Raw genomic sequence first — 57671 nt, forward strand, 5'->3', positions numbered from 1 at the left:
GCATCATTATCATAAGATTGGTTTGTTGCCGCCAAGTTATATTGCTGATAATGGATACCGGTTCTATGATCGTCAGACGCTTGCAACGTTACAAACGATTTTGCTATTTAAAGAAATGGGATTCTCCCTTACAGAGATTGCTACAATGCTACCTTTATCTAAAGCGAAACAGACCGATATTCTGATCCATCAACGGCAGTTGCTTGAATCGAAAAAACAAAAGTTGACCACAGTTATTGAACAGTTGGATCATTATATAGAAGGAACAGATATTTCCAAGCTCACTCTATTCGATGACTCTGATACTCTTTCTATAGAAGAACAATATGAGTTAGAAGCCAAATTAGTCTATGGTGATACAAAATCTATCAAGAATTTCAAGGGAATATAGAGAAGTTATCTGACTCTGATAAAAAGCAGGCATATGATCAGTTTGCTTCAAATATGGAGAGTGTTTTTCGTAACATTGCTTTATATCAAGATCGTTTTCCCTCGGATGATAAAATCCAGTACTATATTGATCAATGGAGTCAGTATCTTGCGCAATTTATAGGGGATGATATATGTATTTTGTTATGTATAGCAGAGACTTATAGAACTGACGAACGGTTTGTGCGTTACTTTGATACATTTGGTGAAGAAGGTTATCTGATGTTTTTGTATGAAGCTATTGTTTATTTTGTGGAAAAGAAATCAAACACCCCTATAGCAGATTCATGATCTGTTACAGGGGTGTTTGATATTTATTGATTTAATCTTTTATTAAATAAGGCACTAGAAATGATCACGGGCGTACTATTTGATTATTCTGAACCTAAAAATGCATAGCGACAGATCACCAAAATAGCTAATAACCACATCAACCAGTGTACTTTTACTTTGCGCGGAGAAGCGATATTGCTAAAGAATCCTAAAACAACGAACGCAATAATACCTGCTGAAATCCCGTTCGCAATACCATTTGTAAATGGCATAAAGATAATTGTTAAAAACGCAGGGAATGCTTGCATAAAGTCGTCCCATTCGATCTTGCTTACCTGACTCATCATCAGTACACCAACAATAACTAGTGCTGGAGCTGTTGCCGCAGAAGGAACAACCAATGCTAAAGGAGCAATAAACAATGCACATAAGAACAATACGCCTGTTGTGATTGCTGTCAAACCTGTACGTCCACCTTCAGCTACACCTGCTGTACTTTCTACATAAGAAGTAATCGTACTTGTACCTAGAACAGCACCAGCACTTACCCCTACTGCATCTACCAACATTGCTTTGCTAATTTTCTTTTCGCCTTCTTCTTTGTTTTTGAACAATCCTGCACGTTCGGCTGTACCAACAAGTGTACCGAATGTATCGAATAGTTCTACAAACGTAAAGATAAAGATAATTTCGAATAATCCGATACCGATTGCGCCTTTGATATCTAATTGCCCTACAGCTAGATTATCAAAAGAAGGAATCCAATGTGCAGTCGACAAGCTACTTAGATCGGTAACACCCATTGGAATACCAATTAAAGTGACAACGATAATACCGATCAATAATCCACCTTTAACCCGTAATACCATTAATATTCCGATTACGAATAACCCGATAATAGCCAGTAGTGTATCCGGGCTATGCATGAAATCTCCTAATGCTAATTGGAAATCAGAACCTTTGACTGTCACAGGCGCTGCTAATTGCGCAACATCTGTAACGCCTTTAACTGTAGCTGATACTGAAACCACATTTCCTAACTTCAGACCAATAATAGTGACAAACAATCCGATACCTACAGTGATCGCAAATTTGATCGATTGTGGTACAGCGACCAGTAGTAACTGACGAACTTTGGTAATGGTTAAAATAATAAAGATAATCCCCGAAAGAAACACTGCACCTAAAGCAGCCTGCCATGTAATCATTCCGTTGGAGCTAAGTACAACTGTCATAAAGTAAGCATTCAAACCCATACCTGGTGCAAGCGCTACAGGAATATTTGCAAATAAGCCCATTAAAATAGTTACTAATCCAGCACCTACAGCTGTAGCAAAAAATACGCCTTCTGCTGGTATGCCTGCTCCACCCGGTCCCAAGAACAAGTTATTGACGAACAGAATGTATGCCATTGTGATGAAGGTTGTTAACCCTGCCACCATCTCTGTTTTTACACTCGTGCCGTGTTCCTTCAACTTAAAGAAACGTTCCATTATTGCTATCTTCCTCCTCTTGGAAATGAATAGAGAAAACGACAAGAGACCCCGATGGACGAGCTGTTCATCGGGGTCTCTAAAAATCAGAATAAAAGCGCATGATGTTACCTTTAAAACTATCTATTCTATACCTATATCGATATTAGACTAGATGCCAAAGAAAACCCATACTGCCATTTCTTCATTCCGTAGAGAGATCATTCCGGTGATCCGTAGAGACTCCTGAGCCTATTCTCAGGATTATACGAAGTGCTTTTCAATTGTCGCAAAACTCTGTTCGCTGTCTTTGATACGTGTTGTTATTTTCATATCAAACAGCTTTACTTGTTACATTCTAGGACAGGATTATATTGTTGTCAATCAAAAAGCGAATGTTAATAATACACCTATACATAATCGTTCGTTAATATATCAATTTTATGCACAATATTGATACCGCTTTCCTTTTTTATTGTCAAAAAATGATAGATTTCTTCTGATTTTAGCGTTTACAGCGATGATCTGGACAAAGTGACTTAATTTTGTGATAGCAATCTTACTTTTTGTCTAGTGCTACAAATTCATATTATGTTTAATATGTTAGTTAATCGAACATAAAGTTATATTATCTAACATATTATATTGATTTCATTCGAGATATTGATTATGATGTGACTTATTTAGTTAGATTAAGCATCATCATATGTTTTATGAATCTGTAAAGGGGGAAACCAGATGTCTTTGACTGCTTCGACTGTTACGCATCAAACACACATACCTGAGATTCAGCTAAACAATATTGAAATGCGTTACTCTACAGATACCGCAGATGTACTGGCTCTTCATCAAGTTAGTCTGTATATTGCCAAAGGAGAATTTGTTTCTCTATTAGGGCCTTCTGGTTGTGGCAAAACTACACTACTACGGCTTATGGCTGATCTGATCCAGCCTACTAATGGCACTATTCATGTAGCAGGTAAAACCGCTAAAGAAGCACGATTATCGCAAAAGTATGGCATCGTTTTTCAAAGTCCTGTGTTATACGACTGGCGCAAAGTAAAACAGAATGTCGCTTTGCCACTGGAATTAACAGGCGTTAGTAAAAGTGAACGTGAACGCAAAGCGCTCGAATTATTGGAATTGGTAGGATTAGAAAAATTTGCAGATCAATATCCCTGGCAACTCAGTGGTGGGATGCAGCAACGAGTAGCGATTGCTAGAGCTCTTGCTATGGAGCCTGAGATTCTACTGATGGATGAACCGTTCTCCGCATTGGATGAATTTTCAAGAGAACGATTAAATGAAGAATTATTATCGGTATGGAATAAAATTCAGAATACGATTGTATTTGTCACTCACAGTATTCCAGAATCGATTTTTTTGTCAGACCGGGTATTTGTATTATCTCCGCATCCTGGACGGTTATCTGCTGTGGTGGAGATTCCTTTACCAAGACCACGTACACAGGAAATGCGTAATAGCCCGGAATTTTTTGAATTGATTGCGCAGATTCGCGATAGCTTTGAAGGGGTGTGACGTATGAAAGGAAATAGCCTTTTTTTACGCAATCGCCTTTTGCCTGCTGTTGTGTGGATCGCTGTTATTCTGGTGATCTGGGAGCTTGCATCATGGGCCATTTTAAATATAGGTCATCTTCCTTTGGCTCAATCGAAGCTTCCTTATCTTCATAAAGTACTGGCAACCAGTATTCAATACAGTGGCACATTAATACAAGAAGGAAGTGCTACCTTCGGAAATGCTGGAATTGGATTTCTACTCGGTACATTAGCAGGGGTGATACTCGCTATATTAATGAGTGTCTCCACCTGGATCGAAAAATTAACTTTTCCTTATGCGATAGCTTCACAAATGATTCCGGTTCTTGGTCTGGCTCCTATTATTTATGGAATTGTACGGGATGAATATATCTCGCGCATTATTATTTCGGGGTATATTACTTTTTTTCCAGTAGCGCTAAATATGTTACGCGGATTGCGTAGTGTAGAACCTTCAGCGCTGGAATTAATGTATTCCTATGCGGCAAAGCCTTGGAGTATTTATTGGAAGCTACGCTTACCGGCTGCTATCCCTGGACTATTTAGCGGATTAAAAATCGCGGCTCCTCTAGCTGTAACCGGTGCTATTCTCGTTGAACTGATGGGAGCGCAACATGGGATAGGCGTGATTATGCTTCGTAATCTCTATTATGGTCCTTCTCATGTGTATATGTTCTGGTCGACTGTCTTTGTCGGGGCATTGCTTGGCATACTCAGCTATTGGTTGATTAGCTTGATCGAACGTATCGTATCACCCTGGCAGCCGGAATTTCGCTCGAAAGGAGGCCGCTCTTAATGGAAAAACCATCATTACAAAACAAAAAATTAACAGCTACATATCTATCTGATACTTCTTCTACAACACTGGATTCTTTTCAATCACAACCCGCAGATCAACCTTTGCATACACGAAATAGTTCCAAAAAATCATTTTTAGGTGGTGGAAAAGTATGGCTTCCTCTTTGTTTAGGTATTTTATTCGTGCTGTTATGGCAAATCGAGGTTTTTCACAAGATATTTGATCTTAAAAAATATCAACTTCCTCTTCCGTCTGCGATTGCATCCTCTATACAAGAAAATTGGAGTCTATTGCTATCCTACACAGGATATACATTGGCTGAGGCTGTTTTGGGGATGATCATAGGTTCTTTATTTGGATTTGTGATTGCTCTTATCGCTACGGCTTCTCCACGTTGGGGTGCAGGAAGTCTAACACTCGTAGCCGCTCTCAATGCTGTGCCTATTGTAGCGCTCGCCCCTATTATGAATTTGTGGTTTGGTGACGGTATCGGTTCTCGAATCGCTATCGTCACTGCAACAACGATGGCTGCCATGGCTCTTAATGCTTACAAAGGAATGTCATCTGTGAATCCGTTAGCGCTTGATCTGATGTATTCTTATGCAGCCAATAAAGCAAAAGTATTTCGTTATTTGCGTATTCAAAACAGCTTACCTTATGTATTCACTGCTCTCAAAATCAATGCTACTGCCAGTATGATTGGAGCGATTGTCGGTGAATTTTTCTTCTCTTCGCAAGGACTCGGTTATCTCCTCTCTAACTCGATCAAAATTGCTAAAATGCCTTTGGGCTGGTCATGTATCGTACTTGCTGCTATTGCAGGCATTATATTTTATATGATCGTAGAACGATTAGAAAAAGTATGTATTCGCTGGCATCCTTCTCAGCGTACCTGATAGTGAACTGGAATATTCAAATTGACCTAACAAGCATATATGCGTATAGCATCCATTGGTTTGACTTTGATAACCATCTATTCAGGATAGATTAACGATTCAGGGGGAATGAAAGATGAAAATAAAACCACAAAAAATTCAAGCAAGTCTTGTGATTATGTTGGTGATTGTGATCACTGTACTGGCTGGATGCGGTGGAATGAAAAGTACTTCAACAGATGCTGGTGCAACGGCAAGTACAGGGGAAACGACTTCCACTGAACCTGTAACAGTGAAATTACAGTTAAAATGGGTGCCTCAAGCACAATTTGCCGGCTATTTTGTTGCAAAAGACAAAGGCTACTATGAGCAAGAAGGGCTGAATGTTGAAATTCTTCCAGGTGGACCGGATATTGTTCCTGAACAACAAGTTGCCGGAGGCTCCGCAGATATCGGAGTAGATTGGGTAGGCAGTCTGCTGACCAGTCAGGAACAAGAAATGCCACTTATCCAAATTGCTCAGATTTTCCAAAAGAGCGGTCTGGTGCTTGTATCTAAAAAATCTGCTGGCATTAACACTCCTGCTGATCTAAAAGGTAAAAAAGTAGGCAACTGGATGGGTGGAAATGAATTTGAATTATTAGCTTTATTCGATAAATATGGACTTGATCCGAATAAAGATGTGAGCTTTACGAAACAAGGATTTACAATGGATCAATTTCTAGGCGGTGAACTGGATGCCGCTTCTGCTATGACTTATAACGAGTACCAAATCTTGTTAGAATCCGGTCTCAAAGATAGTGATCTCAATGTGATTGATATGAACAATGAAGGTGTGGCGATGTTGGAAGATAACCTGTTTGCTAATAAAGAGTGGTTAGATTCTAACAAAGAAACAGCCGCCAAATTTGTTCGTGCTTCGCTAAAAGGCTGGAAAGATGCTATCGCCGATCCTGAAGCCGCTGTCGATAGTGTGATGAAGCAAGCCGAATCAGGCAGTACTACCAAAGAGCATCAACTTAAAATGATGCAAGAAGTCGCCAAATTAATCCAACCGCAGGGAATGGATGAAGCCAAAATGGGTTACACTGACGAAAAAATGTTCCAGCAGACAGCTGATATTGCTTTGAAATTTGGAGTGATTAAAGAAGCCGCCAATGTGCAAGAAGCATATACAAATGAAATTGTAGATATGGCTAGCAAAACACAGTAGTATTCTGCTCCTCTATCACCTATAACACTATTGCTCTTATTTATTGCTACTATCTTATGTTCTCGATTTGAAAGGAGTTCTTAGAGATGTCTGTAATCAACAAGGCGATACAGAAAGTACCTAACTATATTGGTGGACAGTGGGTAGAATCTACCACTACCGAGTGGGATGAAGTATACAATCCTGCGACAGGCGAACTTATCGCTTATGTTCCGTTATCCAGTAGTGAAGAAGTAGATCATGCTGTTCATGTGGCTCAAACAGCGTATCAAAGTTGGAAAAAAATCGCTGTGCCCAAGCGAGCCCGTTACTTTTTCGATTATCAGCAGTTGCTTGTGAAGCATTGGGATGAACTGGCGGCATTGATCACACTTGAAAATGGAAAAAGTCTGGAAGAAGCATATGGCGAAGTACAACGCGGAATTGAATGTGTAGAATTTGCCGCTGGTGTCCCTACTCTGATGATGGGTAGTCAGTTGCCTGATATTGCGACAGGGATTGAGTCTGGTATGTATCGTTATCCTATTGGTGTTATTGGCGGGATTGCTCCTTTTAACTTTCCAATGATGGTTCCTTGCTGGATGTTCCCTTTGGCTATTGCTTGTGGTAACACATTTGTACTCAAACCTTCTGAACGAACGCCATTATTGGTTAATCGTTTAGCAGAATTATTTGCTGAAGCTGGATTCCCATCAGGTGTCCTTAATATTGTGCACGGTGCTCATGATGTGGTGAATACATTGCTAGCTCATGAAGAGGTCAAAGCGATTTCTTTTGTCGGCTCACAGCCTGTTGCTGAATATGTATACAAAACAGGAACATCGCATGGCAAACGAGTGCAGGCTTTAGCAGGAGCTAAAAATCATTCGATCGTATTACCGGATGCTGATCTGGATCATGCAGTCAAAAATATTATTGCAGCGGCTTTCGGCTCGGCAGGTGAACGTTGTATGGCTTGTGCTGTAGTCGTTGTACATGAACAAATTGCTGATGAATTGGTGGAGCGATTACGTATTGCTGCTAACGAAATCACGATAGGCAACGGTGCAGATGAAGGTGTATTTCTAGGGCCTGTGATTCGTCCTGCTCATAAAGAACGTACGATTGCTTATATCGAATCTGGAGAACAGCAACAAGCTACATTAGTACGTGATGGACGACAAGATCAGGCTGTGAATGAGCAAGGTTATTTTATCGGCCCTACTATTTTCGACCATGTGACGACAGATATGAAAATCTGGCAAGATGAGATTTTTGCACCTGTATTATCTATTGTACGAGCTAAAGATGTAAGTGAAGCGATAAAGATCACCAATACTTCTCCATTCGCTAACGGTGCTTGTATTTATACAGACAGCGCCAAAGCAATTCGTGAATTTCGTGAAGAAATTGATGCTGGTATGTTAGGTGTGAATCTGGGAGTTCCTGCTCCGATGGCTTTTTTTCCTTTTTCCGGCTATAAAAAGTCATTCTATGGTGATCTGCATGCTAATGGACGGGACGGGGTTGAATTTTATACTCGCAAAAAAATGGTAACTGCTCGCTATTAAATGGATCTTTCCAAACTTACTATACACAGCTAGATATTCAATTATGAAATAACCGGGAGGAGAAATCATCATGCTCGAATTAGGAACAGACTACGAATCAGCTATTAAAAAGGATCAACAATATCTGTGGCATAATATTACTCCTTATAATGAAGCCGCTCCACCGATGATTGCGGCTACAGGTAGTGGATCATGGGTGACCGATACCAATGGTCAACGTTATATGGATGGCATGTCTGGGCTATGGTGTGTAAATGTTGGATACGGACGCAAAGAATTAGCAGAAGCCGCTTATGAACAATTGTTACAACTTCCTTATTTCCCATTAACACAAAGTCATATGCCTGCGATTGCTTTAGCGGAAAAGTTAAATAGCTGGCTTGGTGATGATTATGTGATCTTCTTTTCAAATAGTGGTTCTGAAGCGAATGAAGCCGCCTTCAAAATTGCCCGTCAATATCAACAACAGATTGGTCAACATTATCGGCACAAATTTATATCACGTTATCGCGGGTATCATGGCAGTTCTATGGGGGCACTTGCGGCTACAGGACAAGCTCAGCGCAAGTATAAATATGAACCGTTGAGCGGTGGATTTCTTCATGTAGCTCCACCGGATAGTTATCGCCGTCCAGCAGGGCAAACGATCGAAGAATTCAATCTACAGTGTGCCCAAGCGATCGAAGATATGATCATCTGGGAAGGTGTCGAGACGATTGCAGCTGTTATTATGGAACCTGTGATTACAGGTGGCGGTATTATTATCCCTCATCAAGTATATATGGATCGTGTACAAGAAATCTGTCGCACTCATGGTGTATTGCTGATTATTGATGAAGTAATCTGTGGATTTGGACGTTCTGGTCAAAAGTTCGGTCATCATAATTTTGGAGTAAAACCTGATATTGTGACGATGGCTAAAGGATTAACGAGTGGTTATCTTCCTCTCTCTGCTACTGCTGTGCGCAAAGATATTTATGAAGCATTCAAAGATAAAACCGATGATTATGGACATTTCCGCCATGTAAATACATTTGGTGGTAATCCAGCGGCATGCGCTTTAGCACTACGTAATCTAGAAGTGATCGAACAAGAAAATCTAATTGAACGTGCTCGTCTGTTAGGGCAACGTCTCAATACAGCTATGATGGAGATTGTCGATCATCCTCTGATTGGTGATATTCGTAGCTTCGGTCTGGTAACAGGTGTAGAACTGGTCGAAGATAAAACCAGCAAAAAACCAGCTTCCCTGGATATCGTGAAATCCATTATTGCCGGTTGTAAAGGTAAAGGATTGATTATCGGCAAAAATGGCGATACGGTCGCTGGCTACAATAATGTACTTACATTTGCACCTCCACTATCTTCAACCGACGAAGACTTGGAGTTCTTGATTACTACGTTCAAACATGTGATGAGTGAGCATTAGGTAAAGACATTTTTTCAGGATACAGAAATTGATACGCACGCAAAGCTACTTGAATCGATATGCGATTTTCGGGTGACATATAATCTTCGCCTAACAATTCTGTAATTTTGTCCAATCGATAGTATAACGATTGACGAACAATAAATAATTTCTGGGCAGCAATCTGTTTGGAACCGTCATGATCAAGATACACTCGTAGTGTAAGCAGTAACTCACTACCTTTGGTCTGATCGTGATCGATTAAAGGCCCTAGATAATTGCGAATAAATGTCTGTAGTGTTTTGCCATCGTTAAGACTAAGCAGTAATTGAAAAACACCTAATTCTTCATAAAATAGCAACGTGCTCTCAGAGCAATTATAAAGGGACAATGCCTGTACTGCTTCCTGATAACTGGCTGAAGCATTTTTCAAATGATGCCCTGCTTTACTAACACCGATAATTAATTTCAAATGCTTGAGCTTATCATCAGAATGAATCTGTTGGAGCGATTGTAGTGCCTGTTGAAGTCTTGGCTTCGCAGGCATTTTGGCTTGTCTATCCAACGCTATAACTGTCAGTCGATTATTTTTGAGCGTGATTAACGGATGGAACAGATACTTTTCAAAAATAGAACGCAATACCAGTGAAAGATGGAATGTGATCGATTCCCACTCATTTTCTGAACTGTTCCATTTTACATCTTGAGGATTTTCGATCTCAATCAGACAGACACGATAAGGCAATTCGTTCATCATATTAAAATCAGGCCCGATCAGACTTTTGAGTCGATTCTCGTCTTCGATACGTCCGTAGATCAATTCCTCGACCCATAAATTTTCCGAAAATAATTTGCGTTCTTCCATATAACGGGTACGCAACAATTCTTGAGCGATTGAAAGAGAAGCTGAATCTAGCAATAAACACTCATATTCTTGCGGTTTGTGCGGACAGATCAACATAATATATGCCCATGTCTGATCCAGAGCACCTACAGGTTTTAATAAAATACTTTGCTGTTCATATTCGCGAAAATAGGGCGCAGTATCATGCTGTACACCATCCATACTTTCATTAAACTCTGCGAAAAATTGCAATAACGGGCGTTGTTTATCAGGAGACAATGCTGGAAAAAAAGAAGGTTTGCCTTGCAACTGTAAATAAACTACTTGATGATGGGTGCTTTGATGAAGTAATTGCAACACTTTATGAGTACCTTGCGAAGTTAATGTTAGGCGATTGAATTCACGCGAAATACGTTCTAACTTTTGGAGCATCCGGTGATGGTGATTAATAATTAAGGAATGGAGATCCAATGTAATATCTACAAAACGTACCGTTTCTTTAAAAATGATCAATGGAAAATCGTACCGATCGGCAAGCTCAATCATTTCAACGGGAATCGTTTGAAAAAAGTCGCCTAATTCAATACAAAGACAGGCTGCTTTTTTCTGAATTAAATTGTCCATAAATTCAAGCGCTGTTGTCAGTTGACTATGGAATTGTATCCCTGTTGTCAAAATCATTTCTTCGCCATGAATTAAACTTTCAAAATTGGAACTTTCCAGAATATGCACCCAGCGAACAGAATTGGAGATTCCTCGACTTCCACCGATCACTTCTGCTTGAGCAAATAAAGGTCTTGTCATCGCATCTTCGATTGTAAACATACGGTTACTATCCATATTTCCCCCACCTTTCTGTAAGCAACGAATAGGCCAAACTATGCTAAAGTAACGTTCAACCGGACCTGTCTCTGCGCTACTTCTAGCTTTGTTGCTCTATTCCAATCATTTCAAAACAGTCGTCAAAAATTAACTTTCGAAATTAGACACTCTGTCTAGTGTAAAAAAAAGACACATTGACTATAGTTTTAATATATAAATGTCAGAATACATAACTTATATAGATATAAATTATACTATATTTATGATTTTGATGGTATTTATAAATATTTTCAACAAAAAAATCTAAAATATATCGAAAATATATTAAAATGTGTTACATTATTTAACATTATAAACACAAACAATTCTAAGGAGGTTTAACCGATGGAACATTCTTCTACATTTACTTCATTTTCACCAGATATGTTTATGCGCAACTTTGCTGAAGCAGAGCCTGGTCTAACCCATAAGGGAGCTATAGAAGAATCGAATCGCTGTCTATACTGTTATGATGCCCCCTGTATAACAGCTTGTCCTACCGGAATCAATATCCCTTCTTTTATTAAACGAATCGCTACCGACAATCTAAAAGGTGCTGCTTATACAATTATGGATGCTAATCCTGTGGGAGCCAGTTGTGCACGTGTCTGTCCAACAGAAGAACTATGTGAAGGCGCCTGTGTACTCAATGAAAGTTCAAAACCAATAGATATCGGTAGATTACAACGGTATGCCACTGATTGGGCTATCGAAAAAGATGCTCAATTATTCGAAGCAGGTATATCAAATGAAAAGAAAGTAGCTGTCATTGGTGGAGGCCCTGCTGGATTAGCTGCTGCTCGTGAATTAGCACGCGAAGGATTCCAGGTGGTCATCTACGAATCCAAACCACTTGCAGGCGGACTGGATACACATGGTATTGTGTCATTCCGTTTACCTCAGTCCATCTCTCTGTGGGAAGTGCAACAAGTTCAACAATTAGGCGTCGATATTCGTACCAATATGAAAGTAGGGGTCGATATCACTTCTGAACAACTGCTAGCTGAATATGATGCTGTCGTATTAGCTGCTGGAATGGGATATGTCCCTCCTATTCGTATAGAAGGTGAACAGCTAGAAGGCGTCTATGATGCGATTCAACTGGTTGAACAGACCAAAACAGGTCAACCTAATATCAATCTGCTCGGCAAAAAAGTAGCTGTAATCGGTGCAGGAAATACTGCAATTGATGGAGCTACCTGTTCTGTACGCTTGGGTGCTGCCAATGTCAAAATGGTCTACCGTCGTACACGTGAAGAAATGACTGCTTATGATTTTGAATATGAATTTGCCAAACAAGAAGGCGTAGAATTCAACTGGTTAACTTTACCGAAACGAATTATCGGTGATGCTACAGGTAAAGTCACCCATCTAGAATGTGTACAAATGAAATTAACAGGTGAAATCGGTAAAGATGGACGATTGGTACCAATGCCTGTCGAAGGTTCTGAATTCTTAATGCCTGTAGATGCTGTTGTAACAGCGATTGGACAAGAACGTCGTACAGATCTTATCGAACATTTCGGACTGGAACATTCATGGGGAGTTGTCAAAATAGATACTTCTACTCATCGTACTTCTAATCCTAAAGTATATGCGGCTGGCGATATTATATTCGGAGCAGGTCAAGGTGAAGCAATGGTGGTATCAGCAGCACAACAAGGCAAATTAGCCGCTTATGCCATTAGCAAACATCTGCTTCCGCAACAAGATCATTCCCTGAGTTCGATCGTATAAGGTGTTCTCTTTTATGGTATAAATGAAATGATATTTATGGGAGGTTGTTAATTATGGCAGATTTGAGTATTGATCTTGCAGGTATACGTTCCCCTAACCCGTTCTGGCTCGCTTCTGCGCCACCTACCAATACAGGGTATCAAGTACAACGTGCTTTTGAAGCAGGTTGGGGCGGAGCTGTCTGGAAAACACTGGGTGATCCGATTATTAATACATCTGCCCGATTTGCAGCCGTTAATTTCAATGGACAACGAGTGGCTGGATTTAACAATATTGAATTGATCTCTGATCGTCCGTTGGATGTGAATCTCAAAGAAATCTATGAAACGAAAAAGCGATTCCCCAATCATGCAGTCATTGCTTCACTTATGGTGGAACCAACACAATACAAATGGCATGAAATTGTAAAGCGAGTCGAAGATGTAGGTGTGGACGGACTAGAACTTAACTTTGGTTGTCCTCATGGTATGGCTGAACGTGGAATGGGAGCCGCTTCCGGGCAGCAACCTGATCTTGTGCAAGCACAGACTACATGGGCTAAAGAAGTAGCCACAACCCCTGTGATTGTGAAATTAACACCAAATATCACAGACATTACTGTAGTTGCCCGTCATGCTGTTAAAGGTGGAGCAGATGCGATTAGTCTTATCAATACGATTAATAGTCTAGCCGGTGTTGATATCCATAGCTGGAATACGATTCCTCATGTAGGAGGCAAAGGTGCACATGGTGGATATTGCGGGCCAGCAGTAAAGCCGATTGCGCTTAATATGTTAGCTGAATGTGCGCGTGATATCAATGTAGGCGTACCGATATCCGGTATAGGTGGTATCTCCACATGGCAAGATGTGGTTGAATTTATGTTAATGGGTGCTACAGGGATTCAAGTCTGTACCGCAGCGATGCATCATGGATTCCGTATTGTTGAAGAAATGATTGATGGTCTGAATAATTATTTAGATGATAAAGGTCTAACGTCGGTTCATGAACTGATTGGTCAAAGTGTATCCCGTTACTCCAACTGGGGTGATCTGGATCTTAATTATCAGGTGGTTGCTCGTATTAATGAAGACAATTGTATTAACTGTAACAAGTGCCATATTGCTTGTGAAGACACTTCTCACCAATGTATAGATATGTTAACAAATGCCGAAGGTAAAAGTATTTTGCAAGTGCGTGAAGAAGATTGCGTAGGTTGTAATCTATGTTCGATTGTATGCCCTGTTGATGGAGCAATAGATATGATCGAAATCGAAAATGGCATGGCACCGATGAGCTGGAACGATCGTCAAAAAATGATCGGTTCACTGAATAATTCCTATACTGGAGCAGAGGTGATTGGATGAAAAAGATTATTCGAAATGGAACGATTGTCACAGCATCAGATACGTATGTCGCTGATTTATTAATCGAAAATGGGATTATTGCCAGTATAGGACTTCATGTAGAAGCTGAAGGTGCAGAAATTATCGATGCAAGTGGTTGTTATGTTTTTCCGGGAGGGATAGATCCTCATACTCATCTGGATATGCCTTTCGGTGGTACAGTAACTGCTGATGATTTTGAGACCGGCACCAAAGCGGCTGCATTCGGTGGAACGACGACAGTAATCGATTTTTGCTTAACAACCAAAGGCAATACATTGCAAAGTGCTGTAGATACATGGCATAACAAATCACGAGACAAAGCAGTAATTGATTATAGCTTCCATCTTATGGTGTCCGAGATTAACGATATCGTACTGGATGAATTACCTCAGATTATCGAAAATGAAGGTATCACTTCTTTTAAAGTATTTATGGCATACAAAAATACGTTTCAAGCTGATGACGGTACACTATTCAGAACGTTACAGACTGCTAAACGTGAAGGCGCACTGGTTATGGTACATGCTGAAAATGGCGATGTGATCGAATATCTGGTTGAACAAGCACTCGCCGCTGGACAGACTGATCCGATCTATCATGCACTGACGCGTCCTCCTGAATTGGAAGGTGAAGCAACTGGACGTGCCGCTTATCTTACCGGTCTTACCGATTCACAATTATATGTGGTCCATGTAACCTGTGCTGAAGCTGTCTACAAAATCGAAGAAGCGCGCCGTAAAGGTCTACGTGTATATGGAGAAACATGTCCGCAATATTTACTGTTAGATCAGAGCGATCTGGAGAAGCCCGATTTTGAAGGTGCTAAATATGTATGGTCTCCTCCTCTACGTGAGAAATGGAATCAAGATGTACTCTGGGATGCGCTCTGGAATGGCAGTCTGCAAACGATCGGTTCTGATCAGTGTTCTTTTAATTTTAAAGGGCAAAAAGATCTGGGACTACATGACTTCTCCAAAATTCCGAATGGCGGTCCGATGATCGAAGATCGATTCAGCGTATTGTACTCTGAAGGGGTGGCTAAGGGACGTATCTCACTTAACAAATTTGTTGATATTATCGCTACCGCTAGCTCACGTCTATTTGGACTTTTTCCGCAAAAAGGTACACTTGCTATCGGTAGTGATGCGGATATCGTTATTTTCGATCCTACAGTGAAACGAACGATCTCTGCACAAACACATCATATGAATGTGGATTATAATGCTTTTGAAGGTATAGAAATTACAGGTGAGCCGGTATCTGTACTGAGCAGAGGCGAATTTGTTATTCGAGATAAACAATTTGTCGGTACACCGGGAGCAGGTCAATATTTGCACCGTAATCGGTTTGAAGTACCTACAGTAGAGTTATCTTCTACAGCAGAAAAAGTAAGCGGAGGAATACGATAATGTCTGCGTTCGCTGATTTTGAAAAAGAAAAGCTGGCGATCGATCAATTTCTAGATAGCGGATATGTAGTAGTTGCGATTCAGGAAAATCTGGAAGGCGCACTGGTGAAATTTAGTAAAGATCGTTCTAGTACTAAGCATGATGATCTTCATCTTATTACTGCTGATGCTCGTAAATATCTAACCACTCGCTTACTGATGAATGGACAACTCGCTCGTTCGGTATAACATCTCCTCTCTTACGCATTTAGATACACTCCAACTCAAAAAAAGCCCATCTACACCGAACCAGTACCTCTTACTGGATTCGATATAGATAGGCTTTGAGCTGTATTGTTATTTCAAATCCAATAGAACTATTTTAAAAAATAGATTGAACTGGACATGATATAGCAAACATGAACTTACTGCAATCGTGCCAGCAATTCCCACACATCCGACGTACCCGGAGCTTCTCCACTTGTCCACCATTTGGCACGATACGTTTTGCCGTTATAGCTGACCGTATCTCCACCTACATAAATCCCAGAAGCAGTCCAAGCGTTAGCAGAAGGTTGGTCTGGATTAGTAGGGGTAGTCGGTGTAGTGCCTCCTGTACCCTGACCTGTAACATTCACATCGATCACTTGATAAAAAGCATTGGCAGTATCACTAATATCCCATACGCCCAAAATCACATGATAACCACTACGATCTGATGGAATATTAATCGTCTGACTCACATTCGCAGACGGCTTCGCTCCATTATCATTAATGACTGCAATTTCTTGTAATGCACTACGCTTTAATGGCTCATTTGGATTCCAGCCTTGTTTGGTCATATAATATTTCCAACTGGCTGTTGCATGTTGAGCTGTTAATTTCCATTGCACTTTAAGTGCACCTGTTTTGATATCCGTTTTGTGCCAGCGGGTAGATGTCTGCTCATCTAATGGTGCAAAACCTGCAACCCCTCCACTAGCGATATGTCCATCTGCTGGCCCTGCCGCAGGGTATCCTTTGAGTGCTTCGATACTTTGCGGTTCATACTGTGCACTGCCTACATTGGTATTCAGCCCCAGTGCATTCGATCCTTTGTAAGCACGACTAGCAGGCTGTTCAATATAACCATGTGCCCATATCGTACTGCTCATCAACAACGCACATGTACTGATAGCAACAGTCGCTGTCATCGCTTTTCTCCAATTCATCTATATACCTCCCCAATAATATCACTCACTATGCGGTAAGATTTATGTGATCGAAAAAGAGATTATAGCTGTTGCCATACATCTGCTTGTCCTGGTGTCTCGCCGGTAGTCCACCATTTGGCACGATACGTTTTGCCATTGTAGCTGACTGTATCTCCACCAACATATACCGCAGACGCTGTCCATGCTTTGGCTGTTGGTTGAGTAGGATTGGTTGGTGTAGTCGGTGTGGTTGGAGTCGTTGGCGCAGTACCGTTATAGATCAAGTTATAATATGCATTGGAGAATGCTTTATTATACGGTGTTCCTGCGCTATTGCTACCTAGATCCCAGTTCACTGACCATGTCATTAGACCTTTGAGCGATTGACCTTGTGATTGTAATTTGGAAAATACGTTATAGACTACTGTTGGATCTTTGACAGTTCCATTGCCACCTGCATCTGGATTCGCTGGTAATCCTAGCACTAATTTATCGGCTGGAATCTGTAGTAATCCTCTTGTGCCATGAATAAAGGAATCTGCCATATAGTAAAGGAAATTGTATTTGTCTGCATCTGAATTTTGCGCTAACCATTTGCTCACTTCATCTACCCAAATACCGTCACCTGCTTGATTGTATAGTTGAGGCGCTATAAAGTCATAATAACCCGCTAGACTGGTTAAGTATGGTTCGTACGCTCCGCCTGGCTTGAGGTATGGAAATTCTGGAGCCATACTGATCAAAAAGTTCTGTCCTTGAGCTTTATAATGATTTTTGACAATTTTGAGAGCGGCAGGAATAACAGTCGTGTTGCTTCCTGCTTTGATCGAATTTTGCTCCAGATCGATATCTAATCCGTCAAAACCATACACATCGACCAGACGAATAATTTCATTGGCAAATGCTTGCTCTTGTCCTGCACTCAGTTGCACATGAGCATCTGCTCCACCTAACGAAAGAATAACGGCTGTTCCTCTTGCATTTAATGTAGCCACTTGCTGACGAAATTCAGCATCGGTTCCTCGATCTGGCTTGAATGTAGGAATCCCGTTGCCAGTCATAAAAGCAACTGTAACGACATTGTAAGCTGTTGGAGATTCACTTAAAGCTATTGTGCGTGAAGACCCTCCCGCGTATCCATCTTTGGCAGAAGACGTCCAATTTTGCCAGTAACCCACCATAATTTTTTTACCACTAATACTTGGCATTGTTGAAGCACTATCTGCGGCTTGAGTCGTTGGCATAGATGTTGCTAGTAGTGAACAACTCATTACTCCAGCTAGTACCCATTTCATTAATTTGCCTTTTTGAATGATATTCATTATATGCACTCCTTCAAATAGTGGAATAAGATCATGCGTTATACGACGGTTGCTTTTCACGACATCTCCATAAACGATGCAATCACGAACAGACGACCTTCCTCCTTTTCCAATAAATTCCTTATTTCAGGTATAACTGAATTATAATGCTTATATTGTGAAAAACTTATGTATATCCGCATAATATAAGGCGAATTATACATCGCCATATTACTTTTCCGATGCGTTACTAGATCCAAGAGAACGATCCAAACAAAAAAACCTTCTCCCTAAGGAAAAGGTGGACGGTGTATTGTGACAGCGACTATGATAGGTTGTCGAATGAAGAATCAATACGTGCAAAATAAATCTTGTAGCAACTGAAACTTGGTGTAACACTGCTCTGCTTTGAACTGTTGTCCAATCTGCTCATAACTGTAGCCACATTCATAATACAGTTGATCAAGGTAATAACCGATTTTATGATTTTCGCAATAGCGAATACCTTGCGTAGCATATTCAATAGCCATTCGATAATCTTGCGTATCCGAGTAAGCTTTCGACAAATAATAAAAGATAGGCGTAAACTGATCACTGCCTTCACGGTAGACATGAAGTGCACGCAAGCATTTGTGTAACCAACCTATACATGCTCTATAATCTCCATCGAATCCATACGCAATGGCTAACGCCTGAATCACTTCGATCTCATACAACGCTGGAATTCGCTCGCAATGATATGTTAATTTCAAAGCTAACTGAATCATAGGAAATCCACGATCTACAGCTCCCAGATGAACATAGGCATTTCCTTTCTGATACAGTACAAATTGCTGATCCATCAACGAATAACGACATATCGCTTCTACTTGATGATCTTCAATATATTGCAATAACTCCTGATACATATGCTTTTTTTGCAAATATCTAATATTTTTACGAATACTCTGAATCTCATTGATCTGCTGTTCAGTCATATCGAAAAAAATACGGATATCCAGACTAAACTTGTGTGCAATCTGAAATAAAATCTCAGCCGATACCGATTCGACTCCTTTTTCAATACGACTGATCTGCGATTGATTGCAAATCCCTAAAGCCAATTGTTGCTGTGTTAATCCACGTTGCTGTCGAATCTCTCGAATCCGTTGCCCGATCCAGCGGTAATCCAGTACAGTCTGGCTAACCAATGTGCACTACCTCCTGAATACTTCTGTTATACGTCTATCATAAAGATAGAATTGCTCTAGTATCAGGTGTAGAAATACGCATATCGAGAGAATTTCTTAGCATCTATCAAAAAAGAAAATTATTTGTACTATCTCGGATAAACTGTTATTGATTCTGTTGAATAGAAACATACTTACCTAGTATTCTACAGACTTTATGGATAATCTAGTGTCCCTTTGACGACGATATGTTTGCCTTTGCGATCTTCGAATACTTTCACATGGACTTTGGTACCTTCTTGAAATTTGGGCAGATTCATCGTATAGACCGTTGTCTTGACTGTTGCTTGAAAAGGAAGTGCTGTTGGACGCTCAATCTTCACCACCAATAGAATCTCCGGTTGTCCACTGCTATATTGACCTGTCGGGGTAATCGAGATAATCGTTGCTCGTGCCGAATAACCTTCCAGTATGGTCTGTTCGGTGATAGTTTTCTTATTCAAGACTCGTGGTAATACAATCGCAATCACTGCAAAAAAAATCAGTAATCCGATACAACTTAATATCAGCGTTAATGGTTCCAATCATCTGCTCTCCTTTGGCTAACGATAGCTGGTATTATCCATTTCTAAGCCTGGTAATATCCAGATATCAGTCGTAGTGTTATATACATATGGCTTAGATTACAATGTATTATGGTCTTAGCAGTAATATCTAGCTGAGCTAAGTATTGCTTTTTGTGATTATAAGCTATTTATATTTTATCATGTTCGATGTATAAGCCCTATAGATGTATATATGGTTATATACGATTAGAGCAAATAGGATCTCAGATACCAAAAAGCCACCTGATTTGAATTTCAGGTAGCTCAAGTGATTGTTATCTTTTTTCATATCCACATCTATAGGAAGGTTATAAATAAGTGATTTCTTGCGCAGGAATAATCTGCTCTGCTTCTACAAATACACATAAGTCCTGCAATATACATTCAATCTGGCGCTTGTGCTCTACGGCTTGAGCGGAATCAAATAACGTTAATTTTTGCACCTGTAACTCCCGACGTTGGCGATCATTTTTGAGATCAATCACACCCACAATCTGTTCTCCAATCAAAATAGGCATTGCAAAGTAACCATATTGTCGTTGTTCTTTGGGCATATAACTTTCCAGCTTATAATTCACATCAAATAACTTCAACAACCGTGACCGATCTCGAATCATGTTATCAAAAGGAGATAACAATGTCGCTGCGCTACCTTCTAACTTTTCCAAAGTAGACAGTAACGGAATATCCTGTATACGAATAAAGTGCTCTTCCGCCCAATCTTCCACCTGTATCTGCTGAATATTCCCTTGTTCCAACTGTTGCTGGATATACTCGCTGACTGCTGTTTTATTGAGGTTAAAGCAAGCTTTTAATTCTTTGAGCGTGGCGATCCCCAAATTTTCAAACGTCAAATCAAGCAAATATGTATTCAGCGTCGGTTCATGTTCCAGCGTCCGATGTTCTTCAATATTCTGATCTGTTATTGTATATAACTTATTGAAATGATGATCTCGACTGACCTTGATCAAGCCTGCACGCCATAATTGGTCTAATGCTCGTCTTGCCGGTGTCATACTCCATGTTGCTCCACTTGACGGCTGATCATGTTCAATATCGCGTGAACGTAGTGGCTGATTAAGCTGTACTTGCTCATAAATATTTAATATAAAATCTAACTTCGGTTGGTTCATGATCTTCAAATGATGATGTGCAAAATAATGATGCAAATGCTCATAAGAAGATGCTGGCAACAAACACAAAGCAAACAAATACACTTCAAAAATCGACTGCTGCTCATACAATTCTAACAACCATTCCCGCTGATACCGATGATCTCTCGACCAGAAAAATAAATCCTGACTACGAGATAATACATTCATCGTATCAAGCTGAACATAACCGAGTCGATTGAGTGTATGTAATACTCCATTAGCATCCTGATAGTGATTCAAGTGAGGTTGTAATAGTCCTTGTTGATGCAATTGCAGACGCTTCATCTGTGCTCTGGTCGTTGTCAGCATAGAATCCTCCTGTTATGGATTGGATATGTTATTGATACACAAATTTCAGTTGATGATCATTACGTTCGTAAGCATATTCCATCAATTGAATAGTTCGTTCACGTGTTCTCGACAATTGGGCACTAACTGCACTTACTTGTCCTTGAGAACCAAAATACGAATCTTTCAAAAACGTATCTTCGACGAACTCTGCTTCTTGTTGATCATACATCTCCCAACCTTTTTGAGATTGTTGTAACAAAGCATACTGGGATGCAGATAACTTGGACTTCAATTGTTGCATCGTATTATTCATTTCGATATCCCATAATTTCAAATACTTTCCTTCAAGCGCAACCCAACCGGCGGTCGAGAACTGACTAGAGTTCTGAAATTCATTATACTCTTTATTGTACGCTCGATCTAACGGATTGTTATGGATCAGATGATTAAATGTATCTTCCGGGTCCATCTGGTAATCACCATAATATGAATTATCTTCTGTAGATTCTTCCGATTGCTCTGTAGAAGTCTGGTTTGCTTTGATTGTCTTTTGATCAACTTCAGCCGATGCTGTAACACTTGGTTTGGATGTGGCAGTAGCCTCTGGTGTCGTTTCCTGATGATTCGATTGACCGCAAGCTGTTAATACCGTGCATGTTAAAAGTAAACTAATCGTCCATTTCATAAATATTCTCCTTGTATACGTTAGTTGTATCTGATTGTAGATTACATATTAAATTGATATGTAGAATCAAATCGCTATTTTGGTATTTAAAATCATGAATTTTCTGGATCATGATCTAATGTATCTAAAATCTCTCGTGCTGTAATATGACTTTCCGTCTCCTACTCCCATTGTGTCGGTGAATCAGCTATCCGACGAATTTCTGGTTCTAGCTTTCGAATCAAAGCTACAGGTAAAAAACCAACAATATATTGCAGACACCATTCAATCCATTCGGTATCATCTGTATGCAATACGTCTCGCACATGAGGAACAATTTCATCGGGAACTGTAAGCAGTATTTTGGACATCGGTATAGCAACAGGCCAGTTAATATCCTGTAACCAGACAAGTAGTTCTGGAAGAATAGGGATTATATCTTGAGGGTCTAATTGCTGTAATCGCTGGATTGCACCAAAATCAAATTTGGATTCTGGTATTAAGTGGTTGGATTCGGTCATGTTCAAGCCCCCCTTTACTTAACGATACAATAAAAAGAAAAAGTCCGTAAATTAGAATTTACGGACTTTTATTTTACTTTGGAGATATTATCAAATCAATCTATTAAAATTATTCATAATATTGTTATACGTTTATAAAATCCTTGTATGCAAAGGAGCTTATACACTTACTAAATTTAAAAAAATATCATCAAATTTATGTTTATTTATATAGATCTTGCAGCACAAATCTTAGTGCATTCACATATTCTTGACCGCTATAGTTGATAGGTAAGTTCAAACTAATAGTTTTTAAATTATTATTATTGAACTCATCAGATGAAAATGGATGTACATTTGCTGCAATCAAATAATGCTCTCCTCCTAAACTGGCAATAATATTCCTATAGAATTCTGAGAAAAAAGCATCATCAAAAGAAAATCCAATAAATACTAGCTTTTTATGACTAAATATTGCTTTTAATCTATTCATAAATTCTACATTGTTATATAAATCATTATAATTTTCCTCAGTAACAATCATAGTAGATGGTCTATCAATAATGCCATGGATATGCACTACACGCTTCTTTCGTTCTCTGAAAAAAGAAGGCACATCTTCTATATCGTTGATGCATAATGGATTAGGATGAGGACGAGTAATAAATTCATTCAAAATACTATCATAGTTAGATGTGAGAAAAAATTCGCAATTTATATTAGCAATATCCATCATATTATGTGATTTTTCGTCTATTGCTAAATTAGGTGAAGAAAACAATCTTGCTATATGTTGCTGAATTTGTTTTTCAGTTGAAAAAGATCGTGAATGTCCTTTTAACATAAAAGTAATTGCTTTAAAAAACTCACCTTTTTCTACTAAATTCTTGTAATATGTTTGTTCTTCTTCTATTACATATTCTGACATATCAAGAAACATTTTTTTCCAATTAGGTAGTCTAAAAGGAGTGGAGATTCCTGAGCCTAAAAAAGGAACAATATTATTTTTATCTTTTTTTAAATTATTAAAGTTAATCAAAAAATCTTTATGAATATATTTTGTTCTTAAATTCACTCTATAATCATTGATTTCTGCACTAAAACTTTCACTAAGAATATATGATAAGGTTATAATATGATGAATATCAGGAATGCATACTTCTTTATTACAGTATTCGCAATAAAATGGAAGGTTTTCAGATAATTCTGTAGCTTCATATAACTCACATTCATAAGAAAAATATTCAGTGACATAATCATGTTCTTTCAAGATTTTTATTAGTTTGTTAAATCTATCTTCTTCATATCCTATACTTTGAAATGAAATAAAACTAAACAAATCATTTCCAGCTATATCATTGAAATATGAAATCATTTCAAATGTATCTTCATTTTCACATTTCTCATCAATACTGACGATATTCATTAATGTTTCTAACGACATGATATATTATATCCTCCTCTAACAAACGTCTTGCCCTAAAAACTATTTTAAAACTGTTTGCTTGTGCATATATAGTAGTTTGTATAACATCTCTATCTTTAGGTGCTTTAAAATTATAATCAGTAAACCAAGCAATAGAAAATAACTGTAGTCTTAATGCTTGTTGAAAATTAATGTAAAGACTATGAAATAAGTCAGAAGCTGCAATTGGTTTTCTTGCGCTTGCAGACTCTGTAGATCCTCGACTCATTTTTGATGTCTGAAAAGTAATACGTGTAGTATATCCAACTAACTTTAACTCTTTAGCTTTTGCAACTATTTTTGCCGCAGATTGAGTTGTTGTAATATAACTTGATAACATTAGAGCTTTAGATCTTTTTATATAGTTTTCTTTTTCAAAAACCGAAACTTTTTTCTCAGAATCTTCAAATAGACTTTCAAATAGTACTTCTGTAGAAGTCTTTAACTGATCATCAATCTTTTGAGATACTATATCTCTAAACTCTGACAATAACTCATTGTCTAAGCTTTGACAAAGCTCAAAGATGCCCTTTCTATCCTTCTCAACATCATGACTAGTTTTTATGCCAAGAGGAGTCACAATTTTATCTAAAACCCTTTTGATACTACTAGAAATGGAGTGGTCATAATGCATACTATCCTCAACATCTAAATTGCTTTTATCAACGCCTGATAACCACTTTGACATAAGCATAAAGAATTTTTCTTTAAAGTTAAACTCTACTCCTACTATATTGTAATAGGGAACTTCTTTTCTAGATACAACCTCTACAAAAATAACTCTTGCTTTTACTATCTTGTTATCCTCTTCTTCAAAATCCATACCCGCTATAAACTTTAAACCTATACTATTACTTCCAATACGATCTAATAAATAGAAAGGTTTATCTGCACTGATTACGGATGCTAATTCCCCATTAAAATATTGATTATTATTCATATCTTTAACAATATTATTCATTGATTTTTTAAAGTTAACATTTGAAATAGTCATTGGTGAATTTATTTTGTATAGATAAATATGTTTTAAATCACTGTATAAAATATTCTCGAAGAGTAATTTTCGTAGACTCCGTCTTTCATCTTTTGAAGCGTTCTCAAATATTTCTCTCATGCTAGTATGTTCATCTAAAGGAATCATAAAATTGGTTGGAATTTTTTTTTTGAATGTAGGTACATTGACATAAGGTAAAAAATGATTTCCATTAAATAAATATACATCTTGAATTTCCATGTTTCCTCCACTATAATTCACTATTAAAGATATTTTAATTTATTATTTGAAATATTTTAATTTTTTTACATAAATTAAAGATTATCCTAATAATAGTACATATATTAGATTGGGACAATAGTACTAATAAATTAAATTGCAAATCTATATTAAGATTGAGAATTGGAAAACATAATCCTTAGATTAAACCAAAAAACCACAACCTCTAAATTTAGAAGTTGTGGTTTTTCTTCATCTTTATTCTACTCTACTCAATCGTAGCTGGCAGTTTGGAAGTAATATCATACACAATCCGTTTCACATTATCGACTTTATTAATAATACGTACCGAAATCTTCTCTAACACATCCCATGGGATACGTACCCAGTCGGCGTTCATACCGTCAATCGACGTTACTGTAATCCCATAACCTGATATGGATACATCATTTTGTAATACAAAATGAGTTATTTTCTGCTTGACGATGCCTACTTGAAACGCTAATAACTCTCCAATTAAAACAAAGCTACTTTATTTAATCTCTAATGTTTCTTTCATATACTTTTTGAACACTTCATTTTTCCAGAATCCTAGCCGAACCCCATCAATTCCTCTAGTCATCAGGATATAGTAAATATTCAATACAAATAACGTAAATTCTTGTTCATTTTCAGGATTCTCATCATTATTCGAGAACTTTCCATTTACATTATGAAAATTTGCTGGATTGCCATATAAATGACCTTTTGCATTAACTTGAAGATCATTACCAATTAAAACACCTACTTTGTTTAAATCGATTCCCTGAACCGCAAAGACAGAACCGATCTGTTCTTCGGCATCAATATCGTCTGAATAAATCCAATTTTCTTGAGTCGAATTCCATCTTCGTTTGATATTTCCTTCATGCCAATGAGTAATTGATAGATCTTTTCCATCAGCCTGCTTCCAAGGTTCCACTAATCCACCTAGTACTCGATTTATATGTGCAGGATTGAAATTTCTATCTTCATCTACCCAATCAATCAAATTTTTCAAAGGTTGTACTTCAAAATATCCGAAATAAGCATCGCTATTACTATCATGAAATACATTTCTATCAAATTTCGGATTAAAATTCGTTTGTTGCAATAAACCCGTATCTTTATATAAAAGGTATTTTATACCATTCACAAAATCTTCTGATGTATAGTTCTTTCCCATTGGAGCTTGGATTCTGAATTGTGTTGTTAAGTATCTTTTTTCAAAGTCTTGAGTAGCTTCATTAAATTGCGTACGTGTCATATTCGCAGGACGAATAGCTTGCAATATATCATACATTAATACGATTTGACTGCCTAATTTCTTTAAAGCCTCCAAATGGTTCTCATCCTCAACAAATCTTCCTTTATATACTTTGTTAAAAGATGCCATTTGCTTAGAAAATTTTCTAGAAAGCTTATGAGATTCATCAACAATTACAACATCATAGTTTTTATTATTATTAATAAGTTGTGTTGAGGTAGCAAGTTTCAGATTACTATTATTCATTCCATACACTCTAAAGATATCCTTTGCCGTTTTAATCCAATTAGGTTGCAAAACGACTGCTATTTGCTGATTTGGCTTTTCCTTCAATAACTTAGCTACCAAATGAGTAAGCAATACAGTTTTGCCAGTCCCGGCATCACCGTTAATCACAAAACTTTTATCAGGATTCGATAAAATTTCATCCAGAAACTTCATTTGCTCGATTGTAATTTTTTTAATTGGACTATATTTGACCAATGCTCTATTCCGCAACTCCTCTAAAGTTGGCGTATTTACCCATTTATTAGGATATAGCTCTACTTCCCAAAAAGGTAAAACGACTTCTAAAGCAACTTTTTCTTGTTCTCTATATTCATTTACTCTGTTGCCACCATTCAGATTTATAATTTCATCATTATCGTATTGAACTAGTTGCTTCATAGAATTTGGATTGTCAGCAATAAAGTAAGTAATTAACTGTCTTTCGACATCGTCTAAAGCTGAACCATTGAAGTAAACTGAAATAAGAATAATTACTTGATCAAAGTCTGCATTACTAAATTTTTCTTCTTTACCATTGTAATGTTGCTTATTACGTACAATAAAATGTATTGTTTTTCCAATATAAATCTTTCTAGACTTTGTGCTTTTGTAGATATAAATTACATTTCCCTCTCTAAGTATATTTTGTTCAGGCACGCGAAGCTCATCTAAGCCTTCCAATTCTCCATCTTTCACTTTCAATGTTATATAATTGTACTTAGCCATTTCTTAATCTACCTCATCCAATTCATTATATTTCTTTTTTTGATTATAGCTTTTGGAAACTGGATATTTCTTAGCATTTTTAATTAGTTTCTTAGCAATAATTTCATCAATATCAAATCCTAGATTATCAGCCATCATGTAAGAGTAAATCAGTACATCTGCAAGTTCTTCTTTAAGTCGCTCTTGATTTTTCTTAGCTTCCTCTGGTGTTTTCCATTGAAATAATTCCAACAATTCATTTGCTTCTAAAGAGATCGAAATAGCCAAATCTTTTTCATTGTGAAATTGACGCCAATTGCGCTCATCTCTAAATCGATTAATCTCTTTCATTGATTCACTCATATTAATCTATACATCCCTTTCATAAAATGCTAGGTGATCTTTTCTAAATCTTATTTTATATTTTAATTCCTAGTCTTATTTACATCTCCAATTTTATTATAGATAGTGAACTTATAAAACATGAATACTTCATAACTCGTTGACTCTAGAAACTTTTTCTCTTTAATATACAACATATATTATATGAGCCAGAAACATTAAGTAGAGAACACTCATGTTTATTTACACAATATCATCTACAAAAATCAATCTCTTTATCAAAGTACTTTCCAATCATGGCTATACCATTTCGCACTTTTATTATTTCTACTAATAATTGTTCCATTTTCATCTTTTGCCAGCATAATAAAATTATAATCTTTCTCTTCTAATCTCCCTCTTTTTTCAATTTCTAAACTCACACAAATTGTTGTATTTGACAAACCAACATCATTAATCGAATTATATTTAAATGATTTAAGAAACCTTTCCTGAAAATGTTTTTTAATGCGTAAAGGTGGTTTTATTTCACTTTTACTAGTAGGAAGTATCTCAGTCATATTCCCATAATTTTTCTTGATCCAACAATTCAAAAATATATTTAATGCATATTCTGGAGAGCCCACTTCAAATTTTTCCGGGTTTAATGATATCGAATCTCTAGCAATCCAACTTTCTAATTCATTTCTAAAATCATCTATTCCTTTTCTTTGGTCTATTAATTCAGACAAGGTCGTTGATGGTTTCTCTTCCGGAGCATTTACTTCTCCCTTCTCAACTTTTTTGGCCCACTCTCCTACAGCAAAAAGTAGAGCCCATGTTTTAGCTGCTACAGTAATATTGTCGTAACCTAGATCAGTTCCATGAAGTATGCCGTTTCTATAAGGAAGTGTAATTTGTTCGGTTTTAGTTTTTCTTCTACCTGTGAATAATATGCCTTTTAGTTTACCTAGTCCCTGACTATGAGCAGCCATAGAGTCCCATGCTTTCAACTCGGTTTTTTCTGCTGAAATCCCTCTATGATCTGGGTGAAGATCGTTTACCAGTCCATCTATTAATGCTAACACAACTGGAATAGAAGCATGATACCTGCCTGCTACATAATCATCTAATGCTAATTCTATCAAACGCTTACGAGGCTTAAATGCTTTAATTCGATTCAATTCAGTTAGTATTTTCATTTGAATTGTTTCTTTATTGTAGTAATTGATCAAAATCTCTTCTGCTCCTGCTAAATCTCTTGCTTTTGCTTTCTTAATAGCATTTTCTGCTACAGTTATACTCATTGTATCGTAGATAATCCATCCGTGATCCACAAAAAGATTATTAAATCGATCTGGTAAACTTAGTAAGTTTTCAGCATTTTCCAAGTCAATTTTTTCTAATTCTGCCTTCATTTTTTCTAGATTAACATCTAAAAAATTTTCCAATAACGGTATGGCTTTTTTAATTTTTTTTACACTTTTCACCTTTTTATCAATTGATTTTATACTGGGAAGTTCTCTTAAAGCATCTGCTGATTTTGATTGCTTTTTCTTGGGCATTTTTCTCCTCTAATATTTCTTATACTAGTTTATTTTGTATTTAAATGATCATTGAATCTAATCAAATTATAAATAACGATCCGATTACAGAACTATTTTAAGCAATGTAATAAAGATAGTTATGATGCTAACATCTACTTACTTTCACATCAATAAATTATTCATTCATAAGCTGTTAAAATGTCCATGATTGTTTCCCCATAAAAAAACTCCCTTCTATTTGCAAAATAACGCAGATAAAAGAGAGTAATTTTTTCATTCTATTGTTGTCAGTGTATAAAAGTTTTCAATTGAAATTACCTATTCTATTCCCACTCAATCGTAGCTGGTGGTTTGGATGTAATATCATACACAATACGGTTTACATTATCGACTTCATTGACAATACGTACTGAAATCTTCTCTAACACATCCCACGGGATACGTGCCCAGTCAGCAGTCATACCATCGATTGATGTTACAGCGCGAATACCTACGGTATATGAGTACGTACGAGCATCGCCCATAACGCCTACGCTCTTCATGTTAGGAAGTGCGGTAAAGTACTGCCAAATTTCGCTTTCAAGACCTGCTTTTGCGATCTCTTCACGCAAGATATAATCGGAATCGCGAACGATTTGCAATTTATCTTCAGTCACTTCGCCCAAGACACGAATCGCTAGACCTGGGCCCGGGAAAGGTTGACGCCATACGATCGCGTGTGGCAATCCACATTGTTCGCCGACTTTACGTACTTCGTCTTTGAATAGTGCTTTGAGTGGCTCTACCAATTCAAAGTGCATATCTTCTGGCAATCCACCTACGTTATGGTGAGATTTGATCGTTTGTGCTGTTGCTGTACCACTTTCTACAATATCGGTATAAAGTGTACCTTGTGCTAGATATGCAAAGTCGCCTAATTTACGAGACTCTTCATCAAAGCAGTAGATAAATTCGTTACCGATGATTTTACGTTTTTGTTCAGGATCGTCAACGCCTGCTAATTTGGACAAGAAACGTTCTTGGGCATCGATTTTGACAACTTTCATATCGAACTTACCAACAAACGTCTCCATGACGCTTTCCGCTTCGCCTTTACGTAAAAGACCATGGTCGATAAACATACATGTTAATTGAGGACCGATCGCTTTGTGCAAAAGAATCGCCACTACCGAAGAATCGACACCGCCACTTAGTGCGCACAATACATTTTTGTCGCCGACTTGTGTACGAATCTCTTCGATTGTATCTTCGATAAACGTCTCCATGCTCCATTCGCCCGCACATTTACAAATTTCATATAAGAAATTACGGATCATTTCGTTACCGAACACAGAATGACGTACTTCTGGATGGAACTGTACAGCATACAATTGACGCTGTGCATTACTCATCGCAGCAATTGGAGCCGATTCTGTACTTGCATCCAATACGAATCCTTCTGGCAAGCCGACTACATGGTCACCATGACTCATCCATACAGTGTGACTGGATTCCATACCTTTATTCAATGCGCAATGAGCCATAAAGTCTACATCAGACTTCCCGTACTCACGCTTCGCAGAACGTTCTACTTTACCGGACAATTGTTGAGCCATTAACTGCATACCGTAGCAAATACCGAAGATTGGTACATTCAGATCATAGATCGCTGGATCGACATGCGGTGCATTTTCTGCATACACGCTAGAAGGTCCACCGGAAAAGATGATCCCTTTCGGTGACAATTCACGAATCTTTTCGACCGGGGTATTAAAAGGCATTAATTCACTGTACACGCCTAGATCACGGATACGTCTTGCGATCAACTGGTTGTACTGTCCCCCAAAATCGAGAACTACAATAATTTCACTTGGACTATTCATTCACGAACCTCCCACATTTCAATGAGTCTAATTATACCTATGTGCAAAAGCCACCGTCAAGGCTTCCAACCTTACTACAGCAATTAAAAGTGTACTTTCTTCCACTCTGTATCAAGATTACGTTTACATTTCAGAAATAACGAGATTTCTTTTAAAATAGACCTATTAATAGACTTTGTAGTTTCCGATAGATTATGATGTAATAGATTGTTTTATTTTAGGAAAAATAGTCAAATACAGAGAAATTATAGCACTACGGAGGAAAGCTCATGCAAGTTATACATTATATAGAATCTCTTTTTACACATCATAGTTATCTGGTGCTTTTTCTAGGACTATTGCTTGAATTTATTGCTCTTCCTTTCCCTGGTGAAACTACGATGGGATATGCTGGCTATTTGTCTTATATGGGTCGCCTGAATATAGCGCTATTATTTCTTTGTGCGTTTGCCGGTACAACGATCGGGATGACGATCACTTATTTTATCGGTCGAAAAGCAGGGCTTCCGTTCTTACGTAAATATGGAAAATGGTTGTTGTTGCCACAATCCAAGCTGGATAAAGCACAACTGTGGTTTGGTAAATATGGATATACACTTGTATTCTTTGGATATTTTATACCGGGCGTACGTCATTTCACCGGTTATTTCTCAGGTGTTATGAACTTTAAGTTCTGGCGCTTTGCTGCTTACTCGTATAGCGGTGCATTGATCTGGGTTAGTATCTTTCTAGCATTGGGTCGCATTTTCGGACCACAATGGACGATGGTCTTTCACTGGATTCATCACTATTCATTTGAAGCGATTGCGATTATTGTGGTGCTAATCTTGTTCTTTATTCTTGTGAAGTTCCGCAGACGATTAGGAATTGCACTGGTGAATCGATTTGGAAAGAAAAAGCCTGATGATTCCGCAGGTGAATAAACTAAAAGTATAAAAAAGCAGCGAAGAACCGGGCAATAGATGCCACGATCTTCGCTGCTTTTTTAATTATTTTATTTTAAATGTGACACTATTAGAAGATATACTCATACTGCTATTTGTACTTTTAGCATCTTGGACAGGTGTTTTAGGTACACCATCTACAGTAATGTTAGTTACTGATGAGTTTACCTGACCTGAAGCTTTTGTATTATTTACATCAGCTATAGTAGCTAGGACCTTATAAGAATCAATATTAGCAACTCCTGTTCCATTTTTTTCCATTATAACTGCCAATTTTGTTGGTGAAGCATTTGAACATGTAGAATTAGCACATTTAGCTAACCCTTGCAATTTAAGTCTTGTAGTCCTTACATTATCATGAATATAATTTTTCCAAAAACTCACTTGTACTTCCTCACCAGGGATATACCCATTTTGAAATTGAACTGCATCATAACCGTTAAGCATAGTGTCTGTAGACCAAGGATCACTAGAACTCAATTTCAAATAAGGTTTCCATACCTGATGACCATTTGATTGTGCATTGAGTGCACTATATTGCAACCCTGCATCCGCCTCTTTACTCCCGGTAAATCCTACATACGTATACGAGGTACCTTTATTTAGATTTAATTGCTTTGTATCGCCATCTGTGTGTATTCTTGCTTCCAATAGATTACCAGAAGGTATAGTTGCTCTAGCACCCATTCCTCCTGAGATTGAAGCGAGAGAGGCTAAATTTTGGATATACATACTATTATTAGAACTTGATTTAACAGAAGTATCCATAGACGAATGAGTATTTAGGTCAACAATTTTGGCAATAGGATTAGAGTTAAAAGAATCTTCATAAAAATATAAATCTTTATTAGCTTCATCAATATAAAAATAATCGTAAATCTCTTTATTTGCTACTAACATTTGAGAAAACTCCGATGGCTGAGAAGTTTTTCTATTTTCTTTGATAACACTTTGTGCTTGAGAGATAAATTTATTTACATTTTGAGTAGAAACATTAGCTGCATTAGTTACTTTCACAAAACTTGGTAATAAGTTATTATCCTGTGTATATGTATTTGCTGTTACTGTACTATTTGTCCCACTTACATCAGCTGCAGAAATTTTTAAAGAACTTGTTTCTAAAAACAACATACCAATAATGATTACAGTTATAAATTTTCTCAATTCTTCCACCTCAACTATTAAGTTTCCAAAAATTTAACTTCACTTCTATCCTCCTTATATGTATTTTTTTTCCTAACATTATTCTTATATCATTTTATTGTAAACATGTAAATCTTTTATTTTAAAAAATCTACATTTGTATATTTTTTCTTCATGAAATATACTGTTTATGTAATAAAAACCATATGCACTCAGGAGGCACAATATCATGAAAGTAAGTAAATATGTTATTCCACTAGTTGTTTGTCTATGTTTAGGTCTGTATATACCTTTTCATATTACATCAGCCAAAAACAACACCACGCATGCTTTAGAATCTATCAGCTACATACAAACTTCGTTAGGTACTTCCTATGCAATTGACAAAGACGGTACAATCTGGACATGGGGTATAGGACAAAATGCAGGAACTGGCGATAATTTTAATCACATTTCTCCTCTTCCTTTTACGACACCGAATGCACCTTTCAAAACGATTGCTCCCGGTGCAGGCATATATACAAGTGCAGTGACCCAAGAAGGGCTGGTGTATAGCTGGGGAGTCAATGATCCTAGCAGACAAAAAACATCTAGCCCGATACAAGTGCAAGGTCTGAAAGATATCGTTGCTTCAGCTACCGGATCAGAACACTTTCTCGCTTTAGACAAAAATGGACAGGTTTGGGGCTGGGGGTCGAATGCAGCTGGGCAGCTGGGCAACACCAAAGTAACCCAAACTTACACTACACCTATACCCTTACCTGGACTTAATGGAGTAAAGACGATTAGCACCTATGATAACTATTCCGTTGCTCTAAAAAAAGATGGTACATTGTGGGGATGGGGATCTATTAACGAATCCGATACCTCTCCTACTTTACTGACTAGTGGGCAAAACATAGTATCCGTTACTATGAGCTATAGAGAAGTTATCGCTGTCAACAAAGAGGGACAAGTACTGGACTGGGATTTATCTTCCGGCATGCATGCTCCCAGAACCTATACATTGAAACTACCGGTCACTTCGACAGATAATGGTGCAGCAGGTGGGATCTATGCGATCACAACTAATGGTTCGGTCTGGAAAATAGATCCTCGTAATCAAGCAAATATCACACAGGTTAACGGATTAACACAAATCATACAGATTGCTTCGGGCAATAGCTTTACGCTGGCTCTTGATCAGAAAGGTACAGTCCACAGCTGGGGTTCAAATGCCGGAGGACAATTAGGTATAGGTAATCCATTTGATCCAGCCGGTACTTCCACACCGGTTATTGTACAAAAGCCTATCACTGTACAATTGAATAAAACTGATATTCGGATACCCAATCTGCCGTTTTTAAAACAAAATGCTGTCTATGTGCCTGTACGCGGGCTATTCGAGAAAATGAATGCTAAGGTTGTTTGGAATAAAAAAAATAGAAACGATGTATCTATCACAAGCGGCACCACTAGCATTCACCTAACCAAAGGGAAAAATACTGCTATTGTGAATGGTAAAAGTGTTCCTTTGTCTTCTCCACCGCAGTATGCTAATGAAAGTATTTTTATTCCGCTACGCTTTATTTCAGAGACCATTGGCGCTCATGTCAATTGGGATAGCACAAATTATACGGTTAGCATTGATACCAGTTCTAACCATCAGTAATATACGCTAAATCAGAAAACAGTCAATGAAAAAGCCTGTCGATAAGTTACTTTAATCGACAGGCTCTTTTTATAATAATTTATTGTTTAGTTGCATGATCTATATCTATCTTAGCCTACCATCATACTTCGTTATCGTTACAGTCATCATTTACATTTGTTTATAAAACATATTACATACCTATAGATAAACTCTTTGTTTGTAGACTTCATCTATTTATAACAATTTCTCTGCCGCAATGCCCAAAAAGACTTTACCTGCATTCACAAGCGCACGTTCATCGATATCGAATCGTGGATGGTGATGTGGGAATGCAGTATCTTCGGTTTCATTTTTCGATCCGACAAAGAAGAAATTACCCGGACGCTCTTGCAAATAATACGCAAAATCTTCCGCTCCCATCGCTGGTGGTAACATCAGAAATGCTTCTTCACCCATCGTATCCACGACAACTTGTTGAACATGCTCTGTCTGCTCCGGTGTATTCACAACGGTTGGATAACCATGAATATAATTAATTGTATATGTCGCATGACTGGCTAATGTAATGCCATGTACCAGATCTCGAATATCTTGCTCAATTTTGGTGCGAATCTCTGGATCAAATGCACGCACTGTTCCTTCGATCTTCGCTTTATCGGCAATCACGTTAAAGGCTTGTCCTGCTTGGAACACACCGATAGTCACTACCGCCGACTGCATCGGGCTGATATGACGGGATACGATGGTCTGCAAAGCTCCTACTAACTGGCTACCGATCACGATAGAATCGACTGACAAATCAGGCTGTGCACCATGTCCGCCTTTCCCTTGAATCGTAATTGAAAAGGAATCTGCCGATGCCATTGCAGGCCCTGAAGCTGTGCCGATTTTGCCTAATGGAAGAGCACTGGCCAGATGGGCACCGTATACTTCATCGACTCCGTCCAAAGCTCCATCTTCGACCATCGCTTTGGCTCCACCTGGAAGAAGTTCTTCAGCATGCTGGAAAATAAACCGAACCTTTCCTTTCAAATGTGCTTGCTGATCGCTAAGTACACTGGCTACACCCAGTAATGCCGCTGTATGCCCATCATGTCCGCAAGCATGCATCACGCCATCATTTTGCGAACGATAGTCTACTGTATTTTCTTCATGAATGGGCAGTGCATCAAAGTCTGCTCGAAATGCTATCGTTGGGCCTGATTGTGCCCCTTGTAGATCAGCGATCAATCCGCCTTCGCCTACACCTGTACGCACTTCATACCCGAATCCTTTTAACGTATCTGCAATATATTGAGAAGTTTTCACTTCTTGAAAAGATAATTCAGGGAACTTGTGCATATGTCTACGCCAAGATACCATTTGATCAAATTGTGCTTCGATTGCTTGTATCCATTGTTGTTTTGTCATAAGTGTGTGCCTCCTTGAATAGTGTGAATCAACCTCTAAATATTCCATTATTTAGAAAAACCCAATGACTCCAAACTAACATAGCTCACTCTTTATGTCAAATTTATCATATAGAAATAGAATATTTAAACAGTAAATCGCTTTACTTTTTGTACGCATGCAGGCGCAATTCACCTGAGATATATTCACCTAGATAAATTTCAGATATATGATGATGGGTTTCTTGTTTGACCCGCTCTTCTAGCCATTTGATATCTTTATGAATTAGATCAAGTACATCTTGATTGACCTGTCCATCTACAATAATCGGATAGCGAATATTTTCATCACCATATTGGATAACGGTTAATTGTCCGTTTTGCTCTAAAATGGCTCGTTTTACATTTTTAATCTCGTATATCCCTATCGCTCGTAACTTGAACATCAATTCATTTGCCGATATGCCGCAACGTAGACATTCGCCAACATTAACTTCCCCGTTGACAACTAAGTTGATCGGCTTGCCATCGACAATACGCTTAATGTATGGATTGTGTTGTTTGAGGAATTTGATCATAAAGACCAGTAACGTCCAGATCATCAGCACGAGGAAAAATTGTAAAGGCTTGACTGCTTCATTATAGATCACACCGCCTATAATGCCCCCGAGTACATAGTTCTGCACTTGATCAATCGCCGATGTGGGTGCTAGATTGCCTTTGCCCATTAGATTAATCTGTAACACCAGACAAAGAATACCGAGCGCTAATTTGATAATAACAGGATAATAAGCTTCCATAGATTGTTTCCTTTCTCTCTACTTATTGGTTGATGATGTGAACGTCTGGATTCACCAGATAGACCGTTTCTAATGTATAAGCACTCATATCATCATTAAAATGAGCGGTATAGTAAGCTGTTGGTGTTTTGATAATAACTTCGTCTACAAGCGTAGTTGAATTCACACTGATCGTTGTTTCATCCAACTTCTGGTCTTTGGCTAATTGATGGACAAATTGCACCATCTGCGAGTATTTGGAGTAGGTGCTCTGATCTTGCGTATAATCCGAATACTGTACACCGATCATAAACACTATAATAAGTAGCAAAATAATACTTAGATCTCGATATTTGGTCTCAATACGCTTACGCATATATAAGGAAAATAACACCAGCAATAAGATCAATGCGACAAAAATAAAGATGTATTTGAGATAGACATTAAATGTCGATTGATTTTCCAAATAAGCAATAGTGTAAAAATTCATAAGTCGTTCTCCTCTCCTTTGGTATAGAGTGCTATCCACAAGATGACTACAGGTAAGCGCTATTTTTATCCATTAAAAAAGCAACGTCTTTGGAAGGACGTTGCTTTGGTAGAGCTATCATAGAGCCATATTGATTTGTAGCAACTTTACTTGCTTCCATAACAATGTCTTTTTACAGTGCAGCAAATACTTCTTCGGTATGCCCTTTAACTTTCACTTTGTTCCAAGCTTTGATCAAGATACCTTCTTCGTCGATCAGAAATGTAGACCGTACAATACCTTCGTATTCTTTGCCATACATTTTCTTCAATTGCCATACGCCAAATGCTTCTGCAACTGCATGATCAGGATCGGATAATAACGGGAAAGACAGTTCATACTTTTGTACAAATTTATCATGAGATTTGACCGGATCAGGACTGATTCCCAACACAACCGCACCTTTTTGCTCATACGCTGCTGAACTATCGCGGAAATCACAGGCTTCCTGGGTACAACCCGGTGTGCTGTCTTTCGGGTAAAAGTATAACACGACCTTTTTGCCACGATAATCACTTAACGAGATTTCCTGACCTCCAGATGCTTCTAATGTAAATTCAGGTACCGGTTGCCCTATTTGTAATTCACTCACGGTAATTCCTCCTTCAGCTATCTTATTCTTTTTAGCTTCGATGTAAAATATAAAGAACTCACTTTCAAAATACAATCATATTCCTTCTTAATATACTCAACTTATGATCCTGCTCCGCGATAACGCTTGATTCCACCATTCCAGAATAACAATCCTAGTGCGAAAAAGACAATCCCCATCACAGGTGTAATCCACGCCATACGAATCATTTCGGGTCGATCTAAAAACAGTGCCGCAGGATAGATACCTACAAATGCGAACGGCAATATCCATGTTAGCAAAATTTGAATAATACGGTTGTAGATCGTAATCGGATAACGTCCGTATGTCTGGATATTGTACATTAACGGAATAATCCCTGTCGGTGAATCCGAATAAAAAGAGATCGACGTTAGAATCGTATAGATTCCGGTATAGATCAACGTTGAACCGAGCACCATCACAATCAGTGCAGGAATATGCCACCATAATAGCTCGATTCCTAACTGACCTCCACTCCAGATCATAATAATCACACCAATCAACGAACCGATCAACGACGGCGGATCAAGATTTTCTAGAAAAATCTGAAATAGATTATGAGCAGGACGGGTCAAAATGCGATCCATTTCTCCTTTGACAATATAACGATCCCCAAAGTTCCATAGATTCACAAAGCAACTATACAATCCATACGGAATCATAAAGTATCCATATACAAATACCACTTCTGCTTCGGTAAATCCACCCAATGTATCTGTATGTGCAAATACGACAAAAATAAAGATTAAGTTGGTCGCTTGAAATAACAAATCTGAGATCACTTCTACCCAGAAGTCAGCACGATACGTTAGACGTGTCTTCGCATAATTCAGAAAGTATTCCCATACCAATCCAAGATAATATTTCATCTGCTTAGCCCCCTTGTACGAACAGCCGCACACGAGCAGCGCGCCATATAAAATAAATTGGAATTAATAATAGAACAAACCAGACCACCTGAATCCCTAACACTTCTAAAATGCCTGTTCCTTTGACACGACCTGTAAATACCGAGCCCGGCAAATACGTGATCGCTTGAAAAGGTAGAAAATTCATAATCGATACCAACCAACCCGGGAAAAAGCTAATTGGAATCAACAGCCCTGAAAATAGATCAACGACAATTCGCTTCATCCGCATCATACCTTCGTTATTTTCAACAAAAAAGGCAAGCATTCCGATAATAATATTAATCTGTGAATTGATCAAAAAGCTAAAAAATAACATGATCAGAAAACCGATCCAAGAGGTGATACTTGTCGGCAATTGAACCGGAAATAAAAGTAATGCAATCAACATCCCTGGAATCATAAATAATAAGAAACGGAACAATCCTTCACCGAATCCTTGCATCATTTTGACCATCAAATAGTTGTAAGGGCGGATAAACTGAATCGCTATCGTACCGTCTCGAATCTCGGTCGCTATCTCCCGATCCAGATTGTTAAAATAAAACGACCGTGCCATCCACGAAACAGCTACATACGTGGTCATCTGTGCGGCTGTAAAGCCTGCAATCTGCTCTTTGCCCCCGTAGATTGCTTGCCATGTAAAATAATACACACCGATATTAAGCGTATAGACCAGAATACCAGAGTAATAATTCACTCGATATGCCAGCATCGTCAAAAAACGAATACGAATAAAATCCCAATACAGACTAGACATGAATCTTAACCTCCGGATTTTCGGCTGAACCGGAACTATAAATCTGACGTACAATTTCATCGGTACTGGTCTCGGAAATCTGAATATCTAGAATTTCGACCTGACTGAGTACTGCGGTTAGCACATCGGATACGGCTGTATCTGCGGTTACTAATGCTGTAGCTACAAGTTCACCTTCTTGTGTCCACTGCACAGGTAGACTGGCTGTCCACGCTTGGAGCTGAGATGCAGTCACTGCTTTGCCAAACTGGAAGCGTACTTCTTTGCCTTTGCCCCAGCGAGTCTTCAGATCATCTAAGCCGCCATCATAGATGACGTTACCAGCATCCAGCATAATCACGCGTGAACAGAGTGCTTCAATATCTTGCAGATCATGTGTTGTCAGTAGAATCGTTGTCCCTTGTGTACGATTAAGATCTTTTAGAAATTCACGAATTTCGGATTTGACGACGATATCCAGACCGATCGTAGGTTCATCCAAAAAAATAATCGATGGATTGTGTAACAATGCTGCAACTAATTCACAACGCATCCGCTGACCCAAACTCAGCTTACGTACAGGACGGCTTAATAAGTCTTGTAATTGCAGACGTTCCACCAGCTCATCGAGGCGTTTTTTGTAATCTGCTTCAGATACCTGATATACTTTACGAAGCAATTGAAAAGATTCGATTACTCCTATATCCCACCACAACTGACTTCTTTGTCCGAACACAACACCGATTCCCTGCACGAACTTTTCCCGTTCTTGATAAGGCACATACCCGTTAACCTTAATCTGTCCGGATGTAGGGACAAGAATACCAGTGAGCATTTTGATGGTGGTCGATTTGCCAGCACCATTTTCCCCGATATACCCACAGATTTCTCCTTGTGGAATAGAAAAGGTAATATCGTTCACCGCAGCAACTTCATTATATTGCCTTGCGAATAAGTCTTTCAGTGCTCCGGTTAATCCTCCGCGGCTCTTCTGAATCTGAAAGGTTTTGCGTAAATCTTGTACTTCGATCGCCTGCATGAGTATCTCCTTTATGCTTGATTGATGTTCATGTTAGAAATGCGCTATAATTCGCGTTATTTATAACAATCTTGTCAATTCGCTGTAATTGATTGTTGCCTAAAAAAAAATTATAATGTACGGGTGTCATGAAGAGCAATCAAAAGTGATAAACAATTTTTCAAATTGGCATTAAGATTCTGAAAACATAGTATAGACCTCACCCTCGAAAGGAAGAAAGAACATGAATGTAAAGACAAAGCGAACGCTGCTTTGGACCGTAGCGATCATTGTAGTTGCGGTTATAGGCTATGCGATTTATTACTTCACAGCAGTATATAATCAAATTGATGCATTACAAAAAACAGGCGATGCGTCACCTTTTAAAAATGTGCAACCTACCAATGTCGCCGCTACTCAGCCTCCTGTATGGGAAGGAACCGAACCTGTCAATATTCTTTTAATGGGTGTCGATTCGCGTAGTGCAGACGATGGTGAAATTCCACGCTCAGACACCATGCTTGTCGCTTCACTTGATCCTGTCAAAAAAACCATTCATTTATTCTCGATCCTGCGTGATACGTATATTCCGATCTCTGGTTATGGCGAGAATCGGATCAATAGTGCGATTACACATGGACCGAATACAGCGATGAAAACAGTTAGTGACTTGCTTGGTATTCCGATTCAATATTATGTCTATACTGACTTCCAGGGCTTTATCAAACTGGTAGACGCTGTTGGCGGTATTGATTTTAATGTTGAAAAAGATATGCATTATACCAGTGCAGCAGATAAACACGAATACGATATCGATCTCAAAGCAGGTATGCAACATTTAGATGGCAAAACTGCTCTGCAATATGTACGTTTCCGTCATGATGCAATGTCTGACTTTTCCCGTACGGAAAGACAACGTGCCTTTTTAACTGCGGTTGGTGAGAAAATGAAATCCACCACTTCAATTATGAATCTGCCAACGATCTTACAACAGGTCAATCCTTATATCGATACGAACTTGAGCACTGATGATCTATGGAAACTCGCTTCAGTCGCTTACGATAGTAAAATGAATGGTAGTGACCAACTGCCTCCAGACGATCTACTAGCCGAGAAAAAAGTAGGCGGCGCTGATGTGATCGGTATCAAGAGTAGCGAAGAATTACAGAAGTATGTACAAGATGCTTTGAATAAATCAGCAGTGGAACCAACACCGGTATCTACAGGTACTAACAAAAGCGGTACAAGTTCAGACAGTTCTTCGGGCAGTTCCAATTCAAGCTCAAGTACAGAAAGTTCCAGTACAACCAATACAGGCGGTTCTTCTTCACGCTCCACATCGAACAGCTCAAGCTCTTCGGTGCAGTAAGCCTGTTAAGATAATCACTCAACATTCTGTAGCAACAATGGTAAAATAGAAAAAGCGCAGTTCAATCATCGTCACATCTGTAGTTATAGCGCCCATCTAAAGGGCGCTTTTTTCTTGTCTGAACGGTGGTTGCTGTCATTTTAACTAAGGAGCGATTGTATTGAATCCACGAACACGTTCTTCCCAATTATATGAACAAGCACTAGAACATATTGTAGGCGGTGTGAATAGCCCGTCTCGCTCATTTAAAGCTGTCGGTGGCGGCGCACCTGTATTTATGGCTAACGCCAAAGGCGCTCATTTTACAGATGTCGATGGCAATAAGTATATCGATTATCTAGCGGCATATGGCCCGATCATCACCGGACATGCCCATCCACATATCACTGAAGCGATTACAAGAGCCGCGCAAAATGGAATTCTGTACGGTACACCGACAGAACTTGAAATCCAATTAGCAATGATGCTTAAAGACAGTATTCCTTCTCTGGATAAAGTTCGCTTTGTAAACTCGGGTACTGAAGCAGTGATGTCGACGATTCGTGTCGCGCGTGCGTATACCAAGCGCAACAAAATTATCAAATTCGCTGGCTGTTATCATGGACATTCGGATCTGGTGCTTGTCGCAGCAGGTTCTGGCCCTTCAACACTGGGGATTCCAGATAGTGCAGGGATTCCAACCAGTATTGCGCAAGAAGTCATCACGGTACCATTCAACAATCTAGAAGCGCTACGTGAAGCCTTAGAACACTGGAGCGATCAGATTGCAGCCGTAATGGTAGAGCCGATTGTCGGTAATTTTGGTATGGTTATGCCTGCTCCGGGATTTTTGGAAGGGTTATGTAAGTTAGCTCATGATTATGGCGCTTTAGTCATTTACGATGAAGTCATTACAGCTTTCCGTTTCCATTATGGTTCTAGTCAGACATATGCAGGATTAGACAATCACGATCAGATCATGCCTGACTTAACAGCACTTGGTAAAATTATTGGTGGTGGACTTCCGATTGGTGCTTATGGTGGTCGCAAACATATTATGGAACAAGTCGCTCCACTAGGGCCTGCTTATCAAGCAGGTACGATGGCAGGAAATCCTGCGTCTGTCGCTTCAGGGATTGCTTGTCTAGAGGTGTTGCAAGGCGAAGGCGTCTATGAAGAAATGGAACGTCTAGCTATTCGCTTAACGGATGGATTACGTGAGTCTGCGGATCGTCATGGTGTAGCGATGACCATTAACCGTATTCGCGGCGCATTCTCTACGCATTTCTGCGATCATCCGGTAACTGATTACGATCAAGCGCAAGATACCGATGGTGAGAAATTCGCATCTTTCTTCCGTCATATGCTAGATCGTGGTGTATGCCTTGCTCCTTCCAAGTATGAAGCATGGTTCTTAACAACCGCTCATGTGGATGCTGATATTGATCAGACGTTGCAAGCGGCAGATGAAGCGTTGAAGTTGGTTGCAGCAGGGAAGTAATGTGCTAGCAGACTTTATAATGAAAAGCGTTAATATATAGCTTTGATGATCCCAAACGTAAATTAAGCGACTTGTGAGTATATCACAGGTCGCTTTTCTTTTGCCTGAATCATCATACCGTATGCCGTAGAACAATGATTTTTAGTAGATGAAGACTATTACTCATATAACTTAGGCGTAATCGATAACTTACGAATTTCTTTGGAGATAATGTTCAGTGTGTGGTCAATCTGCTCTTCAGGTACATTGGATACATTCATCCGCAATAGATTAATCGTGTACGGACTGTCTGGTAAAAAGTGCTGGCTACCATCGCCTACGATAATGTTCTGCTGTGCTAAACGAAGGATCAACACAGAAGTCGGGAAATTATCGGGTAATCGTAAAAAGGTATGCACTGCCTGATTACGAGGAGCATTTGCAAAAATAGGATCATCTGATAAAACATCTAATGTGCGATGCAACTGCTTGATTCGGCGATCATATCCTTCAAGCAGATAGCGACGATAACGGGTAAACATCCCGTTTTTGATATACATGTGTAATGCGGCTTGCGATAGCACAGAACTATCGATATCCAGTAAACGTTTATATTGAGCAAAGGTATCGATTAATGCTGCTGGCAACACTGCTACACCGATTCGTAGACCGGGAAAAAGAATCTTAGAATAGCTTTTGAGATAAATAATATGCTCTGACGTGTCATACGCATACAGCGGGTCATTCGAGACAGAGTGTTCTAGATCGGACAAATAATCATCTTCTACGATATACACATCATACTTTGCCGCTAATGCGACTAGTCGCTTTTTATCTGCTGTCGATAGCGATGTTCCCAACGGATTATGAAATCGTGGAATCACATAAAAGAACTTAATCTCTCCACTCTGGAAAAGGATCTCGATTCGCTCCCAATCCAGTCCATTCACTGTTCGCTCTACTCCTTCCACAGGTACATGAAGTGCTCCCAGTAATTCGATCAACAAATGGTAACTTGGTTGCTCGATCATAATTGTCTGCCGACCATTTGGAAAAGGCATCATCGTCAAAATCGACAATGCTCGCTGTATCCCTGATGTCACAAATAACTGAGACTCGCGCGCAAATACTTGTACTTCTTCTAACTGCTGTCTTACTTCACACAATAATGGAGGTAATCCTTGAGGCATCCCATATGAAAATAATTGATCTCGGTAGACATGAGTTGCTTGATTCAGACAACTTTGAAAATCGTCATAAGGAAACAATTCAGGTGCTGACGCTGCTGATGACAAATCAATCTGTTCACGCACTGGATAACGCTGTTGATTATATCCTTGTTGAGCTACATAGTATCCGCTTCGATCCATCGCATAAATCCAGCGTTCTTGCATCAATTGTTCATACGCTCCAATTACTGTAGAAGGGCTACACTGATTAGTTTGAGCCATAGATCGAATCGAAGGTAATTTCTGACCCGATACTAACGTACCTGCTTGAATCTGCTGTGCGATATGTACAACTAATTGTTGTTGTTTATTCATAGGTTTACTTTTTGATGTGTTTTTAAATTTATTCATGAGTTGGCTCCTCCCTTACCCTGTAGTGCCTTCGTCTACTATACGTACTCTGCTGAATACTTATGGTATAGACCATTATAGTCTCTTCTCCATTGGATCTTCTAAAAGTTGTATACAATCTGTATCGGTACAGTTTGATTTTATCGTGATTGTGAGCTGTTTGTCCGCCACGTATATTGAATAAGCAACCTATTCATATTGCAAATGATCACCTGGAGGTACATACAAATGACTACCCAATCTAATCGTATACCCGCTTACCTAGCTGCTCTAGCTTATGCACTGATTATCGGATTTTCGTTTTTATTTATGAAAATGACGATCAATACAGCACATCCACTGGATGTACTGGCTCATCGATTTTTGTTATCTACTATCGTGTTAGGAATTCCTATTCTACTAGGCTGGATCAAAGTCACCTGCACCTGGCGAGATATCTGGCGCATCTTACCACTAGCGATGTTATCACCTATTTTGTTTTTTGCTTTTCAAGCGTTTGGATTGTTGTATGCTTCTTCTTCTGAAGCTGGTATTATACAGGCGACTGCTCCTATTTTCACATTGATTCTGGCGACTTATTTTCTCAAAGAACAATCGTCATGGATACAAAAAGGATCACTGTTATTGTCTGTGATAGGAGTTGTGTTTATTTTTGTGATGAAAGGCGGTACCAACTTTTCGCTCAGTAATCTGGGTGGAATCTTGTTATTGATCGGGTCTGCGCTTTGTTTTGCAGGGTATGGCGTACTCGCTCGCCCGCTTACCAAGCAATATAATCCACTTCAATTAACATGGGTAACGATGATAACAGCTTGTGTGTTATTTAATATCGTAGCACTTGGTCGACATCTGATACTCGGGACAGTAATTGAATATGTTCAGCCATTTACAGAGCCACATTATGGATTCGCTTTGCTTTACTTAGGGATATTGTCTTCGCTGGGAACGACTTTGTTATCCAGTTATGCGCTCTCTCACCTGGAAGCGACCAAAATGAGTGTATTTAGCAACTTTGCAACTATTACGTCGATGATTGCAGGTAGTGTATTTTTGCATGAGCAGTTAATGTATTACCATATCATTGGCACAACATTGATTATTCTTGGGGTATTGGGAACCAACTGGGGCAAACGCTCAGGCGATCAATCAGGGCACATTATAGCATCAAAAAGTTAAAGTGAGGTAAAGTCCTCTTTTCAAAAGAGAAGATTCTCTAATCGTTGTTGTGGCAAGATGTCTATTCTAATGCGATAGAAAACTGATATGTGAAAACTAAAAAATAAATTTTACGCATTACTTCTATTTCATAGCAATGTATAGCCTTTCTTTATTCAAATAAATGATTCTTATCTATTTCAGTTCCTTCTTCTAATTCAAAAAAAGAGCCAAAAGCTAGTAAAAGTCATCTCTACATTATACAAGATGCTTTACTGCCTTCTGGCTCTTTTACTCTTTTACTCTTTTATTCTTTTATTCTTTTATTCTTCACTCTTCACTCTTCACTCTTCACTCTTCACTCTTGTGCAATTATGCTAGAATTCCTTTGCGTCTTGCTTCTACAATCCAGCTTGGGAATTCGTTCAATAGGCGATCATATAGCTCTTCATCGCTCACTTTAGAAATATCGTCTAATTCGAAAAAGCTGGCATTATCTATAAAACGTCCTTTAAGCTCATCCAACTGACGCAAAATACCATAATTCGCATTGCCCAGTCCAACAAATTGCCAGAACAGATTTTGATGAGAACTTTCGGTAATTAACTTGGTAATTTTGCTTTTACTACTGACTCCACCATCGCTAAAAAAGATAATATACGTCGGAATACGTACATTCGGTTCTTCGACTGTATATCTACGAATCACATCTTCCATCACAGGCGGTTCGTTATTTGTTCCGCCTTTGCTTCCTAACTTATAGGTGCGCGCGACATAATCTTTGTAATCTTCAGCACGTACACTTGGTGCACGTAGAAATTCTTTGGCAAAAAACCATACATCCAATTCACCATTATCATCAAATGCTGCTGCAATCGCCAATATACGTTCAAACGCTTCTTGCACGACCCCTTTTTTGTACAAAGAATACATCGAACCCGATGCATCGAACACTACCGCCACTCTGGCTTGAATCGGGGGGATTTGTTTCTTTTCAAGTGATAAGGTGACTTTGCGTTTGAGCAGATCGATTTTGCCTATCGATGTATTCGCTGGTGGGATGACAGGTTCAGGTGTGGATACAGGCTCAGCAACAACCGGCACAGGTGTTGGATCAGCCGGACTTGCTTGCGAAGGCGCTGTTTCTTCTTCAGGGCTATCGTCAATCTCTACACCAAATGATTCTGCTAAAGGCTTCAAACCACCAAAAAATCCACGTCCAATCGCTCGCACTTTGAACCCTTGCTGATAGCGATACACTTCTATAAAAATAAGCGCAGTCTCTGCTGTCGCTTCTGTAATCGTATATGTAATCTCTTGTTCACCAAGCGTAAGCACCGCTTTGCAACCCTGTACTTCTGCAAATGTGCCTGCCCCTTCTAACGTAGCTGTAAATACACATTTGGCAATAGGAGCCGCTTGCAATTTAGTCATATTTAACGCAAATTGTGTACTCCGCTCTGTTGCTTGTTCCAAATGCACTGATTGATGCGGATCGACATTTTGATTGTAAAAAATAAAATAATCATCTGAAGGTACTTTGCCTGCTTCATTCACCATAAAGCAACTGATATCCAGCGGCGACGGTGAAGCATCACATTGAATCATTACTTTTAACGAATCACCTTGCGCCAGATTGGTATTTTGTCCTTGATTCAGTACGATATGTTCACTAGCCATAAGAGCAACCCCTTTTTCAATCATTATTTTTATATTATTACCATAAAGCCTATTATTTACCTCGTCAAATCTAAATAGTACACATGCTACAAATATACGGTATAATATATATAGGTATGCTACATAAAATAAAGGATGTGCAGAAAGGATTACCTGTGATGAAAAAATGGATTCTAACGTTAACACTATTGCTATTATTACCTGTACAAGCATTTGCTGCTAATCCTACAGATGATCATTTATCTTTTCCAGACGATTTTCGGATCGATACACAGATTGTGAATCTACCTCATGATCAAGCAGTTTTGGTAGATATAGCGAATAACCGCATAGAAATCGTGAATTTGAACACATCGATGCCTCTTTGGAACAATACGTATGATCGTATTTTCAGCTATAACGTATTGACCAGTTCTAACAAATTAGTATTAATTGTACAACATAAACAATCTCTACAAAAAATCACATTATCGACAGCTCAAGCAACACCAGGCAAAATTTTATCAACGGTTACGTTACCTGCACACTTGTATGAAGTCGTTTCGGGCAATGGTTCGCAGTTAGCATGGTCTGCTCCTACGTCCACCAGCAAAGAACAAATTGTTGTTCAATCGAGCAAGCAGTTATCTGTCTATCAAGCACCCTGGAAACAAGCATCTCTGACTACAACACCAACGATTCAGCAGACGTTTAACTACGAAAATGCTAATCCAACTCAAGTAAAAACATTCTCTCATTATGTGGTCGCTCAATACAATGGTGGTAGCTTGATGCAAACGCAAAATGTGTTTTACATTTGGGATACTGCTCATCCTAACGTAAAAGCCAAAACGATTACGGTACCGTGGAATCTAGATGCTGATTTTCAATTACAATCGAATGAATTGATTGTCTACACGACCAATATTAAAGGAAATCCGTTAGGCGCTAATACAGACAAACCTTTCCCAATCTATGCTCGTTACAATCTAGCTACAGGTCAACCTGTCTATGAAATGATTCGTACGTTAGCTGATCGTGATGAAAAATGGACAACCGATTATAATAACAATCAAGTCTTTCTCATTGATAATAGTGAGCAAAAGAATTATCTGTATGATCGTAATGGTAAAGAAATCTGGCAAATGCGCCAAACATCTGAGAATACGGTATCCAAATTTATTAAATACGAGAATGGTCTACTCTATATGATCGTTGAGAATCTAGATCATCAGTTCTCGATTGTGAAGCAACCTTTGCTGTAGAATATAATAAGATTTAATGTAAATCAAAACACGCTGCTCTTTGAATAAGAACAGCGTGTTTTTTTATATCTTATTTGCTAAATTAAAATGTCCAGGAATAATACTATACTATATTTTTTCAAAATAACGATCGATATGATCGATTCATGATAATCAACCAAATACGTCTTCTTTGGTACGTACCAATTGAGCTAGAAAAGCTAAGCCCAGTCCTTGTCCCCATCCTTGAATGCGTTTGGCGGGTACTTTGCGGTAGCCATCAATATCGTTCATGACGGCTGTACCTGCGGAAACGCCTGTTATAGTGCCATCTTCTTTGATCTTCGACAAAATGCCATCAATCGCTTTTTGCGTATATTTATTGTACAGTCTGCCTTGCAACAATAACGCTGTCGCGATACCCGCAGAACCGGATGTTTCCAGATAAGATGTCTCATCGGTCAGTACGGTATGCCATAATCCTTCTGGTGATTGCAGACGTACGAGAGCGCTTAATTGATCTCGCAAAGAACCATCAATAATCATATACGATGGATGTTGCACTGGAATAAACTTCAGTGCTTTTGCCATGGTCAGTGCCGCCCATGAATTGCCACGCGCCCAATACATGCCTGACATATGATGCTGATTCACATGATCCCAACCATGATAATACAGATTGGTATCGCTATCTTGTAAAAACTCTTCATGTCCATGATACTGCCTCAAGCCATCCTCGATATATTTCTCATTGCCTAACAAATGACCGATCCGTAGCAAATAATACCCTGCCATAAACATCGTATCTACCCATGCTTGCTGTGGAAATACATCGGTAAGTGAATTGACCGTATGCTGGAAAATACCATCTGCAAAACGCTCTGCTTTGCTATCTAGAAATTCAGCCATTTCTTTTGCAATATCTAAATATTTTTCTTCGCCTGTTGCTTCATATAAGGTAAGCAGACAATGACCGATCGATACCCCGTTGACCGATAACTGTGGTAATCCTTCTTCAATCTGCTCATCGATCCAAATTTTAAGTTTGTCTAGATATTCCTTTTTTCCTGTTGCTTCATAGGCTTCGCAGATTCCGTAAAAAGCGACTCCACCCGGCCAATCCCAGCGAAAATCCATATTAAATGTACGTTCAACCACACGATCAATCACATCGCGTATATGCTGTTCATCAAATTGTAAAGCAGGCATAACTAATCATCCTTTCTGTATCCCATATTAGATTGTCAGTAGATTCGAAATGTAATAATGACCACTCTATACAAAAGTAACGATATTAGCATTAGCGCAAATACATCACTAACGGTTGAATCGCCAACGCACGAATACTTTCAGCCACAAGCCCTGCCACTTGCATAGCACCTTGTTCTTGAAAATGAGTATTGTCTTCCATCCCATCGGGAAAATGTAGATACTCCCCCGGATAGAGCCAGACAAATAAGGATTTACTTTGTTCTTCACCCAGTGACTCTAACAATACTTTGGTCTGCTGAGCGAGATCGATTAGTGGAACCTGTTGCTCTGTCGCTAATTCTTTTATCGCTACAATGTAGTCGCCATGAGTATCTGTAAGAACGCCATCTGCGCCAAAGTAACGCCGACTAACCGGAGTTATCAAAATTGGAGTTGCCCCTTTGGTACGAGCGACTTCGATATATTGCAATAAGTACTCTTTAAATGTAGTAAATGGCTCTGTACCGCGCATAGGATCATTTTTTTCATCATTATGACCAAATTGAATCAATAAGAAATCCCCTGCTTTGATCTGGTCTGCAATTATAGCCAGTCTACCTTCATCAATAAAGCTTTTGGAACTGCGACCGGATACTGCATGATTATCGACACAGACATCGTGCTTGAATTTTGCAGGTAACATCTGCCCCCAACCCGCATAAGGAGCTCCACCTTGCTTCTGATCAGTCACTGTTGAATCGCCAGCGATAAATAGTTTGAGTGCTTGCGGTACAGCTGTAATCTCAACCGCATTTAGACGTGGAGCTTTGCCGCTGATATGCAATTGCAGTTGATGTTCAATCACCGGAACGGTAAATAGTTTATTTACAAATTGACCGGGCAATGTATCTACAGGCGGTAACATCAGCTTGCCAGCGCCACATTTAATGATCGTATGAGTAGCGGCTTGTTCATCTCCAACCGTAATCTGGATCTGATATGTACCGTTAGGCAGATCGGTTATAAATGAAGTGCCCAGTGGAATACAGAAGCTACTTAGCAAATGATTAGACGTCTCTGCGAATTGATCTCCACTTAGCAGATTGCTTCGATCTCGTCCGTATACTCTCTCTGGATGTGCAAATCCATAACTTGATCCAGCCTGTACATTTTCATATCGATCATCAGGAGACACAGATATATAACCGGGAGTAACTTCTCCCGGTCCAAAATCATACCGCAATGGTGATAATAACGGTTCATGTGCCGAAAGATCCGGTGCAGATGCATGAAGTGTAGATGAAGGATCACCTAATGCTGCCTTGGCATCGCCACCTTCGGTGATCCGCCATTGTTCTGTAGCCGTATCAGTAGCTGATTTGTGATTCATTTGGCTTCACCATCCTTGCATAGATCGCTTTCATGATTATCTATACGTACATAATATCTATTTCGATAACTACAATAACGAGCAACATAAAGTATTTAGTATGAGATATATACCTAGCTATTGTTGATCAGTATCTTATCCTTTGATCCCGCTAGAACTGATACCTTCGACAATATGTCTTTGGAAAGCAAAGAAGATCGCTACCACAGGCAATAGACTTACGATAGACATCGCGAACATCGCTCCCCAGTTAGAAGAAGATTCGCTATCCAAAAACATTTTTAATCCCATCGAGACCGTATATTTATCCGGTGAATTCAAGTAGAGTACCGGACCGAGTAGATCTTCCCAGCGCCAGTAAAAAGAGAAAATCGCCGCTGTCGCCAGAGAAGACTTGATCAATGGCAAAATGATCTGTATAAACAAACGGAATTTGCCACACCCATCAATCGTCGCCGCTTCATCCAGATCTTTCGGAATCGTACGGATAAACTGTACCATCAAGAAAATAAAGAACGGTGCTCCAAAAAATTGCGGTACCACAATAGGAGCAATACTGTTTAACCATCCTAATTTAGTGAAAATAATATATTGCGGAACCAATACCACATCATGAGGGAGCATTAAGGTCACCATCATAATCGCAAACCAGAAGTTCCGACCTTTAAAATTCAAACGAGCAAATCCGAAAGCAATCACTGCCGAAGAAATAACTACTCCGACTGTCGATATCGCTACAATTACTAATGAATTCCACATATAATGCCCGAAAGAATAACCACCGACACCTTTCCAACCGGTAATATAGTTATCCCACATCCATTGAGCAGGCAATAATGTATTCGCTGTAGCAAAAATGGTACGGCTTTCTTTAAATGAACTGAGCAACATCCATGCAATCGGATACATCATCAAGATCGCCAGTAACCCGACAAAGATATGATAGATAGGCCATTTGATTTTGCGCCAGAACCACCCTTTTTGCGCGCGTGTACTGCTCATTACATTGTATTCAGGGATAGACGCTTTACGTTCAGCCATAATTAACGTCCTCCTTCTGATTCATAGAACACCCACATTTTAGATGTTTTGAATAATACAAATGTTAGAATACCGATAAAGATCAACATTACCCAAGCCATCGCGGCGGCATAACCCATATTGTTGAACATAAATGCCTGACGGAATAAGTAAAGTGAATACAACATTGTTCCATCCAAAGGGCCACCTTCTCCTTTGGAGATAACATAAGCAGGTACAAATGTCATAAATGCACTAATCGTCTGCATAATCAGGTTAAATAAAATAACCGGACTGAGTAGCGGTAATGTAATATTCATAAATTTGCGTACAGGTGAAGCACCATCAACACTGGCGGCTTCATACATTTCAGGTGAAATATTTTTCAAGCCAGCAAGGAAAATCAACATCGATGAACCGAATTGCCATACCGATAACGTGATCAGCATGCCCAGTGCAGCGGTAGCATTACCAAACCAATTGACAGGTGCTGCGCCGAAAGCCATTAAGAAATGGTTGACGATCCCTTGCTCACTAAAAATATTACGCCACATAATAGATACAGCTACACTACCACCAATAATGGATGGTAAATAATAAATCGTTCGATATGTACCCACCATCCGTGATGCTGTATTGAGCACCATCGCTACAAATAAAGCAAATGCTAATCGTAAAGGAACACCTACAAAAACATAATAAATAGTCACTCTGACCGAGTTCCAATATTTCGGATCATTGGTAAACATTTTTTCAAAATTACCAAGTCCTATCCAGCGTGGCGAAGTAAACAAGTTATAGCTAGTAAACGAAAGATACAACGATATAAACATCGGGATCAAAGTAAAAGCCAGAAATCCAATAATAAAAGGGCTAATAAAAGCATAACCGGTCAAATTGGTTTTTAAAGACTCATTACGTATAGCCATAAGCGTTCGCACCTCCTCAGATCGTTGAGATTTTGAAAGAAAATCGTGAACCGATTGGATATACATTCTCCAGCGATCGGTTCACGTTCTCTACATCTATCAGCTAACGAGTTCGTTACGGTTGATTGTTCGACAAGATCGCATTCGCATCTGCCCGGAACTTCGGTGCGACTTCAGCAGCAGTGGCTTGTCCAAAGTTAATTTGCTCTACATAATCGGTTAATGCTGCAATAATCTCAGCCGACCCTACAGGTGGTGGTGGGCTCATTGGTGAACTAATTGGCTCCATTTTAGCCACAAAATCAAATACTTGTTTCTCGGTTTCACTTAGTTCTGGTGCTACAGCTTCTTTAACAGCCGCAGAAATTGGTACACCACGCTCACCTTTGATCAATTTATTGGCATCTTGATTGTTGATCCAGAAGTCGATAAATTTAGCTGCTTCGTCTTTGGATTGCGAGCTTTTCGCTACAGCCCAGTACATACTTGGTTGCATATAAATTCCTTTTTCCATATCAGGGCCTACCATCGGAGCAAGCTCCATCGGACGATTGACGACACGTTGTAACGCTACGAATTGATTCGACCATTGCCAGATTCCGATGCCTGTACCTTTTACAATATCGGATTCTTCTAGAATGCCTTTGGTCTGGTTCAATTTTTCCTGAGAAGGTACTGCGCCTTCTTTAATCAGTTCAGCTAACATACCGAAGAATTCGGTGAATAGCGCATCGTCTTCATATCCAAGTGCTGTTCCTTCAGCATTGTAAAGCGATTGACCTTTGGTACGTAAAAAGTAGTTAAAGAAAATATCTGCTGCCATCGAGCTATCAAAGTAGATTCCTTTTTCTTTCGCTTTAAGTGCGATTTCTTTGTATTGATCCCAAGTCCAGTTGTCTGGAATTTCGCTGATCCCTGCTTTTTTCAAAATCGCTGGATCGTATTGGAATCCTAAAACGTTAACCCCTGTTGGCATACCGTATTGTACGCCACCTATTACACCTGTTTTAAGTACGTTTTCAGTCACATCATCGACTTTAATTTTGCTTCCTAAGTATGGGGTCAAGTCTTCCAATTGTCCGTTTTTAGCGTATTGGCTAATATACGATACATCCATTTGCATAATATCCGGTAATTGATTAGCAGCTGCTTGTGGAGCTAGCTTTTTCCAATAATCATCAAAAGAAGCATATTCGATATCAATATTCACACCGGGGTTTTGCTCTTTGTACATATCAATAATTTTCTGAGTATATTCATGTCGGGTATCTGATCCCCACCAGGCGATCCGAAGTGTTTTACCGTCTGTACCTCCACTAGCATTACTACCTCCGCCACCTGAATTACCACAAGCTGTGATGAAAAGTAGAATTGTAACCATCAATACCAGTGCTGTCTTTTTTCTCATTATATTCTCCCCTTTCGTTAATCAAGCTGATGATTGCTGTTCATATTGCTCAAAATCAATAAGTAGAATGTGCTGACGCTCCTTTTTTGTTAACGCTTACATTTAAGTTGTACCTTCATTTTCGCAGATGGAAGATCACAATTGAATACACAAATCCGATGTGATCGTGTAAAAAACAGAGTAGTCTGAATTTCTGCTAAGACGGATATTTGTATGAACTTGGTTTGTTTTACGGTATCAAGGGGCTGTCGCTACGATCATCATCTTATTCTTATCGTCGCTTGTTGTCATGAACTCCCTTGAATAACCGCTATGCGGTAGGGATTTCATGACAAAGGCGATCGCTTCGCTCTTTCAGAATATGATGATGCTCTTCGCTTGTGCGCTGAGATACGCTAGATAGATTTGAGTCAAAATAAAAAGCGACCATCAAAAGTCGCTTTGTTCTTTGTTCTTTGTTCTTTGTTCTTTGTTCTTTGTTCTTTGTTGAAGTGTACTATTATTCGTATCCATTCATTTACATCACAGCATAATAGTTAGACAAGTAAACTCCAAAAGATAAAACTTCTTTATAAGTTATAGCTACAATAAGTTATATCTACAAATAGTTTATTTTGTATTTGCTTTTGCTCTACTCTTCACTTTTCCGGTACTCGGTTGGGGTCATGCCTGTCCATTTTTTGAACACTTGGCTAAAGTATTGCGAGTTACCACCGAATCCGAACAGTTCAGCGAGTTCGAATACTTTCACATCACCGCTACGACGGATATGATCGGTGGAGCGTTCGATTCGATAACGATTGACATAATGAGAGAAATTATCGCCAGTCACTTTTTTGAAAATCTTACCGAGGTAGTCCGGGTTCATATACAGCATTTGATTAGCAACTCCGTTTAGTGATAATTCAGCACTGGTGTAATTTTGCTCGATGATCTGAATCATTTTATTGACGACAGAAGATTGGCGATTCACATTGCTCTTATAGTAACTCATCGTTAAGTAAGCAGCGGCTTCCTGTACGAACTCATGTAATCCAGTTAATGTATCTAGCATTGCCAGTTCTGCCATTCGACCTGTAAATAAAGAACGTTCTTCTGGCAAGCATAGACGGATCATCACTGCATATAATTGCAGTACATACGAGCGCGTCACTCCGATATCATGTCGCCATTCCGCTAATGTTATAAATAAACGATCAATCTCTGCGGTCACTTCTTCCATTTGTCCGGATTTAATTAACAATGTGAATGCTTCTTCATCCATTTCAAACGAAGTATTATCTTTCTGATCAGCTAATGCTAGATCCGACTTGGTAATAATACTGCCTTCCCCTACATAAAAGCGGTGATTCATACATTGCTGTGTATCCCGATACATTCGCCGTAACGAGATCATATAATCCGGTTCGCTTAGAGCAATCGTCACATCTAATTTGTAAAAGCCTGCAAACACTTGTTGTACATGTTCCAGATCACCAATCAGCTTGGTAATCGATTCAGGATCATCCAGTAAAAGTAGTAACTCATCTTGCATATGAATCGTTGTTCCCATCAACACACCATCTAGTAGATCATCAGCGATATTTTTGAGTGCAAATAAATGTTCATATTCATGCGATTCTTCGACACGCATCAAAGCCATTCGTACCGGACGGTCACGCAGATTCAGATGAAATAATTGCTCATAATAAGCAAGATCACGCACACCATACATTTTATTAGCGATAAATTCTTTCAGAAATTGTTCTTTCACCTGTGGCAACATGCGTGTAAATTGCTCTTTCATACTGTTTACAAATTCATCACGCTCATGCTCAACCTCACGTTCGGATAATAATTCACTGATCGCTTCTTGAATCTGACGTTCGTTACAAGGCTTCACCAAATAATGTTTCACCCCGTACTGCATCGCTCTACGGGCATAATCAAAATCTTTATAACCGGACAACATAATAAAGCGTACCTCTGGAAATGCAGCATGGGTTTTGGCGACCAGTCCAATTCCATCGAGTCCAGGCATAGAGATATCGCTAATCACGATATCAGGGCAATTTTCTTGAATACGCTCATATGCTTCCAGTCCATTACGTGCGGTGCCGATCAATTCGGTTCCACTTTCATGCCAGTTCACGACCTGTGATATCCCTTCCAAGATCATCCGTTCATCATCGACTAACAATACTTTATACATCTTGCGCTTCCCCTCTCTCATAAGGAATACGAATATGAAAAGCAGTAATCACACCGGGCAAACTTT

Annotated in this window: 50 protein-coding genes, 2 pseudogenes and 1 riboswitch (2 of these 53 only partly in view); of the genes and pseudogenes, 18 read left to right on the plus strand and 34 right to left on the minus strand. The window is 38.9% G+C overall.

Going from position 1 to position 57671, the window contains the following annotated elements:
- Together PQ460_RS20555 and PQ460_RS20560 are read left to right on the plus strand one after the other, a co-directional pair.
- Positions 1-391, plus strand: partial view of a MerR family transcriptional regulator gene (locus tag PQ460_RS20555; protein ID WP_274171001.1) — the 3' portion only. It extends 65 nt beyond the left edge of the window; only the last 391 of its 456 coding nucleotides appear in the window; its start codon lies beyond the left edge, outside the window; it ends in the stop codon at positions 389-391.
- A complete protein-coding gene (locus tag PQ460_RS20560; RefSeq protein WP_274172983.1) occupies positions 388-720 on the plus strand; it encodes a TipAS antibiotic-recognition domain-containing protein in 333 nt (110 codons plus the stop codon). The genes PQ460_RS20555 and PQ460_RS20560 overlap by 4 nt, the downstream gene beginning before the upstream one ends.
- A gap of 83 nt (positions 721-803) precedes the next feature.
- On the opposite strand, the gene PQ460_RS20565 is transcribed toward PQ460_RS20560, so the two are convergent.
- Entirely contained in the window at positions 804-2195 is a 1392-nt protein-coding gene (locus tag PQ460_RS20565; RefSeq protein ID WP_273614829.1) for an NCS2 family permease, read from the minus strand.
- A gap of 172 nt (positions 2196-2367) precedes the next feature.
- A riboswitch (purine riboswitch) is annotated at positions 2368-2466 on the minus strand.
- 446 nt (positions 2467-2912) lie between these two features.
- Between PQ460_RS20565 and PQ460_RS20570 the strand changes: the two genes are divergently transcribed.
- The 6 genes from PQ460_RS20570 to PQ460_RS20595 all read left to right on the plus strand — a co-directional run bounded on the left by PQ460_RS20570 (position 2913) and on the right by PQ460_RS20595 (position 9599).
- Complete coding sequence (locus PQ460_RS20570; RefSeq protein ID WP_274171002.1) at positions 2913-3713, plus strand: ABC transporter ATP-binding protein; 801 nt, start codon at positions 2913-2915, stop codon at positions 3711-3713.
- Between the two features lie 3 nt (positions 3714-3716).
- A complete protein-coding gene (locus PQ460_RS20575; RefSeq protein ID WP_274171003.1) occupies positions 3717-4529 on the plus strand; it encodes an ABC transporter permease in 813 nt (270 codons plus the stop codon).
- Positions 4529-5428, plus strand: coding sequence for an ABC transporter permease (locus PQ460_RS20580; RefSeq protein ID WP_273614826.1), 900 nt, complete (start codon positions 4529-4531; stop codon positions 5426-5428). Before PQ460_RS20575 ends, PQ460_RS20580 begins: the two co-directional genes overlap by 1 nt.
- A gap of 115 nt (positions 5429-5543) precedes the next feature.
- Positions 5544-6620: an ABC transporter substrate-binding protein gene (locus PQ460_RS20585; protein WP_274171004.1), complete on the plus strand. Its 1077-nt coding sequence runs from the start codon at positions 5544-5546 to the stop codon at positions 6618-6620.
- An 86-nt stretch (positions 6621-6706) separates the two neighbouring features.
- Complete coding sequence (locus PQ460_RS20590; RefSeq protein ID WP_274171005.1) at positions 6707-8170, plus strand: CoA-acylating methylmalonate-semialdehyde dehydrogenase; 1464 nt, start codon at positions 6707-6709, stop codon at positions 8168-8170.
- 70 nt (positions 8171-8240) lie between these two features.
- Positions 8241-9599 carry an aspartate aminotransferase family protein gene (locus PQ460_RS20595; RefSeq protein WP_274171006.1) on the plus strand — a complete coding sequence of 453 codons (1359 nt, stop codon included), beginning with the start codon at positions 8241-8243 and terminating at the stop codon, positions 9597-9599.
- Here PQ460_RS20595 and PQ460_RS20600 read toward each other — a convergent pair.
- Positions 9574-11262: a PucR family transcriptional regulator gene (locus tag PQ460_RS20600; protein WP_274171007.1), complete on the minus strand. Its 1689-nt coding sequence runs from the start codon at positions 11260-11262 to the stop codon at positions 9574-9576. The two genes, PQ460_RS20595 and PQ460_RS20600, sit on opposite strands and share 26 nt — an antisense overlap.
- A gap of 366 nt (positions 11263-11628) precedes the next feature.
- Between PQ460_RS20600 and PQ460_RS20605 the strand changes: the two genes are divergently transcribed.
- Genes PQ460_RS20605 through PQ460_RS20620 form a run of 4 tightly spaced genes read left to right on the plus strand, consistent with a single transcriptional unit; the run spans position 11629 to position 16023 of the window.
- The gene (locus PQ460_RS20605) at positions 11629-13020 is read left to right on the plus strand and encodes an NAD(P)-dependent oxidoreductase (RefSeq protein ID WP_273614822.1); all 1392 of its coding nucleotides are present in this window, start codon (positions 11629-11631) and stop codon (positions 13018-13020) included.
- A gap of 53 nt (positions 13021-13073) precedes the next feature.
- Entirely contained in the window at positions 13074-14366 is a 1293-nt protein-coding gene (gene preA / locus PQ460_RS20610; RefSeq protein WP_273614821.1) for an NAD-dependent dihydropyrimidine dehydrogenase subunit PreA, read from the plus strand.
- Positions 14363-15796: a dihydropyrimidinase gene (hydA, locus tag PQ460_RS20615; RefSeq protein ID WP_274171008.1), complete on the plus strand. Its 1434-nt coding sequence runs from the start codon at positions 14363-14365 to the stop codon at positions 15794-15796. The genes preA and hydA overlap by 4 nt, the downstream gene beginning before the upstream one ends.
- Positions 15796-16023: a hypothetical protein gene (locus PQ460_RS20620; RefSeq protein WP_274171009.1), complete on the plus strand. Its 228-nt coding sequence runs from the start codon at positions 15796-15798 to the stop codon at positions 16021-16023. Before hydA ends, PQ460_RS20620 begins: the two co-directional genes overlap by 1 nt.
- Before the next feature lie 176 nt (positions 16024-16199).
- Here PQ460_RS20620 and PQ460_RS20625 read toward each other — a convergent pair whose 3' ends face one another.
- From PQ460_RS20625 to guaA, 15 genes and pseudogenes are all read right to left on the minus strand, one after another.
- Positions 16200-16985, minus strand: coding sequence for a lytic polysaccharide monooxygenase (locus PQ460_RS20625; RefSeq protein WP_274171010.1), 786 nt, complete (start codon positions 16983-16985; stop codon positions 16200-16202).
- Positions 16986-17047: 62 nt separating this feature from the next.
- Positions 17048-17251: a carbohydrate-binding protein gene (locus PQ460_RS23500; RefSeq protein ID WP_307302807.1), complete on the minus strand. Its 204-nt coding sequence runs from the start codon at positions 17249-17251 to the stop codon at positions 17048-17050.
- A 6-nt stretch (positions 17252-17257) separates the two neighbouring features.
- Positions 17258-18262 (minus strand): annotated as a pseudogene (locus PQ460_RS20630) (chitinase); the annotation flags it as partial.
- A 356-nt stretch (positions 18263-18618) separates the two neighbouring features.
- The gene (locus PQ460_RS20635; protein WP_273614817.1) at positions 18619-19458 is read right to left on the minus strand and encodes a helix-turn-helix domain-containing protein; all 840 of its coding nucleotides are present in this window, start codon (positions 19456-19458) and stop codon (positions 18619-18621) included.
- Positions 19459-19652: 194 nt separating this feature from the next.
- Positions 19653-20021: a hypothetical protein gene (locus PQ460_RS20640; protein ID WP_274171012.1), complete on the minus strand. Its 369-nt coding sequence runs from the start codon at positions 20019-20021 to the stop codon at positions 19653-19655.
- A gap of 329 nt (positions 20022-20350) precedes the next feature.
- On the minus strand, positions 20351-21505 hold the full coding sequence (locus PQ460_RS20645) for a DNA glycosylase AlkZ-like family protein (protein ID WP_274171013.1): 1155 nt from the start codon (positions 21503-21505) through the stop codon (positions 20351-20353).
- A 28-nt stretch (positions 21506-21533) separates the two neighbouring features.
- Positions 21534-22172, minus strand: a complete 639-nt coding sequence (locus PQ460_RS20650; RefSeq protein WP_274171014.1) for a lysozyme inhibitor LprI family protein — start codon at positions 22170-22172, stop codon at positions 21534-21536.
- Positions 22173-22333: 161 nt separating this feature from the next.
- Complete coding sequence (locus tag PQ460_RS20655) at positions 22334-22672, minus strand: DUF5071 domain-containing protein (protein WP_274171015.1); 339 nt, start codon at positions 22670-22672, stop codon at positions 22334-22336.
- Between the two features lie 202 nt (positions 22673-22874).
- Positions 22875-24095: an SIR2 family protein gene (locus PQ460_RS20660; RefSeq protein WP_274171016.1), complete on the minus strand. Its 1221-nt coding sequence runs from the start codon at positions 24093-24095 to the stop codon at positions 22875-22877.
- Positions 24058-25350 carry a hypothetical protein gene (locus PQ460_RS20665; RefSeq protein WP_274171017.1) on the minus strand — a complete coding sequence of 431 codons (1293 nt, stop codon included), beginning with the start codon at positions 25348-25350 and terminating at the stop codon, positions 24058-24060. The genes PQ460_RS20660 and PQ460_RS20665 overlap by 38 nt, the downstream gene beginning before the upstream one ends.
- A 247-nt stretch (positions 25351-25597) precedes the next feature.
- Positions 25598-25747 (minus strand): annotated as a pseudogene (locus PQ460_RS20670) (GMP synthase (glutamine-hydrolyzing)); the annotation flags it as partial.
- Between the two features lie 114 nt (positions 25748-25861).
- Positions 25862-27607, minus strand: coding sequence for a DUF2075 domain-containing protein (locus PQ460_RS20675; protein ID WP_274171019.1), 1746 nt, complete (start codon positions 27605-27607; stop codon positions 25862-25864).
- Positions 27608-27610: 3 nt separating this feature from the next.
- Positions 27611-27949 (minus strand): nucleotide pyrophosphohydrolase, encoded by a 339-nt coding sequence (locus tag PQ460_RS20680; RefSeq protein ID WP_274171020.1) that lies wholly within the window; start codon positions 27947-27949, stop codon positions 27611-27613.
- A 257-nt stretch (positions 27950-28206) separates the two neighbouring features.
- On the minus strand, positions 28207-29472 hold the full coding sequence (locus PQ460_RS20685; protein ID WP_274171021.1) for a hypothetical protein: 1266 nt from the start codon (positions 29470-29472) through the stop codon (positions 28207-28209).
- A 305-nt stretch (positions 29473-29777) separates the two neighbouring features.
- Positions 29778-31316: a glutamine-hydrolyzing GMP synthase gene (gene guaA, locus PQ460_RS20690; RefSeq protein WP_274171022.1), complete on the minus strand. Its 1539-nt coding sequence runs from the start codon at positions 31314-31316 to the stop codon at positions 29778-29780.
- 269 nt (positions 31317-31585) lie between these two features.
- Between guaA and PQ460_RS20695 the strand changes: the two genes are divergently transcribed.
- Complete coding sequence (locus PQ460_RS20695; RefSeq protein ID WP_274171023.1) at positions 31586-32239, plus strand: DedA family protein; 654 nt, start codon at positions 31586-31588, stop codon at positions 32237-32239.
- Between the two features lie 66 nt (positions 32240-32305).
- On the opposite strand, the gene PQ460_RS20700 is transcribed toward PQ460_RS20695, so the two are convergent.
- Positions 32306-33433, minus strand: coding sequence for a YrpD family protein (locus PQ460_RS20700; protein ID WP_274171024.1), 1128 nt, complete (start codon positions 33431-33433; stop codon positions 32306-32308).
- Between the two features lie 199 nt (positions 33434-33632).
- On the opposite strand from PQ460_RS20700, the gene PQ460_RS20705 reads away from it, so the two are divergent.
- Complete coding sequence (locus PQ460_RS20705) at positions 33633-35054, plus strand: stalk domain-containing protein (RefSeq protein WP_274171025.1); 1422 nt, start codon at positions 33633-33635, stop codon at positions 35052-35054.
- Between the two features lie 216 nt (positions 35055-35270).
- On the opposite strand, the gene PQ460_RS20710 is transcribed toward PQ460_RS20705, so the two are convergent.
- The 7 genes from PQ460_RS20710 to PQ460_RS20740 form a co-directional block, all read right to left on the minus strand.
- Positions 35271-36446 carry a M20 metallopeptidase family protein gene (locus PQ460_RS20710; RefSeq protein ID WP_273614808.1) on the minus strand — a complete coding sequence of 392 codons (1176 nt, stop codon included), beginning with the start codon at positions 36444-36446 and terminating at the stop codon, positions 35271-35273.
- Positions 36447-36588: 142 nt separating this feature from the next.
- Positions 36589-37224, minus strand: coding sequence for a DUF421 domain-containing protein (locus tag PQ460_RS20715; RefSeq protein ID WP_273614807.1), 636 nt, complete (start codon positions 37222-37224; stop codon positions 36589-36591).
- A gap of 22 nt (positions 37225-37246) precedes the next feature.
- Complete coding sequence (locus tag PQ460_RS20720; protein ID WP_273614806.1) at positions 37247-37693, minus strand: DUF3290 domain-containing protein; 447 nt, start codon at positions 37691-37693, stop codon at positions 37247-37249.
- A 172-nt stretch (positions 37694-37865) separates the two neighbouring features.
- Positions 37866-38324 carry a thioredoxin-dependent thiol peroxidase gene (bcp, locus tag PQ460_RS20725; protein WP_443147174.1) on the minus strand — a complete coding sequence of 153 codons (459 nt, stop codon included), beginning with the start codon at positions 38322-38324 and terminating at the stop codon, positions 37866-37868.
- A 101-nt stretch (positions 38325-38425) separates the two neighbouring features.
- Positions 38426-39214 carry an ABC transporter permease gene (locus PQ460_RS20730; RefSeq protein WP_274171026.1) on the minus strand — a complete coding sequence of 263 codons (789 nt, stop codon included), beginning with the start codon at positions 39212-39214 and terminating at the stop codon, positions 38426-38428.
- A 4-nt stretch (positions 39215-39218) separates the two neighbouring features.
- Positions 39219-40013 carry an ABC transporter permease gene (locus PQ460_RS20735; RefSeq protein ID WP_204826626.1) on the minus strand — a complete coding sequence of 265 codons (795 nt, stop codon included), beginning with the start codon at positions 40011-40013 and terminating at the stop codon, positions 39219-39221.
- Positions 40006-41031 (minus strand): ABC transporter ATP-binding protein, encoded by a 1026-nt coding sequence (locus PQ460_RS20740; protein WP_274171027.1) that lies wholly within the window; start codon positions 41029-41031, stop codon positions 40006-40008. The genes PQ460_RS20735 and PQ460_RS20740 overlap by 8 nt, the downstream gene beginning before the upstream one ends.
- Positions 41032-41254: 223 nt before the next feature.
- Between PQ460_RS20740 and PQ460_RS20745 the strand changes: the two genes are divergently transcribed.
- Positions 41255-42379 carry an LCP family protein gene (locus PQ460_RS20745; RefSeq protein WP_274171028.1) on the plus strand — a complete coding sequence of 375 codons (1125 nt, stop codon included), beginning with the start codon at positions 41255-41257 and terminating at the stop codon, positions 42377-42379.
- Positions 42380-42539: 160 nt separating this feature from the next.
- A complete protein-coding gene (locus tag PQ460_RS20750) occupies positions 42540-43859 on the plus strand; it encodes a glutamate-1-semialdehyde 2,1-aminomutase (protein ID WP_274171029.1) in 1320 nt (439 codons plus the stop codon).
- 158 nt (positions 43860-44017) lie between these two features.
- On the opposite strand, the gene PQ460_RS20755 is transcribed toward PQ460_RS20750, so the two are convergent.
- A complete protein-coding gene (locus PQ460_RS20755) occupies positions 44018-45418 on the minus strand; it encodes an aminotransferase-like domain-containing protein (RefSeq protein ID WP_274171030.1) in 1401 nt (466 codons plus the stop codon).
- 228 nt (positions 45419-45646) lie between these two features.
- Between PQ460_RS20755 and PQ460_RS20760 the strand changes: the two genes are divergently transcribed.
- Entirely contained in the window at positions 45647-46594 is a 948-nt protein-coding gene (locus PQ460_RS20760) for a DMT family transporter (RefSeq protein ID WP_274171031.1), read from the plus strand.
- A gap of 351 nt (positions 46595-46945) precedes the next feature.
- On the opposite strand, the gene PQ460_RS20765 is transcribed toward PQ460_RS20760, so the two are convergent.
- Positions 46946-48253, minus strand: coding sequence for a VWA domain-containing protein (locus tag PQ460_RS20765; protein ID WP_274171032.1), 1308 nt, complete (start codon positions 48251-48253; stop codon positions 46946-46948).
- Between the two features lie 158 nt (positions 48254-48411).
- Here PQ460_RS20765 and PQ460_RS20770 point away from each other — a divergent pair, with 158 nt between their 5' ends.
- Positions 48412-49497, plus strand: a complete 1086-nt coding sequence (locus PQ460_RS20770; protein ID WP_274171033.1) for a hypothetical protein — start codon at positions 48412-48414, stop codon at positions 49495-49497.
- A gap of 153 nt (positions 49498-49650) precedes the next feature.
- On the opposite strand, the gene PQ460_RS20775 is transcribed toward PQ460_RS20770, so the two are convergent.
- The 7 genes from PQ460_RS20775 to PQ460_RS20805 form a co-directional block, all read right to left on the minus strand.
- The gene (locus PQ460_RS20775) at positions 49651-50685 is read right to left on the minus strand and encodes a glycoside hydrolase family 88/105 protein (protein ID WP_274171034.1); all 1035 of its coding nucleotides are present in this window, start codon (positions 50683-50685) and stop codon (positions 49651-49653) included.
- 91 nt (positions 50686-50776) lie between these two features.
- A complete protein-coding gene (locus PQ460_RS20780; RefSeq protein WP_274171035.1) occupies positions 50777-52057 on the minus strand; it encodes a rhamnogalacturonan acetylesterase in 1281 nt (426 codons plus the stop codon).
- Between the two features lie 135 nt (positions 52058-52192).
- Positions 52193-53059, minus strand: a complete 867-nt coding sequence (locus tag PQ460_RS20785; RefSeq protein WP_273616224.1) for a carbohydrate ABC transporter permease — start codon at positions 53057-53059, stop codon at positions 52193-52195.
- A 41-nt stretch (positions 53060-53100) separates the two neighbouring features.
- The gene (locus PQ460_RS20790) at positions 53101-54006 is read right to left on the minus strand and encodes a carbohydrate ABC transporter permease (protein WP_204826615.1); all 906 of its coding nucleotides are present in this window, start codon (positions 54004-54006) and stop codon (positions 53101-53103) included.
- 115 nt (positions 54007-54121) lie between these two features.
- A complete protein-coding gene (locus tag PQ460_RS20795) occupies positions 54122-55414 on the minus strand; it encodes an ABC transporter substrate-binding protein (RefSeq protein WP_274171036.1) in 1293 nt (430 codons plus the stop codon).
- A 631-nt stretch (positions 55415-56045) separates the two neighbouring features.
- Entirely contained in the window at positions 56046-57605 is a 1560-nt protein-coding gene (locus tag PQ460_RS20800; protein WP_274171037.1) for a response regulator transcription factor, read from the minus strand.
- Positions 57598-57671, minus strand: partial view of a sensor histidine kinase gene (locus tag PQ460_RS20805; RefSeq protein WP_273614792.1) — the final stretch only. The gene runs 1690 nt beyond the window's last position; the window shows 74 of its 1764 coding nt (coding positions 1691-1764); its start codon lies off the right edge, out of view; its stop codon occupies positions 57598-57600. Before PQ460_RS20805 ends, PQ460_RS20800 begins: the two co-directional genes overlap by 8 nt.

Source organism: Paenibacillus sp. KACC 21273, from assembly GCF_028736095.1.
GTDB lineage: Bacteria > Bacillota > Bacilli > Paenibacillales > Paenibacillaceae > Saccharibacillus > Saccharibacillus kyungheensis.

Coding starts and splice junctions, on each gene's coding strand:
- PQ460_RS20565 (WP_273614829.1), bottom strand. CDS start 2,195: ATGGAACGTTTCTTTAAGTTGAAGGAACACGGCACGAGTGTAAAAACA.
- PQ460_RS20570 (WP_274171002.1), top strand. CDS start 2,913: ATGTCTTTGACTGCTTCGACTGTTACGCATCAAACACACATACCTGAG.
- PQ460_RS20575 (WP_274171003.1), top strand. CDS start 3,717: ATGAAAGGAAATAGCCTTTTTTTACGCAATCGCCTTTTGCCTGCTGTT.
- PQ460_RS20580 (WP_273614826.1), top strand. CDS start 4,529: ATGGAAAAACCATCATTACAAAACAAAAAATTAACAGCTACATATCTA.
- PQ460_RS20585 (WP_274171004.1), top strand. CDS start 5,544: ATGAAAATAAAACCACAAAAAATTCAAGCAAGTCTTGTGATTATGTTG.
- PQ460_RS20590 (WP_274171005.1), top strand. CDS start 6,707: ATGTCTGTAATCAACAAGGCGATACAGAAAGTACCTAACTATATTGGT.
- PQ460_RS20595 (WP_274171006.1), top strand. CDS start 8,241: ATGCTCGAATTAGGAACAGACTACGAATCAGCTATTAAAAAGGATCAA.
- PQ460_RS20600 (WP_274171007.1), bottom strand. CDS start 11,262: ATGGATAGTAACCGTATGTTTACAATCGAAGATGCGATGACAAGACCT.
- PQ460_RS20605 (WP_273614822.1), top strand. CDS start 11,629: ATGGAACATTCTTCTACATTTACTTCATTTTCACCAGATATGTTTATG.
- preA (WP_273614821.1), top strand. CDS start 13,074: ATGGCAGATTTGAGTATTGATCTTGCAGGTATACGTTCCCCTAACCCG.
- hydA (WP_274171008.1), top strand. CDS start 14,363: ATGAAAAAGATTATTCGAAATGGAACGATTGTCACAGCATCAGATACG.
- PQ460_RS20620 (WP_274171009.1), top strand. CDS start 15,796: ATGTCTGCGTTCGCTGATTTTGAAAAAGAAAAGCTGGCGATCGATCAA.
- PQ460_RS20625 (WP_274171010.1), bottom strand. CDS start 16,985: ATGAATTGGAGAAAAGCGATGACAGCGACTGTTGCTATCAGTACATGT.
- PQ460_RS20645 (WP_274171013.1), bottom strand. CDS start 21,505: ATGCTGACAACGACCAGAGCACAGATGAAGCGTCTGCAATTGCATCAA.
- PQ460_RS20650 (WP_274171014.1), bottom strand. CDS start 22,172: ATGAAATGGACGATTAGTTTACTTTTAACATGCACGGTATTAACAGCT.
- PQ460_RS20655 (WP_274171015.1), bottom strand. CDS start 22,672: ATGACCGAATCCAACCACTTAATACCAGAATCCAAATTTGATTTTGGT.
- PQ460_RS20660 (WP_274171016.1), bottom strand. CDS start 24,095: ATGTCGTTAGAAACATTAATGAATATCGTCAGTATTGATGAGAAATGT.
- PQ460_RS20665 (WP_274171017.1), bottom strand. CDS start 25,350: ATGGAAATTCAAGATGTATATTTATTTAATGGAAATCATTTTTTACCT.
- PQ460_RS20675 (WP_274171019.1), bottom strand. CDS start 27,607: ATGGCTAAGTACAATTATATAACATTGAAAGTGAAAGATGGAGAATTG.
- PQ460_RS20680 (WP_274171020.1), bottom strand. CDS start 27,949: ATGAGTGAATCAATGAAAGAGATTAATCGATTTAGAGATGAGCGCAAT.
- PQ460_RS20685 (WP_274171021.1), bottom strand. CDS start 29,472: ATGCCCAAGAAAAAGCAATCAAAATCAGCAGATGCTTTAAGAGAACTT.
- guaA (WP_274171022.1), bottom strand. CDS start 31,316: ATGAATAGTCCAAGTGAAATTATTGTAGTTCTCGATTTTGGGGGACAG.
- PQ460_RS20695 (WP_274171023.1), top strand. CDS start 31,586: ATGCAAGTTATACATTATATAGAATCTCTTTTTACACATCATAGTTAT.
- PQ460_RS20705 (WP_274171025.1), top strand. CDS start 33,633: ATGAAAGTAAGTAAATATGTTATTCCACTAGTTGTTTGTCTATGTTTA.
- PQ460_RS20710 (WP_273614808.1), bottom strand. CDS start 36,446: ATGACAAAACAACAATGGATACAAGCAATCGAAGCACAATTTGATCAA.
- PQ460_RS20715 (WP_273614807.1), bottom strand. CDS start 37,224: ATGGAAGCTTATTATCCTGTTATTATCAAATTAGCGCTCGGTATTCTT.
- PQ460_RS20720 (WP_273614806.1), bottom strand. CDS start 37,693: ATGAATTTTTACACTATTGCTTATTTGGAAAATCAATCGACATTTAAT.
- PQ460_RS20730 (WP_274171026.1), bottom strand. CDS start 39,214: ATGAAATATTATCTTGGATTGGTATGGGAATACTTTCTGAATTATGCG.
- PQ460_RS20735 (WP_204826626.1), bottom strand. CDS start 40,013: ATGTCTAGTCTGTATTGGGATTTTATTCGTATTCGTTTTTTGACGATG.
- PQ460_RS20740 (WP_274171027.1), bottom strand. CDS start 41,031: ATGCAGGCGATCGAAGTACAAGATTTACGCAAAACCTTTCAGATTCAG.
- PQ460_RS20745 (WP_274171028.1), top strand. CDS start 41,255: ATGAATGTAAAGACAAAGCGAACGCTGCTTTGGACCGTAGCGATCATT.
- PQ460_RS20755 (WP_274171030.1), bottom strand. CDS start 45,418: ATGAATAAATTTAAAAACACATCAAAAAGTAAACCTATGAATAAACAA.
- PQ460_RS20760 (WP_274171031.1), top strand. CDS start 45,647: ATGACTACCCAATCTAATCGTATACCCGCTTACCTAGCTGCTCTAGCT.
- PQ460_RS20765 (WP_274171032.1), bottom strand. CDS start 48,253: ATGGCTAGTGAACATATCGTACTGAATCAAGGACAAAATACCAATCTG.
- PQ460_RS20770 (WP_274171033.1), top strand. CDS start 48,412: ATGAAAAAATGGATTCTAACGTTAACACTATTGCTATTATTACCTGTA.
- PQ460_RS20775 (WP_274171034.1), bottom strand. CDS start 50,685: ATGCCTGCTTTACAATTTGATGAACAGCATATACGCGATGTGATTGAT.
- PQ460_RS20780 (WP_274171035.1), bottom strand. CDS start 52,057: ATGAATCACAAATCAGCTACTGATACGGCTACAGAACAATGGCGGATC.
- PQ460_RS20785 (WP_273616224.1), bottom strand. CDS start 53,059: ATGAGCAGTACACGCGCGCAAAAAGGGTGGTTCTGGCGCAAAATCAAA.
- PQ460_RS20790 (WP_204826615.1), bottom strand. CDS start 54,006: ATGGCTATACGTAATGAGTCTTTAAAAACCAATTTGACCGGTTATGCT.
- PQ460_RS20795 (WP_274171036.1), bottom strand. CDS start 55,414: ATGAGAAAAAAGACAGCACTGGTATTGATGGTTACAATTCTACTTTTC.
- PQ460_RS20800 (WP_274171037.1), bottom strand. CDS start 57,605: ATGTATAAAGTATTGTTAGTCGATGATGAACGGATGATCTTGGAAGGG.